Source organism: Fictibacillus sp. Mic-4 (assembly GCF_049843615.1).
Lineage (GTDB): Bacteria > Bacillota > Bacilli > Bacillales > Fictibacillaceae > Fictibacillus_A > Fictibacillus_A gelatini.
On sequence record NZ_JBBHZM010000003.1, the window covers coordinates 115,343 to 173,013 of the forward strand.

The 57,671-nt window shown below is 41.7% G+C and carries 58 protein-coding genes, 2 tRNA genes and 2 riboswitches (2 of these 62 running past the window's edge); of the genes, 55 read left to right on the top strand and 5 right to left on the bottom strand.

The annotated features are described in order from the left end of the window. A riboswitch (SAM riboswitch) is annotated at positions 1-10 on the top strand (it extends 97 nt beyond the left edge of the window). Positions 11-144: 134 nt separating this feature from the next. The 9 genes from WD019_RS04325 (at position 145) to WD019_RS04365 (ending at position 7,608) form a co-directional block, all read left to right on the top strand. Continuing rightward, positions 145-291, top strand: coding sequence for a YezD family protein (locus tag WD019_RS04325; protein ID WP_322786384.1), 147 nt, complete (start codon positions 145-147; stop codon positions 289-291). Between the two features lie 168 nt (positions 292-459). Beyond that, positions 460-1,173 carry a phosphoadenylyl-sulfate reductase gene (locus tag WD019_RS04330; RefSeq protein ID WP_026676529.1) on the top strand — a complete coding sequence of 238 codons (714 nt, stop codon included), beginning with the start codon at positions 460-462 and terminating at the stop codon, positions 1,171-1,173. 16 nt (positions 1,174-1,189) lie between these two features. Then, on the top strand, positions 1,190-2,269 hold the full coding sequence (locus WD019_RS04335) for an inorganic phosphate transporter (RefSeq protein ID WP_081412570.1): 1,080 nt from the start codon (positions 1,190-1,192) through the stop codon (positions 2,267-2,269). Between the two features lie 68 nt (positions 2,270-2,337). Next, positions 2,338-3,486: a sulfate adenylyltransferase gene (gene sat / locus WD019_RS04340; protein WP_425710757.1), complete on the top strand. Its 1,149-nt coding sequence runs from the start codon at positions 2,338-2,340 to the stop codon at positions 3,484-3,486. 20 nt (positions 3,487-3,506) lie between these two features. Beyond that, entirely contained in the window at positions 3,507-4,118 is a 612-nt protein-coding gene (cysC, locus tag WD019_RS04345) for an adenylyl-sulfate kinase (protein ID WP_425710758.1), read from the top strand. 2 nt (positions 4,119-4,120) lie between these two features. Continuing rightward, complete coding sequence (locus tag WD019_RS04350) at positions 4,121-5,752, top strand: nitrite/sulfite reductase (protein ID WP_425710759.1); 1,632 nt, start codon at positions 4,121-4,123, stop codon at positions 5,750-5,752. 14 nt (positions 5,753-5,766) lie between these two features. Next, positions 5,767-5,976, top strand: coding sequence for a DUF3906 family protein (locus WD019_RS04355; RefSeq protein WP_026676524.1), 210 nt, complete (start codon positions 5,767-5,769; stop codon positions 5,974-5,976). 37 nt (positions 5,977-6,013) lie between these two features. Further along, a complete protein-coding gene (gene cobA, locus WD019_RS04360; RefSeq protein ID WP_425710760.1) occupies positions 6,014-6,799 on the top strand; it encodes a uroporphyrinogen-III C-methyltransferase in 786 nt (261 codons plus the stop codon). 26 nt (positions 6,800-6,825) lie between these two features. Continuing rightward, on the top strand, positions 6,826-7,608 hold the full coding sequence (locus WD019_RS04365; RefSeq protein WP_425710761.1) for a sirohydrochlorin chelatase: 783 nt from the start codon (positions 6,826-6,828) through the stop codon (positions 7,606-7,608). A 39-nt stretch (positions 7,609-7,647) separates the two neighbouring features. Here the strand turns inward: WD019_RS04365 and rnhC are convergent, their stop codons facing one another. Then, positions 7,648-8,592: a ribonuclease HIII gene (gene rnhC / locus WD019_RS04370; protein WP_425710762.1), complete on the bottom strand. Its 945-nt coding sequence runs from the start codon at positions 8,590-8,592 to the stop codon at positions 7,648-7,650. Positions 8,593-8,751: 159 nt separating this feature from the next. Here rnhC and zapA point away from each other — a divergent pair, with 159 nt between their 5' ends. The 4 genes from zapA (at position 8,752) to WD019_RS04390 (ending at position 13,731) form a co-directional block, all read left to right on the top strand. Continuing rightward, on the top strand, positions 8,752-9,015 hold the full coding sequence (gene zapA, locus WD019_RS04375) for a cell division protein ZapA (RefSeq protein WP_026676519.1): 264 nt from the start codon (positions 8,752-8,754) through the stop codon (positions 9,013-9,015). Then, a complete protein-coding gene (locus tag WD019_RS04380) occupies positions 9,016-9,555 on the top strand; it encodes a CvpA family protein (protein ID WP_026676518.1) in 540 nt (179 codons plus the stop codon). Positions 9,556-9,625: 70 nt separating this feature from the next. After that, complete coding sequence (gene polX / locus WD019_RS04385) at positions 9,626-11,341, top strand: DNA polymerase/3'-5' exonuclease PolX (RefSeq protein WP_425710763.1); 1,716 nt, start codon at positions 9,626-9,628, stop codon at positions 11,339-11,341. Between the two features lie 29 nt (positions 11,342-11,370). Further along, complete coding sequence (locus tag WD019_RS04390) at positions 11,371-13,731, top strand: endonuclease MutS2 (RefSeq protein ID WP_026676516.1); 2,361 nt, start codon at positions 11,371-11,373, stop codon at positions 13,729-13,731. 137 nt (positions 13,732-13,868) lie between these two features. On the opposite strand, the gene WD019_RS04395 is transcribed toward WD019_RS04390, so the two are convergent. Further along, entirely contained in the window at positions 13,869-14,030 is a 162-nt protein-coding gene (locus tag WD019_RS04395; protein WP_169729196.1) for a DUF6254 family protein, read from the bottom strand. A 197-nt stretch (positions 14,031-14,227) separates the two neighbouring features. Here WD019_RS04395 and WD019_RS04400 point away from each other — a divergent pair, with 197 nt between their 5' ends. From WD019_RS04400 to bioA, 11 genes are all read left to right on the top strand, one after another. After that, positions 14,228-15,910 carry an AMP-binding protein gene (locus WD019_RS04400; protein WP_425710764.1) on the top strand — a complete coding sequence of 561 codons (1,683 nt, stop codon included), beginning with the start codon at positions 14,228-14,230 and terminating at the stop codon, positions 15,908-15,910. Between the two features lie 178 nt (positions 15,911-16,088). Continuing rightward, on the top strand, positions 16,089-16,685 hold the full coding sequence (locus tag WD019_RS04405) for a TetR/AcrR family transcriptional regulator (protein WP_026676514.1): 597 nt from the start codon (positions 16,089-16,091) through the stop codon (positions 16,683-16,685). A 43-nt stretch (positions 16,686-16,728) separates the two neighbouring features. Further along, a complete protein-coding gene (locus WD019_RS04410) occupies positions 16,729-17,502 on the top strand; it encodes an enoyl-CoA hydratase (protein WP_425710765.1) in 774 nt (257 codons plus the stop codon). Between the two features lie 31 nt (positions 17,503-17,533). Further along, on the top strand, positions 17,534-18,304 hold the full coding sequence (locus WD019_RS04415) for an electron transfer flavoprotein subunit beta/FixA family protein (RefSeq protein ID WP_425710766.1): 771 nt from the start codon (positions 17,534-17,536) through the stop codon (positions 18,302-18,304). Between the two features lie 41 nt (positions 18,305-18,345). Continuing rightward, positions 18,346-19,323: an electron transfer flavoprotein subunit alpha/FixB family protein gene (locus WD019_RS04420; RefSeq protein WP_425710767.1), complete on the top strand. Its 978-nt coding sequence runs from the start codon at positions 18,346-18,348 to the stop codon at positions 19,321-19,323. 90 nt (positions 19,324-19,413) lie between these two features. Then, positions 19,414-19,995 carry a histidine phosphatase family protein gene (locus tag WD019_RS04425; protein WP_425710768.1) on the top strand — a complete coding sequence of 194 codons (582 nt, stop codon included), beginning with the start codon at positions 19,414-19,416 and terminating at the stop codon, positions 19,993-19,995. A gap of 147 nt (positions 19,996-20,142) precedes the next feature. Further along, entirely contained in the window at positions 20,143-20,454 is a 312-nt protein-coding gene (gene trxA, locus WD019_RS04430) for a thioredoxin (RefSeq protein WP_026676509.1), read from the top strand. A 444-nt stretch (positions 20,455-20,898) separates the two neighbouring features. Beyond that, complete coding sequence (gene uvrC / locus WD019_RS04435; RefSeq protein ID WP_425710769.1) at positions 20,899-22,674, top strand: excinuclease ABC subunit UvrC; 1,776 nt, start codon at positions 20,899-20,901, stop codon at positions 22,672-22,674. Between the two features lie 71 nt (positions 22,675-22,745). Continuing rightward, positions 22,746-22,937: riboswitch (Lysine riboswitch) on the top strand. 139 nt (positions 22,938-23,076) lie between these two features. Further along, a complete protein-coding gene (locus tag WD019_RS04440) occupies positions 23,077-24,315 on the top strand; it encodes an aspartate kinase (RefSeq protein WP_425710803.1) in 1,239 nt (412 codons plus the stop codon). A 120-nt stretch (positions 24,316-24,435) separates the two neighbouring features. After that, positions 24,436-25,194, top strand: coding sequence for a dethiobiotin synthase (gene bioD, locus WD019_RS04445; protein ID WP_425710770.1), 759 nt, complete (start codon positions 24,436-24,438; stop codon positions 25,192-25,194). Positions 25,195-25,196: 2 nt separating this feature from the next. Next, positions 25,197-26,573: an adenosylmethionine--8-amino-7-oxononanoate transaminase gene (gene bioA / locus WD019_RS04450; RefSeq protein ID WP_035350145.1), complete on the top strand. Its 1,377-nt coding sequence runs from the start codon at positions 25,197-25,199 to the stop codon at positions 26,571-26,573. Positions 26,574-26,588: 15 nt separating this feature from the next. Here the strand turns inward: bioA and bioB are convergent, their stop codons facing one another. Next, complete coding sequence (gene bioB / locus WD019_RS04455) at positions 26,589-27,578, bottom strand: biotin synthase BioB (RefSeq protein WP_425710771.1); 990 nt, start codon at positions 27,576-27,578, stop codon at positions 26,589-26,591. Between the two features lie 98 nt (positions 27,579-27,676). Then, a complete protein-coding gene (locus WD019_RS04460; protein ID WP_425710772.1) occupies positions 27,677-28,150 on the bottom strand; it encodes a YslB family protein in 474 nt (157 codons plus the stop codon). Between the two features lie 332 nt (positions 28,151-28,482). Between WD019_RS04460 and WD019_RS04465 the strand changes: the two genes are divergently transcribed. The 27 genes from WD019_RS04465 to WD019_RS04595 all read left to right on the top strand — a co-directional run bounded on the left by WD019_RS04465 (position 28,483) and on the right by WD019_RS04595 (position 54,107). Then, positions 28,483-29,094 (top strand): succinate dehydrogenase cytochrome b558 subunit, encoded by a 612-nt coding sequence (locus WD019_RS04465; protein WP_026676502.1) that lies wholly within the window; start codon positions 28,483-28,485, stop codon positions 29,092-29,094. Between the two features lie 16 nt (positions 29,095-29,110). Beyond that, positions 29,111-30,877 (top strand): succinate dehydrogenase flavoprotein subunit, encoded by a 1,767-nt coding sequence (gene sdhA / locus WD019_RS04470; RefSeq protein WP_026676501.1) that lies wholly within the window; start codon positions 29,111-29,113, stop codon positions 30,875-30,877. Next, on the top strand, positions 30,874-31,632 hold the full coding sequence (gene sdhB, locus WD019_RS04475; RefSeq protein ID WP_026676500.1) for a succinate dehydrogenase iron-sulfur subunit: 759 nt from the start codon (positions 30,874-30,876) through the stop codon (positions 31,630-31,632). Before sdhA ends, sdhB begins: the two co-directional genes overlap by 4 nt. 214 nt (positions 31,633-31,846) lie before the next feature. Beyond that, entirely contained in the window at positions 31,847-32,071 is a 225-nt protein-coding gene (locus WD019_RS04480) for a helix-turn-helix domain-containing protein (protein ID WP_007202417.1), read from the top strand. A 165-nt stretch (positions 32,072-32,236) separates the two neighbouring features. Beyond that, positions 32,237-33,079, top strand: coding sequence for a glucose PTS transporter transcription antiterminator GlcT (gene glcT / locus WD019_RS04485; RefSeq protein ID WP_026676499.1), 843 nt, complete (start codon positions 32,237-32,239; stop codon positions 33,077-33,079). Between the two features lie 153 nt (positions 33,080-33,232). Beyond that, positions 33,233-35,281: a glucose-specific PTS transporter subunit IIBC gene (ptsG, locus tag WD019_RS04490; protein WP_425710773.1), complete on the top strand. Its 2,049-nt coding sequence runs from the start codon at positions 33,233-33,235 to the stop codon at positions 35,279-35,281. A gap of 23 nt (positions 35,282-35,304) precedes the next feature. Further along, positions 35,305-35,571, top strand: a complete 267-nt coding sequence (locus tag WD019_RS04495) for a phosphocarrier protein HPr (protein WP_026676497.1) — start codon at positions 35,305-35,307, stop codon at positions 35,569-35,571. Beyond that, positions 35,571-37,283, top strand: coding sequence for a phosphoenolpyruvate--protein phosphotransferase (gene ptsP / locus WD019_RS04500; protein ID WP_026676496.1), 1,713 nt, complete (start codon positions 35,571-35,573; stop codon positions 37,281-37,283). The genes WD019_RS04495 and ptsP overlap by 1 nt, the downstream gene beginning before the upstream one ends. Before the next feature lie 148 nt (positions 37,284-37,431). Further along, entirely contained in the window at positions 37,432-38,229 is a 798-nt protein-coding gene (racE, locus tag WD019_RS04505) for a glutamate racemase (protein ID WP_026676495.1), read from the top strand. A 91-nt stretch (positions 38,230-38,320) separates the two neighbouring features. Beyond that, a complete protein-coding gene (locus tag WD019_RS04510) occupies positions 38,321-39,373 on the top strand; it encodes a GerMN domain-containing protein (RefSeq protein ID WP_425710774.1) in 1,053 nt (350 codons plus the stop codon). A gap of 116 nt (positions 39,374-39,489) precedes the next feature. Beyond that, positions 39,490-40,263 (top strand): ribonuclease PH, encoded by a 774-nt coding sequence (rph, locus tag WD019_RS04515; protein WP_026676493.1) that lies wholly within the window; start codon positions 39,490-39,492, stop codon positions 40,261-40,263. After that, on the top strand, positions 40,241-40,846 hold the full coding sequence (locus tag WD019_RS04520; RefSeq protein ID WP_425710775.1) for an XTP/dITP diphosphatase: 606 nt from the start codon (positions 40,241-40,243) through the stop codon (positions 40,844-40,846). Before rph ends, WD019_RS04520 begins: the two co-directional genes overlap by 23 nt. Further along, positions 40,843-41,361, top strand: coding sequence for a metallophosphoesterase (locus WD019_RS04525; protein WP_026676491.1), 519 nt, complete (start codon positions 40,843-40,845; stop codon positions 41,359-41,361). Before WD019_RS04520 ends, WD019_RS04525 begins: the two co-directional genes overlap by 4 nt. Positions 41,362-41,445: 84 nt before the next feature. Beyond that, positions 41,446-41,519 (top strand) — tRNA-Gly (locus tag WD019_RS04530). Between the two features lie 62 nt (positions 41,520-41,581). Further along, positions 41,582-41,658: transfer RNA gene (locus WD019_RS04535), tRNA-Arg, on the top strand. A gap of 109 nt (positions 41,659-41,767) precedes the next feature. Next, on the top strand, positions 41,768-42,736 hold the full coding sequence (locus WD019_RS04540) for a tyrosine-type recombinase/integrase (protein ID WP_425710776.1): 969 nt from the start codon (positions 41,768-41,770) through the stop codon (positions 42,734-42,736). A 232-nt stretch (positions 42,737-42,968) separates the two neighbouring features. Then, positions 42,969-44,030 (top strand): hypothetical protein, encoded by a 1,062-nt coding sequence (locus WD019_RS04545; RefSeq protein WP_425710777.1) that lies wholly within the window; start codon positions 42,969-42,971, stop codon positions 44,028-44,030. Between the two features lie 392 nt (positions 44,031-44,422). Then, entirely contained in the window at positions 44,423-44,620 is a 198-nt protein-coding gene (locus WD019_RS04550) for a hypothetical protein (RefSeq protein ID WP_425710778.1), read from the top strand. A gap of 37 nt (positions 44,621-44,657) precedes the next feature. After that, a complete protein-coding gene (locus WD019_RS04555) occupies positions 44,658-45,011 on the top strand; it encodes a hypothetical protein (protein WP_425710779.1) in 354 nt (117 codons plus the stop codon). A gap of 577 nt (positions 45,012-45,588) precedes the next feature. Next, complete coding sequence (locus WD019_RS04560; RefSeq protein WP_425710780.1) at positions 45,589-45,831, top strand: hypothetical protein; 243 nt, start codon at positions 45,589-45,591, stop codon at positions 45,829-45,831. Positions 45,832-46,255: 424 nt separating this feature from the next. Further along, positions 46,256-46,873, top strand: coding sequence for a recombinase family protein (locus WD019_RS04565; RefSeq protein ID WP_425710781.1), 618 nt, complete (start codon positions 46,256-46,258; stop codon positions 46,871-46,873). Between the two features lie 978 nt (positions 46,874-47,851). Further along, complete coding sequence (locus tag WD019_RS04570) at positions 47,852-48,304, top strand: helix-turn-helix domain-containing protein (RefSeq protein WP_425710782.1); 453 nt, start codon at positions 47,852-47,854, stop codon at positions 48,302-48,304. A gap of 904 nt (positions 48,305-49,208) precedes the next feature. Continuing rightward, positions 49,209-49,448 (top strand): helix-turn-helix domain-containing protein, encoded by a 240-nt coding sequence (locus WD019_RS04575; RefSeq protein ID WP_425710783.1) that lies wholly within the window; start codon positions 49,209-49,211, stop codon positions 49,446-49,448. Positions 49,449-49,460: 12 nt separating this feature from the next. Further along, positions 49,461-49,679, top strand: a complete 219-nt coding sequence (locus WD019_RS04580; protein WP_425710784.1) for a hypothetical protein — start codon at positions 49,461-49,463, stop codon at positions 49,677-49,679. Next, positions 49,676-50,536, top strand: a complete 861-nt coding sequence (locus tag WD019_RS04585; protein ID WP_425710785.1) for a hypothetical protein — start codon at positions 49,676-49,678, stop codon at positions 50,534-50,536. Before WD019_RS04580 ends, WD019_RS04585 begins: the two co-directional genes overlap by 4 nt. Next, positions 50,536-50,742 (top strand): hypothetical protein, encoded by a 207-nt coding sequence (locus WD019_RS04590; protein WP_425710786.1) that lies wholly within the window; start codon positions 50,536-50,538, stop codon positions 50,740-50,742. Before WD019_RS04585 ends, WD019_RS04590 begins: the two co-directional genes overlap by 1 nt. 143 nt (positions 50,743-50,885) lie before the next feature. Then, positions 50,886-54,107: a phage tail tape measure protein gene (locus tag WD019_RS04595; RefSeq protein ID WP_425710787.1), complete on the top strand. Its 3,222-nt coding sequence runs from the start codon at positions 50,886-50,888 to the stop codon at positions 54,105-54,107. 138 nt (positions 54,108-54,245) lie between these two features. On the opposite strand, the gene WD019_RS04600 is transcribed toward WD019_RS04595, so the two are convergent. Further along, a complete protein-coding gene (locus WD019_RS04600; protein ID WP_425710788.1) occupies positions 54,246-54,476 on the bottom strand; it encodes a helix-turn-helix domain-containing protein in 231 nt (76 codons plus the stop codon). Between the two features lie 212 nt (positions 54,477-54,688). On the opposite strand from WD019_RS04600, the gene WD019_RS04605 reads away from it, so the two are divergent. The 4 genes from WD019_RS04605 to ilvD all read left to right on the top strand — a co-directional run. Then, positions 54,689-55,363, top strand: coding sequence for a hypothetical protein (locus WD019_RS04605; RefSeq protein ID WP_425710789.1), 675 nt, complete (start codon positions 54,689-54,691; stop codon positions 55,361-55,363). A gap of 97 nt (positions 55,364-55,460) precedes the next feature. After that, positions 55,461-55,775: a hypothetical protein gene (locus WD019_RS04610; RefSeq protein WP_425710790.1), complete on the top strand. Its 315-nt coding sequence runs from the start codon at positions 55,461-55,463 to the stop codon at positions 55,773-55,775. 747 nt (positions 55,776-56,522) lie between these two features. Continuing rightward, the gene (gene ilvE / locus WD019_RS04615) at positions 56,523-57,425 is read left to right on the top strand and encodes a branched-chain-amino-acid transaminase (RefSeq protein WP_026676490.1); all 903 of its coding nucleotides are present in this window, start codon (positions 56,523-56,525) and stop codon (positions 57,423-57,425) included. Positions 57,426-57,444: 19 nt separating this feature from the next. Then, positions 57,445-57,671: the beginning of a dihydroxy-acid dehydratase gene (gene ilvD, locus WD019_RS04620; RefSeq protein WP_026676489.1), read on the top strand. It continues 1,441 nt past the right edge of the window; 227 of the gene's 1,668 nt are visible here — the first part of the coding sequence; it begins with the start codon at positions 57,445-57,447; the stop codon falls past the right edge of the window.

A 57,671-nucleotide genomic window follows, 5' to 3' on the forward strand; every position in this document is an offset into this window, starting at 1 on the left:
AAGATAAGGGAAATAGATTTTGCCTTAGCCTTTCCGGAATGGGAGGTTTTTCTTTTTTTTAACGAAGTTTTCGGTTCGATGAAATAGCTTATTCTTTGCGGTTTAAATAAAGCAATTCGAATAGATCGATTGGGAGGAATGGGCATGGGGAGCAAACAAGAGCATACAGAAACCATTTTTGAGCGAATTAAAGAGATGTTGGAGACGATGAAATTTGGCTCCATTACACTTGTCGTTCAGGATGGCAAAGTCATTCAATTGGAGCGAAGTGAAAAAGTAAGAATTAAATAATGTTGCGCTGACTAGACAAACTAGAGGCGGTTTTAACCTAATTGATTTAAAGGCGAAAAGTCTAATGTGGGAACTAAACAATTTGATGCATATAGGCTTGGAAGACCACCGGATCCTATTAGGTTAAGATCGCCTTTTTTGTTTAAAAAACAAAGGGGAGAGAGCACAGTGAAAAAGCAATTAACGTATGATACTTGGAGCGGAGAACAACTTAAAATTCCGTTTGAAGATGATACAAAAGGGGCGATCGAAGTTCTTCAATGGGCGTATGACGAATACGGGAAATCAATCGTTTATGCGTGTAGTCTCGGAGCCGAAGGGATGGTTCTTATTGATTTAATTTCAAAAGTGAAGGATGATGCAAAAGTTGTTTTTCTCGATACGAATGTCCATTTTAAAGAAACGTATGAGTTGATTGATAAGGTGAAAAAGAAATATCCAAAGTTGAATTTTGTTGTTGTAGAGCCAGAAATCACACTTGATGAGCAAGCGCTTCAGTATGGGGAAGAGCTCTGGAAGACCAATCCGAATCAATGTTGCCATTTGCGAAAAGTAATTCCGCTGCAAAAAGCGCTCGAGGGCAGTACAGCATGGATCACCGGATTGCGCAGAGACCAATCACCGACAAGAAGCAAAACGGAATTTATTAATAAAGACGAAAAGTTTAAATCCATCAAAGTTTGTCCATTAATCCATTGGACATGGAAAGATGTGTGGAGATACATCTATAAACATGATCTTCCATACAATCCATTGCATGATCAAGGATATCCGAGCATCGGATGTGAAAAATGCACGCTCCCAACGAATGATGCAACAAATTTACGTGCCGGAAGATGGGCATCTCTAGAAAAGACGGAATGTGGGCTGCATCAGACGTAAACAGGAGAGATAAACGATGATCGTAACGTATATAGCTTTTGCGGTAGGTTTCTTTTTTGCGATGAATATAGGGGCAAGTGGGGCAGCTGCGTCAATGGGGATCGCATATGGAGCGGGTGCCGTCCGGCGAAAAACCATCGCCCTTTTGATTTGCGGAGGGGGCATTTTCCTTGGGGCGGCAATTGGCGGGGGAGAAGTTGTCAAAACCATCGGATCGGGAATTGTTCCATCATCTTTATTAACGGTCAAAATCGTTGTCATTATACTTGCATCAGCGGCGGTATCTCTGTTTTTTGCCAATGTGATTGGGATCCCATTATCAACGAGTGAAATTACGGTTGGATCTGTAGTGGGAGTTGGAATTGCGTACAAAGCTTTATACCTGACCAATTTAGTAACGGTTATGTTTTTCTGGCTGTTTATCCCCGTTGTCGCTTTTTTGCTCGCATTCGGTGCATCAAAATTAATTAGCAAGATTGAGAAAACGTATCCGGTGATGAAAGCAAAACAACCGAAACGCTGGCTCGCTGTTTTGCTTATTGGTGCCGGCTTTCTTGAAGCATTTTCGGCTGGAATGAATAATGTAGCTAATGCAGTGGGCCCTCTAGTTGGTGCCGGATTGTTGTCCGTATCCGCAGGAACATTAGTTGGCGGGTTATTTGTTAGTTTAGGAGCGGTTTTTTTTGGCGGCAAAGTGCTTGAGACGAATGGAAAACGGATAACTCGGTTTTCCCTTTTAGAAGGATGCGCCATTTCCGGAACGGGAGGGATATTGGTCATTATCGCCTCTATTTTTGGTTTACCGGTTCCGCTAACACAGGTCACGACATCAGCGATCATCGGTCTCGGAACGGCGCAGAACGGATTTTACTTATGGCAAAAAAGCATTATTAACCAAATGATGAAAGTTTGGATCGTGTCACCTGTATTTTCACTTGTCATCTCATATGCGATGGTAAAGGTGTTCCTGGATAGTGATTTTTACACGTTTATCGTAATTGCCAGCGTGTTTTTGGCAACAATCGGATCTATTAGTCTTTTAAAAACGATTCGAAAAGAAAAACGTACATTTCATGAAGAAGGAGGTGGCATTTGATTCGTATTGCAAGCGACGATAAAAGATTAATAGCAAGTCTCAAACATAAACAAACGGAGGGAAAATAAATGAGTTTAATTGATCCGCATGGAGGTACATTAATTAATCGCTGGAACCCCGGGTATTCCTATGAAAAAATTGAAAAGGAAATTGAGTTAGACCAAATGGCGCTTAGCGATTTAGAGTTGATTGCGATCGGTGCCTATAGTCCATTGAAAGGATTTTTGAAAAAAGAAGATTATGAAGCAGTCGTACACGAAATGCATCTTACTAGCGGCGAGCCGTGGACGATTCCGATCACTCTTCCGGTTGAAAAAGAAAAGTCAAAACAGTTATCCGAAGGAGATGTTGCAAAGCTCGTCAAGGACGGAAACGTTTATGGCGTCATTGAAATTGAGTCCATCTATGAACCGGATAAGATTGTCGAAGCTGAAAATATTTTCCGAACCTCGGAAGTGGCTCATCCCGGTGTGAAAAAGTTATTTGAACGGCCAGAAGTTTATATAGGTGGCCCAATTACGCTCGTTCGCCGCCCGGAAAAAGCGCGGTTTAACGAGTATTATCTTGATCCGGTTGAAACGCGTGAACAGTTTGAAGAACGTGGCTGGAAGACCGTCGTTGGCTTCCAAACGAGAAATCCGGTTCATCGCGCACATGAATACATTCAAAAATCGGCGCTCGAAATCGTCGATGGATTATTTTTAAACCCGCTTGTCGGCGAAACAAAATCTGACGATATTCCGGCAGACGTACGGATGGAAAGCTATCAAGTGCTGCTTAAAAACTACTATCCGAAAGATCGTGTATTTCTTGCTGTTTTTCCGGCAGCTATGCGCTATGCCGGTCCTAGAGAAGCCATTTTCCATGCGCTCGTCCGCAAAAACTTTGGCTGTACACACTTTATTGTCGGCCGTGACCATGCGGGTGTTGGAAATTATTATGGTACTTATGATTCACAAAAAATCTTCAGCCATTTTACGAAAGAAGAACTTGGAATAACTCCACTGTTTTTCGAACATAGCTTTTATTGTACAAAATGCGAAAATATGGCTTCGACGAAAACGTGCCCGCATGATAAAGAACATCATGTTATTCTTTCAGGAACAAAAGTTAGAGAATTGCTAAGAAACGGTGAAATGCCGCCGAAAACATTCAGCCGGCCTGAAGTGGTCGAAGTGCTAATTAAAGGATTAAAGCAGGGTACGGTAACAACGTAAACAGGCAAAGGAGATTTAACATGACGAAAAGTTTAAATATCACCTGGCATGAAGCAACGATTAAACGGGAAGACAGGCAAAGATTAAACAATCACTTAAGTAATGTCATCTGGTTCACCGGGCTTTCCGGTTCGGGGAAATCAACGATAGCCAATTTTGTAGAAAGGAAGCTTCATGAGATCGGCGTAAGAAGTTACGTGCTTGATGGAGACAATATTCGTTTTGGATTGAATAAAGATCTCGGATTTTCAGATGAAGACCGGAAAGAAAATATCCGCCGCATCGGCGAAGTGGCGAAATTGTTTGTCGACAGCGGCCAGATGGTCTTAACTGCCTTTATCTCTCCTTTTCTTGAGGATCGGGACAATGTTCGAAAATTGTTTGATCAAGGTGACTTTATCGAAGTCTATGTAAAATGTCCATTAAACGAATGTGAAAACCGAGATCCGAAAGGGTTGTATAAAAAAGCGAGGAATGGAGAAATCCGTGAGTTTACCGGAATTAGTTCTCCATATGAGGAGCCATTGAACCCGGAAATTGTTATTGAGACAGATCAATACTCGATTGAAGAGTGTGCAGACAAAGTGATTGCTTACTTAATAGAAAAAGGAAGAATTAAAGGAGGGCTGTGAGGATGTCTTATGTGAAGACATGGGCTACCAATGAAAAATTGAATAAAACAGAACTGAAAAAATTAGAAAAAGACGGATTGAAAATTTTTGAAGACATCCCGGCCTATGCAAAAAACGGATTTGATTCTATCCCGAAAGAAGAGTGGGACTTATTTAAATGGGCTGGCCTTTACCTCCAACGGCCGAAAGAAGCCGGTTACTTTATGATGCGCGTTAAAGTGCCTTCCGGTGTATTAAACTATGAACAAATAAAGGCGCTTGCCGGAATTAGCAAAGACTACGGCAGAAGCATATTTGACATAACGACACGCCAGGCGATTCAGTTTCACTGGCTAACGATCGAACAAATTCCGGATATTCTTGAGCGGCTACAAAAGGTTGGATTGTCAACCGCTGGAGCCTGTGGAGACATTACAAGGAATATTATCGGAAATCCGCTTGCGGGGATCGACCGGGATGAATTATTTGATACGACACCGGTCGTCAAGGAAGTGTTCGACTATTTTGAACGAAACGAAGATTTCTCAAATTTGCCGCGGAAGTATAAAATCTCCATCAGTGCAAGCATTCATAACGCGGGCCATGCGGAAATTAACGACGTTGCATTCGTCCCTGCAATAAAAGAACTTAATGGAGAAATTGTGAAAGGATTTCATGTGAAAGTTGGAGGGGGATTATCGGCTGCCCCGCATTTAGCGCAAACGATTGATGTCTTTGTGAAAAAAGAGCGGGTAAAAGATGTCGCCATCGGGATAACGACGATTTTCCGCGACTTTGGCTATCGTGAAAAACGTCACCGCGCCCGGCTGAAATTCCTTGTTGCTGATTGGGGAGTAGAAAAATTTAAAGAAAAGCTGCTTGAATATACCGGGCCTCTTCCAGAAAAAGGCGAGGAACAGACGAAGGATTGGAATGCGGGGTATTTTTACGGAGTTCATCCGCAAAAGCAAGAAGGGTTGAATTATATTGGCTTTAACGTCCCTGTCGGACGGCTCGATGCAGATGAAGTGTTCGAGATCGCGGAAATTTCGAAAAAATACGGCAATGGGGAAATCCGTACATGTAATTCGCAAAATTTCATCATCCCGAATGTTCCAAACGAAAATGTAGAAGCTTTGTTAAATGAAAAGATTTTTGAACGGATCACGATCAACCCGCCGAAATTTACCGCCTATTCGGTATCATGTACAGGGATAGAATTTTGCAACCTGGCACTTGTTGAAACGAAAGAGAAAATGCGCAGAGTTGCAGAATATTTGGATAAACATGTAGCCATTGACGTACCGGTCAGAATCCATATGACAGGATGCCCGAATTCGTGCGGCCAGCGGCAAATTGCCGACATTGGCGTTCAGGGAATTAAAATGAAATCAAAAGATAAAGGAATGGTTGAAGCCTTTGAAATTTATGTCGGCGGGACGTTGCATGATGGCGGCAAATTTAACGAAAAGCTAAAAGGGAAAGTTGAAAGCAGCCATTTGGAGCCAGTGCTGAAAGATTTGTTAACATATGTGGCGGCTACAAAACTGCCAGGTGAATCCTTTTACGATTACGTTAATCGTGTCGGCATCGCCCCGCTGCAAACGGAATTAGATCATATATTAGGGAACGTTGTTGAGTCTGTTTCATACTAAAGGTGGGGAGCCGGATGAACTTGTATCGATTCGAAGTCGTTTTTAAAACGGGGAGCGCAAACGTTGTCATTGCCGCCGAAAACGACGAATCAGCTTTTTCCCAGGTCGAAGTGGAATTAGAAAAACATTTTTTGAAAGTGCCGGAAGTCAAGGAGATTTCGTTATATGAAAAAAAGAAAATAAAAGAAGCAACGGGATTTGTTTTTTCTCTAGAACCCGTTTAAAACGAAATCATTCTGTCGCGAGAGGGGAGATCATGGAATGGGGAAGGTATATCTTGTCGGGGCGGGACCCGGCGATCCTGAACTGATTACGGTAAAGGGATTGAAATGTATTCAAGAAGCGGACGTTATTTTATATGATCGTCTCGTCAATAAGGACTTGTTAAAATATGCGAAAGAAAATGCAGATTTAATTTATTGCGGCAAGCTGCCAAACTATCATATGTTAAAACAAGAAACGATCAATCATTTCCTTGTCAAGCATGCAAAGCAAGGGAAAGTCGTCACCCGGTTAAAAGGTGGAGACCCTTTCGTATTCGGAAGAGGAGGCGAGGAAGCAGAAGTGCTGGCAAGGAACGGATTAGAGTTTGAGATTGTTCCAGGGATCACTTCAGGCATTGCCGCCCCCGCTTATGCTGGTATACCTGTTACCCACCGCGAGTTCAGTTCAACGTTTGCATTCGTTACTGGTCATCGCCGGAAAGGGAAGGAAGATGATCTTCGTTGGGAAAGTTTGGCGAAAGGGATTGATACGTTAGCCATCTATATGGGGATAAGCAATTTGCCTTATATTTGCAAGCAGCTGACGAAACATGGCCGTTCACCTGAAACACCAGTTGCGCTAGTCCATTGGGGAACAACCGAAGACCAGCAAACGGTTATTGGAAATCTAAACACGATTGTTGACCTGGCTAACCGTCATCGTATTCAAAATCCGAGTATGATCGTTGTTGGGGAAGTTGTGAAGCTTCGCGAAAAGCTAAAGTGGTTTGAACGAAAATTGGCATCAAGGGCAGCAGACATTCCATATGTCCAGGCGTATTGAAGCGTAGGTAATGAAGAGGGAGAGTGATGGGTGTGCAAGCTATATTGTATATTTGCCATGGAAGCCGGGTCAAAGAGGGGATCATTCAGGCCACTGGCTTCATCAATAAGGCGAAAAAGAAAATGGACTGCCCGATCCAGGAAATTTGCTTTCTTGAATTGGCTGAACCTACAATTGAAGAAGGTATTAAGCGCTGCATCCATCAAGGAGCGACAAAAATTGCGGTCGTTCCCATTCTTCTGCTTACTGCGACACATGCCAAAGAGGATATACCAGGTGAAATTGAAAAAGCGATGAATAAATATCCTGATGTTCAATTTTCGTACGGGCGTCCGTTCGGAGTTCATTCAAAAATAATAGACGTATTAATGGAACGAGTAAAAAGTCAAAAGGCGAAAATCGATGACGATGCAATGGTCCTCCTTGTCGGAAGAGGGAGCAGTGATCCTGACGTACGGCGGGATTTAAACAAAATTGCGAATGCACTTTATGGAAAATTCCACTTCCAAAAAGTGGAAACGTGTTTTTTGGCCGCAGCCGAACCGACATTTGAACAAGGGCTAAAGCGGGCGCAGGAAACCGGACATCGGCAAGTATTCGTTCTCCCATACTTGCTTTTTACCGGCATCTTAATGAAAAGTATCGAAAAAAAGCTGAAAAAGCTTTCCACGCCAGAACAAGAATTTATTCTTTGCGATTATTTAGGATATCACCCTCATTTGCAGGAAGTGTTATATGAGCGGGTCAGAGAATTGGTTCAAGATGCGGTGACGGAAAATGATACACGTGAGGCATTATGTGTCATCTGAAAAAGCAATGGTTTCAACATTGAAACCATTGCTTTTTTCTTACCATCGTTTTCCTGATGCTAGAGCTTCTGCCTTTTTTGTGTTTGCAAAATGAAGCTTTGCGATTTCTCTTAATTTTTCCTTTCCAAATTTACGGATGAGTTCGGCCGCCTTCACATCCACTTGTGCACCTGCCCCTTTAGGAATCGTCATACCAAGGCTATCGCCGATTTTGTCCATTTCTTTAATAAAGGAGTAGCGGGCCAGAATAGAGGCGGCAGCTACAGAAAGGTGCAGTGATTCCGCTTTTGTAGCAAAGTAAATCTTTTCTTTTACCTGCTCTTTTTCTCTTGCAATATGATTGAAATAGATTGCCGGTTCGCAAAACTGGTCGACGAGAATTCCGTCCAACGGTTTACCTTCTAACTTTTGCATCACATTTAAAAGCGCTTTATTATGTAAGACAGCTTTCATTTTCCCCTGGCTCATCCCTTTTTCTTGAAGCGAATTGTATTTTTCGTTTCTTAAAACGAGCAAACTGTATGGAATGGTATGTAAAAGATCTTTAGCGATCGAAACAATTTGTTTATCGATTAAATGTTTAGAATCCTTGACGCCAAGTTCCCGGAGCAATTCCATTTGCTCTTTTTTTACATAGGCTGCGACTACCGTAATCGGGCCGAAATAATCCCCCGTTCCGACTTCGTCGCTTCCAATGATGGACAATTCTTCAATGTTTTCCGGAGGTGCGAATAAATGTGCGGTCTTTATTACAGCTTTTTTCTGTTCAGCTGGTAAAGCGGCATTCTCCCACCTGTAAGCTTCGTCTAGAGCCGTTTTTCCTTGAAACAAAACTTTTCCGGATTTATATGCGGTTATCGTGCATCCAGGAGGTTTTGCGACAAATATGCTGCCGGGAGGGGTAGCCGGTTGAAGGCAGGAACGATAATGTTCTTTCATTTTTTCAATGGTTATGGCAGACAATTTCAATACGCTATTTGACATGTTTATAGTCCTTTCAAAAAATTTAATGAATGATCAACAAATATTTTCATAACTTCGTTGTTTCTGATAAGATATAGGTTAGAGTTTTCTACATCGCTGTAGTAAAATAGTCCAACAAATACGTTATAAATCGATCCGGGTTGAATAGGAGGTAGTTTCGTGGCGGAAGAAAAGAAAAAGACACGGACCACAGTAGATATTTATGGTCAGACGTATACAATTGTAGGTACCGAGACTTCCAGCCACATTCGTTCTGTCGCTGCGATGGTTGACCGAAAGATGAGAGAAATACAAAGCTTCAATTCATATCTCGATACAAAGCAGCTCGCTGTATTAACAGCGGTTAATATAATGAACGAATACTTAAAGAGTAAAGAAGAGCTGGAGAAATTGCAAGAAAAGATAAAGGATGAGGATACGTAAATGCTTAGTTTAATTATAATCGTACTATTAATTATAGGTTTTTTCGTCGGGTTAAAACGCGGGTTAATCATGCAAGTTTTTCATCTTACGAGTTTTATTATTGCTTTTTTTATTGCTTATCACTTTTATGATAACATTGCTCCGCAAATCAAGCTGCTTGTTCCATACCCGTCTGTTTCAAGCGACAGTTCCATGGCGTTAATTTTAAAAAGCGTTGAAACAGAAAAAATGTACTATAACGCGATTAGTTTTGCCATTTTATTCTTTGGCACGAAAATCATTTTGCGCATTGTCGCTTCCATGCTTACATTTCTCGCCGACTTGCCGATTTTACGGACAGTCAATCGATGGCTTGGTGGTTTACTGGGATTTGTCGAAGTGTATTTAGTGTTGTTTATTCTATTGAGCATCGCTTCCCTTATTCAAACAGGACAAGTGCAGCATTATTATGAGAGTTCGTCTGTAGCCCAGGCGATGGTCAATCATACCCCTTATTTTTCCGATACAGTAAAAGAGCTATGGTCTAATCATTCGGGCTAAAACTTCTCCCCGCCGGAGAAGTTTTTTTCAAATAACGAAACGCATCGAATTAAAAGCAGGTGACTTTTTTATGGTGAATAAAAAGCAAGTCGTTAAAACATTAGAGCTAATCGCGATTTACCTTGAAATAAAAGGAGAAAATTCTTTTAAAACGTCGGCTTACCGGAGGGCTGCTCAAAGTTTGGAATCGGATGACCGAAGCCTGGAGCAAATCGGGGACCCGGCCGCACTCAAAGGGATTGGGAAAGGGACGGCAAGCGTTATTGTTGAAATGATGGCCACCGGAAAATCGTCGTTGTTAGAAGAATTGCAAGAAGAACTTCCATCCGGTTTATTGCAGTTATTAAACGTCCCTGGACTTGGCGGAAAAAAGATCGCAAAGCTTTATCAAGAGCTTGGCATAACTGACATTGAGTCTTTAAAAGTGGCATGTCAAGAAGAACGAGTGAGGGGCCTTGCCGGATTTGGGGCAAAAACGGAAGAGAAAATTTTGGCGTCACTAGAGGGGATTGGGAAGCGGCCGGAGCGGCTGCCAATCGCCTATATGCTTCCAATCGCAAAAAAAATTGAAGAGCAATTGGAAACCTTTGATCATATCGAGCGGTTTTCGAGAGCGGGAAGTTTGCGCCGCTCACGTGAAACGATTAAAGACCTGGACTTCATTATCTCAACTTTGGCTCCAGCTTCCGTCAAAGAACAGCTTTTAAAGCTTGAAGGCATTAAAGAAGTCATTGCAAAAGGAGATACAAAGGTTTCCCTTCAACTGGATTATGACTATCCGGTATCTGTCGATTTTCGAATTGTCACGCCCGAGCAGTTTGCCACTACTCTTCATCATTTTACCGGATCGGCTGAACATAATGTAAAGATGCGGCAATTGGCAAAAGAACGAAATGAGAAAATTAGCGAGTATGGAGTGGAAAATACAGAGACTGGCGAAGTGACAACATTTGCCAATGAGTCGTCGTTTTACCGCCATTTTGGGCTCGAATGGATCCCGCCGGAAGTGCGTGAAGGAGAAGAAGAAATTGAGCTGTTTCAAAAAGCCCGGCGGCTCATTACGCTTGATGACATTAAAGGCGATCTTCATATGCACTCCACTTGGAGCGACGGGGCAAATACTATTGAAGAAATGGCAGAAGCAGCAAGAAAGAGGGGCTATTCGTACATTGCCATTACGGATCATTCCCACTATTTGAAAGTTGCAAACGGGCTTTCGCCAGAGAGAATCCGGATGCAGAGAAAGGAAATTGAACGTTTAAATAAAAAATATAATGACTTTACGATTTTAGCAGGAGTGGAAATGGATATACTGCCGGATGGAACGCTCGACTATGACGATGAGCTGCTGGAGGAAATGGATCTTGTCATTGCCTCGATCCATTCTGCTTTTTCACAAGATCGAAAGACGATCATGAAACGGATGAAACAAGCGCTTGAAAACCATCATGTCGACATTATCGCCCATCCGACCGGGCGCCTCATTGGCAGAAGAGAAGGCTATGACATCGATGTAGAAATGCTCATTGAACTCGCGGCCGAAACAAATACCGCATTGGAATTAAATGCGAATCCAAACCGGCTAGATCTAAGTGCTAAGTGGCTGAAGCTTGCCCAGGAAAAAGGGATGAAGCTCACGATAAACACAGACGCCCATTATAAAGAAACGATGGAACATATGGAGGTCGGTGTATCCTCAGCAAGAAGAGGGTACATCCGTCCTGAAAGTGTGTTAAATACGATGAACTTAAAGGAACTTAAAGCGTTTTTACATCGCCATGATTGACAAGCGCTTTACCTTGAGGGGGAATTATTTTGCAAGAACGTATTTTTCGAGTACTTGAATATACAAAGATTATTGAACAATTAAAAAAACATGCCAGCTCATCACTCGGGGTGCAGCAAATTGAAAACTTAAAGCCGTCGACCAGGCTTGATGAAGTGAAACATTGGCAAAATAGCACGGATGAAGGAGCAAAAGTCATTCGCCTGAAAGGACAGGCGCCGCTTGGCGGAATTCGGGATATTCGCGCATCGATAAAGCGAGCCCAGATTGGCGGGATGCTAAGTACGGAAGAGCTGCTCGAAATTTCGACAACAGTATACGGTGGCCGCCGGTTTAAACGGTTTATCGAGAACATGGTTGAAGATGAAATTGAACTGCCCATATTGGACGCGCTTGCCAGCCAGATTGAACCGTGTACAGAGCTCGAGCAAGAAATTAAAGCGTGCATTGATGACAACGGCCATGTTCTTGACAGCGCAAGTCCTGAACTAAGAACGATTCGCCAGCAGCTTCGAACATATGAATCACGTGTACGGGAAAAGCTTGAGAGCATTGTCAGATCGTCAAGTTACCAGAAAATGCTCTCAGACGCGATCATTACGATTCGCAATGATCGGTTCGTTATTCCGGTGAAACAAGAATACCGTGGGAATTTTGGCGGCATGGTTCATGATCAGTCCGCTTCAGGAGCAACCCTTTTTATTGAACCCCAGGCTGTTGTTGCTATCAACAATCAATTGAAAGAAGCAAAAGCAAAAGAAGCGCGGGAAATCGAGAAAATTTTAAAAGAACTTTCAGGAAAAGTCGGGGAAGCCGCTGATGTTCTTGATCAAAATATTACAGTTCTCGCAGAGATTGATTTTATATTTGCAAAAGCGCTTTACGCAAAAGAACTGAAAGCTTCTAAGCCGATCATGAATGATAAAGATTATATCCGCTTAAAAAGAGCCAGGCATCCGCTAATTGACCAAAAAGTTGTCGTTCCGATTGATGTTGAACTTGGAAACCAGTTTCAATCGTTGATCATTACGGGTCCGAATACCGGGGGGAAAACCGTTACATTAAAAACGATCGGCTTGCTTTCGCTAATGGCCCAATCCGGTTTGCATATCCCTGCCGATGAAGAATCGGAAATGGCTGTATTTGAAGCAATTTATGCGGACATCGGAGATGAGCAGTCCATTGAACAATCGTTAAGTACGTTTTCTTCCCATATGGTCAATATTGTCGACATTTTAAAAACGGTCAATCATAAAAGTCTTGTTTTATTTGACGAGCTTGGCGCAGGAACCGATCCGCAAGAGGGTGCGGCTTTGGCCATTTCGATCCTCGATAATGTAAGGAGCCGCGGGGCGAGAATAATAGCTACAACCCATTATAGTGAATTAAAGGCTTACGCTTATAATCGCGAAGGTGTCATCAATGCAAGCGTAGAGTTTGATGTGGAAACATTACGTCCGACCTACCGGCTTTTAATTGGTGTACCGGGACGAAGCAATGCGTTTGAGATTTCTCGCAGGCTTGGTTTAGATCCAAAGATAATTGATATGGCAAAAGCGCAAATTAGCGATGAAGAAAACCAGATCGATAATATGATTCGTTCCCTTGAAGATAATCAGAAATTGGCCGAGAAAGAAATGGAAGAGGCCCGGAAAATTCGCGAGGAAGCAGAACAATTGAAAGCCGACCTTGAAGCTGAGATGGAGAAATTTAATAACGAGCGGGATCGCTTGCTGCAAGAAGCGGAAATACGAGCGGAAGAAGCAGTGGCCAACGCAAAGAAAACGGCTGAGGAAGTCATATCAGAATTAAGGGAATATCAGAAGAATTTCGGAAATGTAAAAGAACACCGATTGATTGATGCGAAAAAACGGCTCGAGGACGCCGCACCGGGACTTCGGAAAACAAAGAAAAAAAAGGCGGCTGTCCCATCTCAAAACGTTGATTTTAAACCTGGTGATGAAGTGAAGGTCCTAAGTTTTGGACAAAAGGGCCATATTATCGAGAAAGTCAATGATAATGAATACCAGGTGCAAATCGGCATTTTGAAAATGAACGTTTCGAAAAATGATTTGGAGTTCATTAAACAGCCCAAGCAAAAACAAGAGCCTCGTTCTTTTGTGAAAGTTCAGGGAAATGAAGGGACGGTTCGTCCAGAACTTGATTTGCGTGGAAAACGGTATGAGGATGCGATGCTCGAAGTCGATAAATATTTGGATGAGGCAATGCTGGCTGGTTATCCGCAAGTATCGATTATTCACGGTAAGGGAACAGGTGCCCTAAGAAGCGGTGTGCAAAACTTATTAAAATCCCACCCGAATGTGAAATCGATGCGGATGGGTGCTGCAACGGAAGGCGGAAGCGGCATTACTGTTGTCGTTTTAAAGTAAAGGCAAAGTAATGGGGAGAGTATTATGGAAACATTATGGAAAGTGCTATTTGTTGTGAGCGGAATCTTTATTTTGTCTGGAATAATATACATGGTCTTTTTTGCATAAAAAGCTGTTGGGATATCCCAACAGCTTTATTAATATTCAATTTCGTCGACATCTTTCGGTTGAATGGTAGGCTTGTTTTCGGTCAATTCGTTCGACAATTCTTCAAACGATTTTACTTTTCCATGTGTCGGGTGCATTCGCTGTTTTTGTCCTTTAAACGCTGCTACACGTCTTGCTTTAGAGTGAGCCATTATAATCCCCCCTTCAACATTAGTTTGATAAAACGTAAAACAAATATACTGGCAAAATAAAGCGAAAGATGTAAAAAAAATGACCCTATTTATTCAAATTTTTAAAAAAGTATATAAAATTGAATCCGTTTTCATTATAATAGAATGTAGAAGAGAAAATTTGAAGGAAAGGCGTGAATCAAAGGAGGAGACATCCGATGGAAAGAAGATGGTTAAACCATTATCCGAAAGAGATTCCAGGTCAACTTGACTATAAGGAGAAACCTTTATTCACGTACTTGCAAGAGGCGGCCGAAGAAAAACCAGACAACGTCGCCATCTATTTTTACGGTAAAGAAATAACGTTTAAACAAGTTTACGAAAGTGCGCTTCGCTTTTCAAATGCGATTTTATCATTGGGCTTAGAGCGCGGTGACCGTGTAGCGATTATGCTTCCTAACACGCCACAAGCGGTAATTGCCTATTATGGGACATTAATGGCCGGGGGAACAGTAGTTCAAACCAATCCGTTATATACAGAAAGAGAATTGGAGCATCAGCTGAATGACAGCGGGGCGAAGTTCATAGTCTGTCTGGACTTGCTTTTTTCAAGAGTCATTTCTGTAAAAGAACATTCAAAACTCGAGCATATCATTGTTACTGGGATTAAAGATTACTTGCCATTTCCGAAAAATTGGCTGTACCCGATCGTTCAAAAAAGGCAGAACCCGATGATTGTAAACATTTCATACAACGGCTTTATTCATTCATTTATGGAATTGCTTAATCAATCTTCGAAAGAATTTGTACCGGTTTCCGTCAATCCGAAAGAAGATCTTGCATTATTGCAATATACAGGAGGGACAACTGGACCGGCTAAAGGGGTTATGCTCACCCATTCCAATTTAGTGGTAAACGCAAAACAATGCCAGTCATGGATATATAACGTAAAAGAAGGCGAAGAAACAGTTCTTGCTGCATTGCCTTTTTTTCACGTTTATGGAATGACAGTCGTCATGAATTTGGCCATTATGCTGAAGTCAAAAATGCTTATCGTTCCCCATTTTAAAGCAAAAGAAGTTCTGCAGCTTATTCATAAGCACAAACCGACGTTGTTTCCGGGGGCTCCAACGATGTACATCGCCTTGTTAAATCATCCCGACATTAAGAAATATAATTTGACATCGATTAAAGCTTGCATTAGCGGATCTGCACCTTTGCCGATCGAAGTACAGGAAAAGTTTCAATCGATCATATCAGGAAAGCTAGTCGAAGGATACGGTTTAACAGAAGCTTCGCCGGTTACTCACGCCAATTTAGTCTATGGCCGTCAAGTGAAAGGAAGCATTGGATTGCCATGGCCTGATACAGAAGCTGCCATCCTATTGGAAAACGGCGAATTTGCGGAGCCGGGCGAAGTGGGCGAATTGGCTGTAAAAGGTCCGCAAGTGATGAAAGGGTATTGGAACAAGCCGGAAGAAACGGCTGCCGTTTTCCGTGACAATTGGCTATTGACAGGCGATATGGGATATATGGATGAAAATGGGTATTTTTACATTGTTGATCGGAAAAAAGATATTATTATCGCAGGTGGTTTTAATATATACCCGCGTGAAATTGAAGAAGTTTTATATGAGCATGAAGCGGTAAAAGAAGCTGTGGTTGCCGGCGTTCCCGATCCATATCGCGGGGAAACGGTTAAAGCTTATATTGTTTTAAAAGAAAATGCTAGATGTACAGAGGACGAATTAAATCAATATTGCAGAGAGCATTTAGCCGCTTTCAAAGTTCCCCGGGTTTATGAATTTAGAGATGAACTTCCGAAGACGATGGTTGGCAAAATTCTTCGCCGCGCGCTTATCGAAGAGGAGAAAAATAAATTAAAGCAAGAAACAAGGTAAAGGTGCGGATAACCGGGATCGGCAATTTGCCGATTCCGGTAAACCTACGTCCAATGCCTTACTTCCAAACAAGCTGCAAAAGCAAATCGTTCTCAATTGACAGAAAAGGGGGATTTATTTTACAATTAAAGTATGAATGAACAATCATTCATTTTATGAACCAAGTGAGGAGATTCAATTGAAACGTAAAGGTCCGAAATATGAAAAAATTATTGATGCGGCAGTTAGTGTGATCGCAGAAAATGGTTATCACCAATCTCAAGTGTCAAAAATCGCTAAAAAGGCACAAGTAGCAGATGGGACGATCTATCTTTATTTTAAAAATAAAGAAGATTTGCTCGTGCAAGTTTTTAATGAGAAAATGGGCAGCTTTATTGAAAAATCAAGAAAGCAATTAGAGGAAAAATCAACTGCCAAAGAGAAATTGTTAACACTCATACAATTGCATTTTAAATTATTAAATAACGATAAAGAACTTTCAATTGTCACACAATTGGAGCTGCGTCAAACAAATCGGACATTAAGGGCTAAAATTGGTGAAGTATTAAAACAATACTTAACCTTAATTGACAACATTTTAAAAGAGGGCATAGAAAAAGGTGAATTTACGAAAGATTTAGATTACCGCCTTGCCCGGCAAATGATATTTGGAACCATTGATGAAACAGCAACGAACTGGGTCATGAATGAACATCACTACGATTTACCATCACTTGCAAAGCCCGTACATCAAATGTTGATTAACGGGTTAAGCAATGGTGCTTTAAAGCAATAATTGCACCAATAGATACCATAAATGGAAGGAAGGAGAGCTTAGAGTGGAATTTTTGCAAGTTCAAAAAGAAAATCATATCGCTGTTGTCCAGCTTAATCGTCCACCGGCAAATGCCCTTTCATCACAGCTTTTGAAAGAGCTTTCCATCGTGTTTGATGAGTTGGAAAATGACAGTGAAGTTAAAGTAATTCTTTTACGAGGAGAAGGAAGATTTTTCTCAGCGGGAGCTGATATCAAAGAGTTTACAACTGTAAAAGATGAATCTGGGTTCGCTAAACTCGGGGAATTCGGTCAACAGTTATTTAACAAAATTGAAAATTTCCCTAAACTCGTTATTGCAGCGATTCACGGGGCAGCGCTTGGCGGAGGATTGGAACTTGCGATGGCTTGCCATATCCGGGTTGTTTCAGAAGATGCAAAGCTTGGATTGCCGGAACTTACGCTTGGTCTTATTCCTGGATTTGCTGGAACGCAACGTCTGCCTCGTTATGTCGGCACGGCGAAAGCTTGTGAAATGCTTGTAACAAGTGAACCGCTGACGGGAAAAGAAGCTGTAAAGTGGGGGCTTGCAACTCGAGCTTATCCTGAAACGGAACTTTTTGAAAATGCTTACAAGTTGGCAGAAAAAGGCGCCCAAAAGAGTGCGCTTTCTGTAAAATATGTACTCGAACTTCTTCAATATGCGGATCGCGCCGAATTTGAGGAAGGAATGAAAAAGGAAGCAGAATATTTTGGTAAAGTGTTCGTCTCAAATGATGGACAAGAAGGCATTAAAGCCTTTATCGAAAAACGAAAGCCACAATTTAAAGATCAATAAGTAACTAAACAATTTAAATGGAGGGGTAGAAATGAACATTTTTGTCATCTTAAAACGCACGTTCGATACAGAGGAAAAAATTTCAATCACCAATGGGAAAATTTCAGAAGACAGCGCTGAATTTATTATTAATCCATATGATGAATATGCTGTGGAAGAAGCAATTGTACTACGTGATCAACACGGCGGAGAAGTTACAGTTGTTACTGTTGGCTCAGAAGAAGCTGAAAAAGAACTTCGCACCGCGCTTGCGATGGGGGCGGATAAAGCGGTTTTAATTTCGAATGAAGATCTCGATAGCCAGGATCAATTTACAACCTCTTCTATATTGGCAACGTATTTTAAAGAGCAAGAATTTGATTTAATTCTTGGTGGAAATGTAGCGATTGATAACGGAACAGGACAAGTAGGGCCTCGTCTTGCCGAGCTTCTTAATATCCCATATGTGACGACCATTACATCAATTAAAATCGATGGTTCAACTGTATCGATTGATCGTGATGTAGAAGGAGATGTGGAAAAAATTGAAACCTCCCTACCTCTTCTTGTAACGGCACAACAAGGTTTAAATGAACCAAGATACCCTTCATTGCCTGGAATTATGAAGGCGAAAAAGAAACCACTTGAGACGCTGGAACTTGACGACCTTGATATTGATGAGGACGATGTAGAAGCTAAAACTAAAACGGTTGAAGTATTCTTGCCTCCGAAAAAGGACGCCGGAAAAATTTTAAGCGGAGAAATCGCCAGCCAGGTGAAAGAACTTGTTTCCTTGCTTCGTACGGAAGCGAAAGTTATTTAATGTAGACAAAAAAGAAAAGTTGATTAAGGAGGAAATCATCCATGGGGAAAAAAGTACTTGTTCTTGCAGAAGTTCGTGACGGTGAACTAAGAAACGTGTCCTATGAAGCGATTCGAGCAGCAAAGGAAATTGCTTCAGATGGAGAAATAGTAGCCGCTATTGTTGGTGCCGGAGTTCAATCTCTAGCCGAACCGCTTATTCATTACGGGGCGGACCGCGTTTTAGTTGCTGAAGACGAAAAATTGAAAAACTACACATCGGATGGCTATTTTCAGGCACTTCTTCAAATTGTTGATGCTGAAAAACCTGAAGGAATCGTGTTCGGCCATACTGCACTTGGTAAAGATTTATCGCCAAGATTGGCGGCAAGGCTTCAGGCTGGCCTCGTATCAGATATTACGTCGCTTGAAAAAGTCGGCGAAAATGTTGTATTTACACGTCCGATTTATTCTGGTAAAGCGTTTGAGAAAAAGACAATCACTGACGGCATTGTGTTTGTTACTGTACGTCCAAATAATATTCAACCTCTTGAAAAAGATGAAAATCGTTCGGGGGAAGTTACGTCATTTTCAGTTGAAATTAAAGATTTGCGTACAATCGTAAAAGAAGTCGTTCGTAAAGCATCGACTGGTGTTGATTTATCGGAAGCGAAAATTATCGTATCCGGCGGTCGCGGTGTGAAATCGGCGGATGGCTTCAAACCGCTGCAGGAATTAGCTGATGTTTTAGGTGCGGCAGTGGGTGCTTCGCGCGGAGCGTGCGATGCCAATTATTGCGACTATTCGTTACAAATCGGTCAAACTGGAAAAGTTGTTACACCGGATCTTTATATTGCTTGCGGTATTTCAGGCGCGATTCAGCATCTTGCCGGCATGTCCAATTCAAAAGTGATTGTAGCGATTAATAAAGATCCTGAAGCGAGCATTTTCCAGGTTGCGGACTATGGAATTGTCGGAGATTTGTTCGAAGTTGTTCCGTTGCTTACAGAGGAATTCAAGAAAGTATTAGTTAAATCCTAAATGACACTGGCTCAATCTAACCGATTGAGCCAATTGTTTTTCTAATTCATCATTATCGTATAAGATGATGAAAAAGAGGTGGTAATAGGGATGACGATGATCGCATTTGTACGACATGGTGTGACAGACTGGAATAAGGAACAACGGGCGCAGGGAACGCTTGACATACCGCTGAATAGCGAAGGAAAAGAACAGGCACTAAAACTCGCCAACCGTTTTAAAAATGAACATTGGGATAAGGTCATTTCGAGCGATTTATCACGGGCAAGAGAAACAGGTGAAACGATAGCAAATACATTGCACATTCCGTTTAGTACCGACGGTCGGCTTCGTGAAATTAGTTATGGCCGGTTGGAAGGAACGAACCATCAGGAACGTGAAGCAAAGTGGGGAGCCAATTGGCGGGAGCTCGATCACGGTATCGAAAAAGATGAGGAAGTTTTAAAAAGAGGGATGGAATTCGTTTGTGAGGTGGCAGAACAATATCCGGGTGAAAAAATTATCGTTGTCAGTCATGGCGCGTTTATAAAAAAACTATTAAATGTTTTAATTGAACAAGGGGTAAGTGACGAACCTCTTCACAATACATCGGTCAGCATTGTAACGTTGAATGATAAAACATGGGAATGCAAGTTGTTTAATTGTGCCGATCATTTGAATCGAAGTTTTTAAAAGCCGCAATCTGGGTACGATAATGTTGAGCAAAGAAATAGAAGTACAAGAAAAATGATGGTATACTTTGGCTAATGCAAGATTATGCGGCTTTAAATTACATATATTTTATTGACCGCAAAGCTATTTTTAAGGAGGATTTTACAAATGGCAATTGTAAACGTAACTGATCAAACATTCAATACAGAAACAAACGAAGGACTAGTTCTTGCTGATTTCTGGGCACCATGGTGCGGACCTTGCAAAATGATTGCACCTGTATTAGAAGAACTTGCAAATGAAATGCCAGATGTTAAAATTGTGAAATTAGATGTTGATGAAAATCAAGATACAGCAAGCAAATTTGGCGTTATGAGCATCCCGACTTTAATCGTTTTTAAAGACGGAGAAAAAGTCGATCAAGTTGTTGGTTTCCAACCAAAAGAGAAATTGGTTGAACTCTTGAACCAACATAAATAAAAATAAAAAAGTGTCCGGTTATGCCGGGCACTTTTTTATTCGTGCGGCTAAATCTTCATAAAAAGCTTCTTTTTCATCTACGGTTACATAAAGCGTTTTGACTTTTCTTTTGATTCCATACAATCCGATTGCCGTAACAGGTTGTTTAAATATGATTTCAAATTGAGGCCGTTCCTCTTCCAGCAGCTGTATGGTTCGAACATGGAAACAATGCCTATCATTTTATTCTAATACAATACTTTGCACTTATTTGGTTATGATGAGTTAGTGCATTTTAGCCAAAAAAATCTATCAATTTAAAGATCAATTTTTAGTTGAGGTATTCAGTAAAGTTTGGCGATCATCTTATGGGATAATCGCCTCTTTCTGTTTTCCATAACTGCAAGAACGGGTGTTTCGTGCTATGATGGAGGGTAGAGAAGAAAGAAGAAAGGAGGGCGTAGCGTGAATACGATTAAAGAAAAGCTCGCTATTTTGCCGGCACAACCGGGCTGTTACTTGATGAAAGATCAATTTGGCCAAATCATTTATGTCGGCAAGGCAAAAGTATTGAAAAATCGTGTCCGCTCCTACTTTACTGGAACTCACGACGGGAAGACACAACGGCTTGTAAGTGAAATTAAAGATTTTGAATACATTGTAACCTCTTCGGAAATTGAAGCCCTTCTGTTAGAAATGAACTTAATCAAGAAGCATGACCCGAAATACAATGTTATGCTCAAAGACGATAAAAGCTATCCTTATTTAAAAATTACCGCGGAAAAACATCCCCGCCTTTTGTATACGCGCAAAGTGAAAAAAGACGGCGGGAAATATTTTGGGCCGTTTGTCAATGCCGGGGCGGCTCAAGAAACGAAAAAACTGCTCGACCGGCTTTTTCCGCTGCGGAAATGCAACACCATCCCTGATCGTGTTTGTCTCTATTACCATATTGGGCAATGCTTAGCTCCTTGCGTGAATGAAGTAAGCAAGGAAGAAAACGCGCAAATGGTGGAAGGAATTAGTAAATTTCTTGGCGGCGGGTATAAGGAAGTGAAAGAAGAGCTGACGGAAAAAATGCTTGCTGCATCCGAACAATTAAACTTTGAGCGTGCAAAAGAATTAAGGGATCAAATTCATCACATTGAAGCTGTTATGGAAAAACAAAAGATGATGACGGCTGATCTCATTGACCGTGATGTATTTGGATATACATTTGATAAAGGCTGGATGTGTGTACAAGTATTTTTTATCCGTCAGGGAAAACTGATCGCACGTGATGTTTCACTTTTTCCATTTTACGGGGAAGCCGATGAAGATGTTGTTACCTTTATTGGTCAATTTTATTTACAAAAAAATTATCCGCTACCAAAAGAAATTTTGTTGCCGGCTGAAATTGATGGCGAATTAGTAAAAGAATTGCTTGGTATAAAGGTGATTCAACCAAAAAGAGGCCAAAAAAAAGAACTTGTCGAGTTGGCGACAAAAAATGCAAAACTTGCTTTAGAGGAAAAATTTGCCCTTATTGAAAGGGATGAAGACCGAACAATTCGTGCGATCCAAAACCTTGGAAAACAGATGAACATCGCTCCGCCATATCGGATCGAGGCCTTTGATAATTCAAACATTCACGGAACGAACCCTGTATCGGCAATGATCGTCTTTACGGATGGGAAACCAAATAAAAGAGAATACCGGAAATACAAAATTAAAACGGTTGAAGGTCCGGATGACTATGCATCCATGCGTGAGGTCATTCGAAGACGGTATTCAAGAATGTTAAAAGAAAATGGCCCATTACCTGATTTAATCATTATCGACGGAGGGAAAGGGCAAATCGCAGCAGCGCAAGATGTTCTTGAAAATGAGCTGAACTTGTTCATTCCGGTAGCAGGGTTGGCCAAAGACGATAAACACCGCACCTCGCAATTGTGGATGGGCGATCCCCTGAAATTTATTCCATTGCCCCGGAATAGCCAGGAATTTTATTTATTGCAGCGCATTCAGGACGAAGTTCACCGTTTTGCGATATCATTCCATCGCCAGGTTCGAGCAAAGGGAATGTTTTCTTCAAGTCTTGACAATATTCCCGGGGTTGGCGAAAAGCGTAAAAAAGCATTATTGAAACACTTCGGCTCGATTAAAAAAATGAAAGAAGCGAGCATAGAAGAGATTCAGGCTGCGGGAATACCGGGGCCGATAGCAAAAACAATTTATGAGGCGTTAAAAAAAGATTCATAAAATGAATTGAAATTTGGATATAAGTTTGCTAAACTATAACCAATTTAATATATGTGCCATGCTTCAATTGAAGTGATGGTAGAGGAGCAAAAACCAACAGTATCCCATTTGAAGAGTAAGGAGCTCTTATGATAGTGGGGGAAAGGGGATTTTTGCCGAAGTTTGATGAAACTCCTTCGTTCATCAGGCTGGACCTGTATCTGAATAAGTGCAGGGCTGTCATGCATCCTTACCCAAAGGGTGTATGGAGAACTATCTCACATGAGGGGAAACAAAACTGGCTTACTGTTGCATATTCAAGCAACAATAAGGTTTTTTCCTTATTGTTGCTTTTTGTTTTCTCTAAAGAGATCGATTGGTAAAAAATACGGAAAGTAAGAGCGGGAAGAGAGGATGAAAGTAATGGCAGTAATGGTGCAAAAGTTTGGAGGAACAAGTGTAGGCAGTGTAGAACGCATTCAAAATGTTGCCAATCGCGTCATTCAAACAGTAGAAGAAGGTCACAGTGTTGTCGTTGTCGTTTCAGCAATGGGCAAAACGACGGATACACTCGTTCGTTTGGCGGGGGAAATTTCACAAAAGCCTTCGCAAAGAGAAATGGATATGCTCTTATCAACGGGTGAGCAAGTAACGATTGCCCTTCTTTCGATGGCGCTTCAAGAAAAAGGGTATGAAGCAGTATCATTAACAGGATGGCAGGCAGGTATTGAAACAGAGAAAGTTTTTGGAAATGCGCGAATACGTAACATTCATACGGATCGAATTTGCCGTTTATTGGAGGAAGGTAAAATTGTCATCGTTGCCGGCTTTCAGGGAGTTGTTTCGGGACCGGATGAAATAACGACACTTGGAAGAGGCGGATCGGATACGACGGCTGTCGCATTAGCTGCTGCATTGAAAGCCGAGAAATGCGATATATTTACTGATGTAACAGGGGTGTTTACAACAGACCCAAGAGTCATTGACGGGGCGAGAAAACTGGAATCGATCTCATATGATGAAATGCTTGAAATGGCTAATCTAGGTGCAGGGGTATTGCATCCAAGAGCGGTGGAATTTGCGAAAAATTATGGTGTAAAACTGGAAGTACGTTCAAGTTTATCGATGGAAAGCGGAACGATTGTTGAGGAGGAATGTACGGTGGAAAATCAATTGGTCGTAAGAGGTCTTGCATTTGAAGGAAATGTGACAAAAGTAACGGTGGAAGGCTTGCCGAACGAGTTAACAACTCTTTCACATTTGTTCACAATGCTTGCGGAAAACGGGATTAATGTTGATATCATTATTCAAAATGTGAACGAGAATGAATCGATGAATATTTCATTTTCGATCGATTCAAATGTATTGGACAATACGATTTCCGTTTTGGAAACTAATCGTCACAGGCTTGGTTTTGAATCGATTGTTCACGAGGATCAGCTTGCTAAAGTGTCGATTGTTGGATCAGGCATGATTTCCAATCCTGGAGTCGCCGCAAAAATGTTTAAATCATTGGCTGATCAAGGCATTATGATTAAGATGGTAAGCACTTCTGAAATTAAAGTATCGACAATTGTTGACCAGGAATTCATGATTAAAGCAATTGAAACATTACACGACGTTTTTGAATTAGATGCGAGAGAGCCTGTAGCTCACAAATAAAGTCCGGTGACCACCGGACTTTTTATTGTACCTATTGTTAACCTTATTGTTTTATAAGTTGACAATAGTCCTTTTTTTCTTTACGATAGTTTAAGAATATACTAGAAAGGAGCCTACGGAATGACTAACGCTCTTTTTATCACGGGAGTTGACACAGGCGTTGGAAAAACAGTTGTTACGGCCTATTTAACGGCTTTAATTCAAAAAGAAGGGATGAAAGCCGTTCCTTTTAAACCGATACAAAGCGGTGGAATCGAACACGCCGGGAAGCTTATTGCCGAAGACGTTCAATTTTATAAACAGTTGGCGGCATTGCCGTATTCCCAGGAAGAATTATGTACATATTGCTTAAAAGATGCCGTTTCGCCGCACTTAGCGGCAAATCGTTCAAAAATTGAGATCGACCGCAAACGGATAATCGAACAGTTCCATCAACTGCAAAAGGAAAATGATTTTGTATTCGTTGAAGGAGCGGGGGGTCTTGTCGTTCCACTTGCTGAAGATCGAAAGGGTGTCTATATGACTGCCGACCTGATCTGCGATTTACGGTTGCCGTTATTGATCGTCACTCATCCGGAGCTTGGAACGATTAATCATACATTGTTGACCATTGCTTATGCAAAGTCTAAAGGAATTCCGATTGTGGGGCTAATTTTTAACCAGATGCCCGAAGAGCCAGGTTTTATGCAAGAAGATAACATAAACATGATCCAAAAACTAAGTGGAGTACCGGTAATAGGCTGTATTCCATCAATTGCCGCGCCTCTCATTCCCGAGATGCAAAAGAAACTCGCTTCTAAAGAACCATTGATTAATAGAGACATATTTTTCAAGCGCTTAAAACAATGTCAAAACGAGTTTATGGAGGTCACCAATTGAAAATGCATGAGTTAGAACAATGGGATAAAGAGTATGTATGGCATCCATTTACGCAAATGCAACAATACAAGAAAGAAAAACCACTCATCATTGAGCGGGGAGAAGGAAATTATTTAATCGATATCGAGGGAAATCGTTATTTAGATGGATACTCTTCTCTCTGGGTGAACGTTCATGGACATGCTCATCCGCTGCTGAATGAAGCGCTTAAGGAGCAGCTTGAGAAAATCTCTCACTCCACATTGTTAGGAGCAGCAAATGTCCCTTCGATTTTGCTCGCAAAAAAATTAGTCGAGCTAACCCCTCCTGGATTAAATAAAGTGTTTTATTCGGACTCAGGATCGACTTCTGTTGAAATCGCATTAAAAATGGCGTATCAGTATTGGAAACTGGTGGATCCCGTACGCTATGAAAAAAAGAATAAATATATTTCCTTCAAAGAAGCGTATCACGGCGATACGATCGGTTCGGTCAGCGTTGGCGGCATGGACACATTCCATAAAATATTTAAGCCGATTTTAATTGACCGTATTGAAGCACCGACACCATATGTTTACCGGATGACAGGTGTCCGAACAGAAGAAGAGGCAAAGAAGCAATGTCTTGATGCATTAGAAGCGATTTTAGCGGAACATCACGAAGAGGTGGCAGCATTAATTATCGAACCGCTTGTACAAGGAGCGGCGGGAATGATCACCCATCCTAAAGGCTTTTTATCGGGAGTTCGAAAGCTTTGCACGAAATACAATGTTCTGATGATTGCCGATGAAGTTGCCGTTGGGTTTGGCAGGACAGGAACGATGTTTGCTTGTGAACAAGAAAAAGTTCAGCCTGATTTTCTATGTGTCGCAAAAGGAATAACGGGAGGCTATTTGCCGCTCGCTGCGACAGTTACGACAAATACCGTATATGAGGTATTTCTCGGGGAACCGGAAGAGCTGAAAACGTTTTTCCACGGACATTCTTATACAGGAAACCAGCTTGCCTGCGCAGTCGCCTTAAAAAGTATTGAACTATTAGAATCGGAAGGCTTTATTCCAGCACTTGAGGAAAAAATAGATAGGCTTAAGTCGGAACTTCAAAACTTTTGGAAACTGCCATATGTAGGAGATATACGGCAAAAGGGGATGATGGCAGGCATTGAGATTGTGCAAAATAAAGAAACAAAAGAACCCTTTCCCCTGTCGTTTCAAGTCGAACATCGAATCATTTTAGAGGCTCGGAATAGGGGTGTCATTATTCGTCCGCTCGGTCCTGTCATTGTATTAATGCCACCGCTTTCGATTGAAATTGAAGAACTTCAAAAGCTGGCAAAAGTTACATACGATGCAATCAAGGCGGTCACAGAGAGTATAGGGACGGCAAAAGGAGCGGTTTAACCGCTCCTTTTGCCATTATATCGTTTGCAATGTTCCATGAAGATCGATTTCAAATCCCATGTCTTCAATCATTTGATGATCCGCTGTACTTTCCTGCCCTTCTGTCGTCAGGTAATCGCCGAGAAAAATGGAATTGGCCGCATACAATCCAAGAGGCTGAATGCTTCGGAGATTGACTTCACGTCCCCCGGATATGCGAATCTCCTTTGATGGGTTGATAAATCGGAATAATGCGAGCACCTTTAAACAAAATCTAGGATTTAATTCATCCAAATGTTCCAAAGGGGTGCCGGGAATTGCATGAAGGAAATTTACCGGAATGGAGTCAGCATCGATTTCCTTTAATGCGAAGGCCATTTTTACAATATCTTCATGCTTTTCTCCCATCCCAATGATGACACCGGAACATGGAGAAATCCCGGCCTCTTTTATCTTTGTTATCGTTGCCACCCGGTCGTCATATGTATGAGTGCTCGTAATGTTTGAATGGTGGTCGCTTGATGTATTGATATTATGATTATAGCGATCGACCCCGGCTTCTTTTAACGCTTTCGATTGCTCATCCGTTAAAATCCCGAGACAGGCGCAAACTTTCATATTGTAATTCGCCTTTATCTCTTTTACGGCATCAATCACCGTGTTTAAATCCCGATTCAGTGGCCCTCTTCCGCTTGCGACAATACAATAGGTGCGAACGTCCTGGTCGTATGCTTTTTTGGCCCCTTCTACAATCGTTTCTTTATCCAGCATCACATATTTTTCAATCGGAGCCGTTGAAACGGATGACTGAGAGCAATACCCGCAATCTTCAGGACAGTATCCCGATTTCGTATTAATAATTTTATTAAGCTTTACTAATTTCCCAAAATAATATTTACGAATGAGAAACGCACCATGCAAAAGAGGAAGAATATCATCATCATCACTGTTCAAAATGCTTAAAGCTTCTTCATTTGTCAACTCTTTTCCCTGCAAAACTTCTTGAGCCAGTAAAGTCCAGTCCATCAAACCCCTCCAAATGTCAACTGTTTTTATTTATAAGTTAACATTAGTTGAAGCGAATAAACTTGTCAAATAAAAAAACCGGGATTGCCCCGGTTCTTCTATTCATCTGTTTGATCTTTTCGATCCCACTGCACCGTAAAGACGACTTTGTTCTTCCGTTTAATGGTTTCAAAGGTTTCGGTAATCCATTTCTTTTGCAGTTGAACCTGTTCGGCAATAAATCCGGCCTCAAGTCCGAATACAGGATTAACGTGATTTTGGAATCGTTCAGAAATCATCGGTGAAGACAATTCGAGCGTCATTTCTTTTTTGGTTGTTTCGATGATTTCTAAATTGCCCCATCCCGCTTCATGAAAAAACGAGATAACTTCCTCCATGCTCATTAATGGAAACTTTCTTGCCAGGTTCCTTCCAGCCCAATATAGTATATTCCGCTCTTGACTTCCTAAAAGTTCGGGTAATAGAACGCTTCTTATAAGCTCGTAACCGAAAGCAGGCACTTGCAATGACGGTTTTTCTTCTGGCTTTTCCTCGATCGTTTCTTCAATTTTTTCCTCAAGTTTCGTACTCATGTTATCCCCTCTTTCTCTTCCTTTATTATATCTCGAAAAATACGATAACACTATATATAGCGAGTGTGTCGAAAAATATCGAAATTTAGAATCCGCATAATGGCTAGTTTTATCAACGGTTTTCGCCTATTTCTTGTCGATGTTTCCTTGACGGTGTCAAACGATGAGAGTAAAATGTACATTGTTACATAGTTGCAATGTTGGTAAAACTATTTTTTAAACGCATCTGTTTACAACACACATGAAGGAGAACCTGCTTATAAGCGCTACCAACTTATAAGTAACGCGAAACCACTATTCCACAGTAATTTTTAAAAGGGGGCAAAAAACGTATGGCAGGCAGCCGAGATTTTTTTAACAGAAGACTTCACTCATTACTCGGAGTGATTCCAGTCGGTCTTTTCCTATTGGTGCACTTAACGGTAAACCATTTTGCGACTAGAGGTGCGGGTTCCTTTAATAAAGCGGTAAACTTTATGGAAAACCTTCCGTTCCTCATCGTATTGGAATTTCTTTTAATTTATTTACCATTACTTTTTCATGCGATTTATGGACTTTATATTGTTTTTACAGCGAAAAACAATGTAGGCAGATTAAGCTATTTTCGCAACTGGATGTTCCTTCTCCAACGTGTAACAGGTGTAATCACTTTAATTTTCCTTGCTTGGCATGTGTGGGAAACGCGTATTCGCTATGCACTTGGTCAAACGGAATTAAACTATGACATGATGCACGACATTTTAAGTTCTCCCGTAATGGTCGTTATTTATTTGATCGGGGTTCTTTCAACTGTGTTTCATTTTGCGAACGGACTTTGGTCATTTATGGTAAGTTGGGGGCTTACGGTTTCGCCTCGTTCACAGAGAGTATCCACTTACTTCACAATGATCGTCTTTTTAGCGCTTGCGATTATTAGTGTTCGAACCATTTTCGCATTTATTTAAGAAGGGGTGAACCAGCATGAGTAAAGGAAAAATTATAATTGTCGGCGGAGGTCTTGCCGGGTTGATGGCAACTATTAAGGCAGCTGAAGCCGGTGTGAACGTAGATTTATTTTCACTCGTACCTGTAAAGCGTTCTCACTCTGTTTGTGCACAGGGGGGAATCAATGGTGCCGTCAATACAAAAGGTGAAGGGGATTCTCCATGGATCCATTTTGATGATACAGTATACGGTGGTGACTTCTTAGCCAATCAGACTCCAGTTAAAGGAATGTGTGAAGCAGCACCAGGGATCATTCATTTAATGGACCGTATGGGTGTTATGTTCAACCGTACACCGGAAGGTCTTCTCGATTTCCGTCGGTTCGGGGGAACACAGCATCATAGAACGGCGTTTGCCGGGGCGACGACTGGACAACAATTGCTTTATGCACTAGATGAGCAGGTGCGTCGCCATGAAGTTGCCGGTCTTGTAACAAAATATGAAGGCTGGGACTTTTTATCCGCTGTTCTCGACGATGAAGGGGTATGCCGGGGAATTACAGCGCAAAACCTAAAAACAATGGAAATCCATAGTTTTGCTGCTGATGCCGTTATCATGGCTTCAGGCGGGCCTGGAATCATTTTCGGTAAGTCGACGAACTCCGTTATCAATACGGGTACAGCTGCATCGTCTCTTTATCAACAAGGCGTTTATTATGCAAACGGTGAATTTATTCAAATCCACCCGACGGCAATTCCTGGGGATGACAAACTGCGTTTAATGAGTGAATCTGCCCGCGGTGAAGGTGGACGTATTTGGACGTACAAAGATGGAAAACCATGGTATTTCCTTGAAGAAAAATATCCTGCATACGGTAACCTTGTGCCACGTGATATTGCGACACGTGAAATTTTCCATGTGTGCGTAGATATGAAACTTGGACTGAATGGGGAAAACATGGTCTATCTTGACCTTTCTCATAAAGATCCGCATGAGTTAGATGTAAAATTAGGCGGAATCATTGAGATCTATGAAAAATTCACGGGTGATGATCCGCGTAAAGTTCCGATGAAAATCTTCCCAGCTGTTCACTATTCAATGGGCGGCATGTGGGTTGACTTTAATCAAATGACCAACATTCCTGGACTTTTCGCTTGTGGAGAATGTGAATATCAATATCATGGAGCCAACCGTCTAGGTGCAAACTCGCTTCTATCTGCAATCTACGGTGGTATGATTACTGGACCAAATGCGGTTAACTATATTAATGGTCTTGAAAAATCGTCTGATGATATTTCTTCTTCCGTGTTTGAGCTGCAAGTCCGCAGGGAACAAGAGAAGTTTGATAACATTATGAGCATGGACGGCAATGAAAATGCTTATGTTCTTCATAAAGAGCTCGGAGAATGGATGACCGACAACGTAACGGTTGTACGTTATAATGATAAACTGCTTAAAACAGATGAAAAAATTCAAGAATTAATGGAACGTTACCAAAAAATTAATATTAACGACACTGCTAAATGGAGCAACCAGGGTGCAGCGTTTACACGCCAGCTTTGGAATATGCTTCAATTGGCCCGCGTTATCACATTAGGAGCTTATAACCGTAACGAAAGCCGTGGCGCCCATTACAAACCGGAATTCCCGGAACGTAATGATGAAGAATGGCTAAAAACAACGAAAGCGAAGTTTAATCCTGCGAAAAATGGCCCTGACTTCGAATATGAAGAAGTCGACATTCAATATATTAAACCTCGTGTACGTGACTATTCTAAAAAAAGCGAAGGGGGTAAAAAATGATGAGCCAAAAAACGGTTAAATTTATCATCACCAGACAAAATAGTCCGGAAACTGCCCCGTACCAGGAAGAATTTGAAATTCCATATCGTCCGAATATGAACGTTATTTCCGCATTAATGGAAATTCGTCGTAACCCGGTAAACTCAAAAGGTGAAGCGACTACCCCGGTATATTGGGAAATGAACTGTTTGGAAGAAGTGTGCGGTGCATGTTCAATGGTTATTAATGGCAAGCCGCGCCAATCTTGTACGGCTCTTATTGATAATTTAGAACAGCCTATTCGCCTTGAGCCGATGAAAACATTCCCTGTTGTCAGAGACCTTGCGATTGACCGGAGCCGTATGTTTGATGCGCTTAAGCGAGTAAAGGCATGGATTCCAATTGACGGTACTTACGATTTAGGAGAAGGGCCGCGCATGCCGGAGCCGAAGCGTCAATGGGCGTATGAACTTTCGAAATGCATGACTTGTGGAGTTTGCTTAGAAGCGTGTCCGAACGTTAACAGCAAATCCGACTTTATCGGTCCTGCACCACTTTCTCAAGTTCGTTTATTTAATGCCCATCCAACTGGAGCAATGAATAAAGCGGAACGCTTAAATGCTATTATGGGTGAAGGCGGTCTTGCATCGTGCGGTAACTCGCAAAACTGCGTGCAGTCATGCCCGAAAGGTATTCCGCTTACAACTTCAATCGCATCATTAAACCGTGAAACAACGATTCAATCGTTCAGAAATTTCTTTGGTAGTGATAAATAAAACGAAGGTCTCCTCTTTGAGGAGGCCTTTGTTTTATTAAAGGAAGCCCGTTTTCTAAAAAATGGGCTTTTTTTCATGAGAAATAGACACAAATTCCCGACTTTTTCGGGATTACAAGTCACTCCTAAAAACGAATTTACATACTATATGTTGACTAAATACTTCCAATCTACGTTGGCAGTTCTTTGATCCCTAGCAAGGAGGGGTGAAATCATTGAAAGAGAAACACTACCGACCGAAGCCTCTACTTACAAAAAGAGAGAGAGAAGTTTTCGAACTCTTGGTCCAGGATAAAACCACAAAGGAAATAGCAGAACAGCTGTTTATAAGTGAGAAAACAGTCAGAAACCATATTTCCAACACGATGCAAAAGCTTGGGGTGAAAGGGCGCTCTCAAGCCGTTGTAGAACTTTTGAGGCTTGGAGAACTTGAGATTTAGTCGGAAAACGGCTTTCCTTGAAAGCCGTTTTCTTTCTATTCGATCTTTATAAAGTTCATCCAATTTCCTAATTCCACGTTTTGCATTTGATAAACAAAGACAGTTAAGCTATGATGAAACCATTGTGATATTTTTTCAGGTAGATCGGGGAAAGGGTTGTATGGGATGAATGGATCATTTCAAGTGAAAAAAGTGTTAAATAACAATGTTGTTATCGCTGGCAACATGCAGTATTCGGAACTGATCATGATAGGAAAAGGAATCGGCTTTGGAAAGAAGAAAGGCGATACGATTTCAGAGGAAATGGTGGACAAGCTGTACGTGTTAAGTACGCAAAAAGAAAAAGAGCAATATTTGAATTTAATTCATTCCATCGACGACAAAGTTTTGGACGCCATTAATGAAGTCATTACCCTTATTGAAACAAGATTGCAGACGAAACTATATAAACATATTCATATTGCCTTAACCGACCATATCGCATTTGCCATTAAAAGAATCGAACAAGGGATGGATATTAAAAATCCGTTTCTTGCAGAAACAAAAACGATCTATCCAACCGAATATAAGATCGCGAAAGAAGTAATTGATATGATATGGCAAAAAATTGGGATCAGGCTTCCAGAAGGGGAAATTGGCTTTATCGCACTTCATATCCATAGTGCAATTACCAATAAAAATATTAGTGACATTAATCACCGCTCCCGATTAGTGAACCGGCTCATTCAAGTGATTGAGGATTCTCTTCAAGTCGAAATCGATTATGAAAGCATTAACTTTCTTCGGCTAGTCAGACATTTACGTTATGCCATTGAACGAATTGAGCAGGGAGACGATTATACAGAAAAACAAGAAAAATTGGCAAAGCTGTTGAAAGAAGAATATCCGATATGCTATAATCTTGCGTGGAAGCTAATGAAGATTATGCAAAATGAATTAAATAAACCAGTATCTAATGCGGAAGCGGTTTATTTAACATTGCATTTGCAAAGGCTTTCACCCCAATAAAATAAACAATCTTTATTTGCGTGTTACTGATTCGATCAGGCATGAGTGAAAAGACGATGGTGATTATTTAATGGGTAAATCAATGCCCGTTAAGTAATGACGTCTATTCATTCATGCCTTTTTTGTTTACATTACAAAAAAGGAGGATCCTAGATGTGGAAGAAGTTTTTTGGAGTCTTGCAACGTGTAGGTAAAGCATTAATGCTCCCTGTTGCGATCTTGCCTGCGGTTGGATTATTGTTAGGATTCGGCAACGCGATACAAAATCCTGCAACATTAGAAAAGTTTCCTGCCCTTGATGTTCATTGGGTACAAATGATCGCCCAGGTAATGGAACAATGCGGCAACATTGTGTTTTCAAACTTAGCGCTTCTCTTTGCCGTAGGGGTAGCGGTAGGGCTTGCCGGTGGTGAAGGGGTGGCCGGGCTTGCAGCCATTGTCGGCTTCTTAATGATGAATGTGACAATGGGTGTTTTGAAAGGGGTTACCCTTAAAGCTGCAGAATCCGGACATGATCAGGCAATTGCCTCGGTATTAGGCATTCCAACATTGCAGACGGGTGTCTTTGGAGGCATTATCATCGGTATTTTGGCCGCATCTTTATATAAACGGTTTCATAATATCGATTTGCCCCCGTATTTAGGTTTTTTTGGAGGAAAACGATTTGTTCCGATTATTACAGCGGTTACATCCATTGCATTGGGAATTATTATGATCTTTGTTTGGCCGCCTATCCAAAATGGCTTAAATGCATTTTCGCATGCCATGATTGACCAAAATAGAACACTCGCAGCTTTTGTTTTTGGTGTCATTGAACGGGCACTTATTCCTTTTGGATTGCACCACATTTTTTATGCCCCGTTCTGGTATGAATTTGGCGAGTATGTAAACAAAGCAGGACAAGTGGTTCATGGTGACCAGCGAATTTTCTTTGAGCAATTAAAGGATGGCGTTCCGCTAACTGCTGGAACATTTATGACCGGCAAATTCCCGTTTATGATGTTTGGTCTGCCAGCCGCAGCTCTCGCGATTTACCACGAAGCGCGGCCAGAACATAAGAAAATGGTTGCTGGTATAATGGGTTCCGCCGCTTTAACATCTTTTTTAACCGGGATAACGGAACCGATTGAGTTTTCATTTTTATTCGTCGCACCAGTGTTATTTGGCATTCATTGTATTTTTGCTGGTCTTTCATTTATGATCATGCAAATCTTAAATGTAAAAATTGGATTGACATTCTCTGGCGGTGTCATTGATTTTCTTCTTTTCGGCGTTTTTCAAGGCCGGACAAGATGGTGGCTCGCCATTATCGTAGGTCTCGTATTTGCAGTGATTTATTATTTCGGATTCCGGTTTGCCATTCGGAAATTTAATTTAAAAACGCCGGGACGAGAAGTAGTGGAAGAAGGAGAGGAAACAAAGGGCTCCGAATCCGAAAAAGATTCACTTGCCGCTAACATTCTTGAAGCACTTGGCGGAAAGGAAAATTTGACAAATCTTGATGCTTGTATTACTCGTCTTCGCGTATCTGTAAAAGATGCAAAAAATGTCGATAAAAACCGCTTGAAAAAGCTTGGTGCATCGGGCGTCCTTGAAATGGGAAATAACATTCAAGCCATTTTTGGAACGCGTTCTGATACGATTAAAAGTGAAATTAAAGATATAATAGATGGTAAGGTGATTATCGCCAAAAAAGATAAAGAAGAGGGAGACGAAACTGACGTGTTTTTCAAAAAGAAAAAAAAGCAAGAAAGTATTGCAGCACCGTTAGACGGAAAATTGCTTCCGATCACGGAAGTCCCGGATCAAGTTTTCTCCGAAAAAATGATGGGTGACGGCTTTGCTGTCGAACCTGCAAATGGTACAGTCGTATCACCGGTTAACGGCAAAGTAGTGAACGTCTTTCCGACGAAGCACGCGATTGGACTCGAATCCGAAGATGGCCGTGAAATTTTAATTCATTTTGGAATTGATACGGTTAAATTAAATGGAGAAGGTTTTGAAACGTTTGTAAAAGAAGGCGACACGGTTAAACAAGGGCAGAAATTGTTGGAAGTGAACATTTCTGAAGTGAAGGAACGTGTACCTTCTATCATTACACCGATTGTCTTTACCAATCTGTCAGAAGGGGAAGCGATTCAACTCGTAAAAACAGGAAATGTGACAAAAGGTGAAGAAAATATAATTGCAATTAAAAAATAATGAGTGGAAAGAGGTTTTTAATTATGGCAGAAAAAACATTTAAAGTAACAAGTGATTCTGGAATTCATGCGCGTCCCGCAACATCTCTAGTAAATCAGGCGGGGCAATTCAGTTCTGATATTACGCTTGAGTATAACGGGAAAAGCGTCAATTTGAAATCGATAATGGGAGTTATGAGTCTTGGCATCCCAAGCGGTGCAGAAATTGTTGTGAAAGCGGAAGGCGCTGACAGCGAAGAGGCAATTTCAGCGATTGAAGCAATTATGAAGAAGGAAGGACTTGGTGAGTAATGTCTGAAATCATTTCAGGTATTGCTGCATCAAATGGAATTGCGATTGCTAAAGCATTTCTGCTCGAACAACCTGATTTAACGATCGAGAAAAAAGAAATAAGCGATGTGCAAAGCGAAATCGATCGCTTTACAAATGCAGTTCAAAAGGCAAAGGGAGAGCTTGAGAAAATAAAAGATCAAGCGTTTAATGAACTTGGAGAGGATAAAGCAGCGATTTTTGCTGCTCATCTCCTCGTTCTTGAAGATCCGGAGTTAATTGATGCGGTAAAAGGAAAAATCGAAAATGAAAAAGTAAATGCCGAAAGTGCGATGGATGATATTTCTTCGATGTTTATTTCCATGTTTGAACAAATGGATAATGAATATATGAAAGAAAGAGCCGCCGATATTCGCGATGTTTCTAAACGTGTGCTTGCTCATCTTTTAGGCGTGCAATTTATGACACCGGCAAATATTTCGGAAGAAGTCATCGTCATCGCCGATGATTTGACACCGTCTGATACTGCCCAATTAAACAGAAAGTTTGTAAAAGGCTTTGCGACGAATATTGGGGGCAGAACGTCACACTCCGCAATCATGGCGCGTTCAATGGAAATACCGGCGGTCGTTGGCACAAAACAAGTAACGAAGAAATTGTCTAACGGCAACATCGTCATTATCGACGGCATTAATGGAGAAGTTATCATCAACCCGAATGATAATGAAATCGCTCTTTACGAAGAAAAACAGAAAGAATATGATGCGCAAAAAGCCGAATGGGCCAAGCTTCTTCACGAAAAAACAGTGACAAAAGACGAAAAGAGAGTTGAGCTTGCTGCTAACATTGGCACACCTGAAGATGTCAAAGGGGTATTAAACAATGGTGGTGAAGGTGTCGGCCTTTACCGTACAGAATTTTTATATATGGGAAGAGACCAGCTTCCAACTGAAGAAGAACAGTATAACGCTTATAAAGAAGTACTCGTGGCGATGGAAGGAAAACCTGTTGTCATCCGTACCCTGGATATTGGCGGCGACAAAGAGTTGCCGTACCTCGATCTACCAAAAGAAATGAATCCGTTCTTAGGATTCAGGGCCGTTCGGCTATGCCTGGAAGAACAGGAAATATTCAGAACGCAGCTAAGAGCATTACTAAGGGCAAGCAGGTATGGCAATTTGAAAATTATGTTCCCGATGATCGCGACATTGGATGAGTTCAGGCAAGCAAAGGCTGTCTTAATGGAAGAAAAAGAGAAGCTCATCAATGAGGGAGTAGAAGTATCCGATTCATTTGAAGTTGGAATGATGGTAGAAATCCCTGCAACGGCCGTAATGGCTGACCGCTTTGCGAAAGAAGTGGACTTTTTCAGCATTGGAACGAATGACCTTATACAATACACGATGGCTGCAGACCGTATGAATGAACGGGTTTCATACCTTTATCAGCCATACAATCCTGCAATCCTCAGACTTGTAAAAATGGTCATTGATGCTGCCCATAAGGAAGGAAAATGGGTTGGCATGTGCGGGGAAATGGCGGGTGATCCGATCGCTATTCCAATATTGCTAGGACTTGGTTTAGATGAATTCTCAATGAGTGCTTCTTCCATTTTACCTGCAAGAAGCCAGATTTCCAGGCTTTCAAAAGCGGAAGTCGAGAAGCATATCGAGACGATCTTGAATTTAAATACAAATGAAGAAGTAATTACTTATGTCAAGGAAACGTTTTAAAAATAAGAGCTGCATTTCGCAGCTCTTTATTTATAAGACTTGAAGAATAACCAGATACATAGTTTAATTAAAAGCAGTGATGTGAAAAAGTGGGCTAAACAACCCGGAAAAACATCTAAGTATGGCGATAGAAAGAAGAGAAGAGATAATGGATAAACCAATAGGAGTAATTGATTCAGGTGTTGGAGGTTTAACGGTAGCAAAAGAAATTATGCGCCAGCTTCCGAAAGAAGAAATTTATTATTTAGGGGATACCGCGCGTTGTCCGTATGGGCCAAGACCGCTTGAAGAGGTTAGGAAATTTACTTTGCAGTTAGTGGACTTTTTGCTCCACAAAGGAATTAAAATGCTTGTCATTGCCTGTAATACAGCGACAGCGGCCGTTCTTGACGACATTAAAAAAAGCCTTCCGATCCCTGTAGTGGGAGTTATTCATCCCGGAGCCCGGACTGCTTTGAAAATGACGAAAAACAACCATGTGGCGGTAATAGGCACTGTTGGTACAATCAACAGCAAATCTTATGAAAATGCTCTTAAAAGCATTAATAGCGATGTGAAAGTGGAAAGTTTGGCCTGCCCAAAATTTGTTCCGCTTGTTGAAAATGGGGAGCTTGACAGTGAGAACACGTTCTCTGTTGTTAGCGAAACGCTGCAGCCGTTAAAAACAATGTCAATTGACACGCTTATTCTCGGTTGTACGCATTATCCTTTATTGCGGCCTGTTATTCAACAGGTGATGGGCAAACATATTCGTCTGATTTGTTCAGGTGCGGAAACAGCCCGCGAAGTTTCCACCATTCTGGACCATAGCGGGTTGCTTTTTACCGGCGGGCGCTTGCCGCAGCATCAATTTTTTTCAACTACCGATAACGGACATTTCCTGGAAATTGCGAATCATTGGCTGGATATAAAAGTAAGTAAAGTCGAATTTATAACGCTGGGATAAAATCTTTAAAGATTTTATCCCTTTTTTTACTGGTCTAAATCGATCGATAGCTCGTATACATAGTAGTACAAACACTCAGGGAGGGAAACGTATGTACAAAAAGTTCCGGGTAGGGGCACCGCTCGCCGTTTTATCAGTTTCATTGCTGATATCAGGTTGCGGGTTTGGGGGGGAAAAGGCAGGAAATGAACTAGATCCCCCAAAAAAAGTGAACTATGAAAATTCATTGGACAATAAAAAGGGGTCAAAAACAGCGGTAAAAAGTAACATGGTCAAAAGGCAGTTGTTTTTAATGGACAAAAACGGTCTCGTTGTTCCGCAAATGCTCGAACTGCCAAAGTCAAAATCACCAGCCGAAAAACAGGTGCTCGAATATTTAGTGAAAGACGGACCGGTTTCCAATATGCTGCCGAACGGTTTTCAAGCAGTTTTGCCGGCGGATACCGAAGTGTTGGGCGTCAATGTGAAAGGTGGGACGGCGACCGCTAATTTTTCGAAAGAATTTAAGGATTATGAGGCAAAGAATGAACAAAAAATATTACAGGCGATCACGTTCACCCTCACACAATTTCACTCGATTAAAAATGTGAAAATCCAAATCGAAGGCAAAGACTTGAAATCAATGCCTGTAAATAATACGCCGATCGGTAATGGTGTAAGCAGGGCGGATGGTATCAATATTGAAGCGGGAGATGTCGTTGATCTAACAAACAGTGAAAGTGTAACTCTTTATTTTATCAATGAAGATAATAATCAAAAATATTACGTTCCGGTAACGAGACGAGTTGCGAAAACAAGCGATGAGGATCTCGTAACTGAAACGGTTAATGAACTCATTAAAGGCCCTTCTTTTACAAGCAATCTCCAGTCCGACTTCCGTGAAGATGTCAAGCTTTTAACGAAACCTACTGTAAAAAATGGCGTAGTAACCTTAAATTTTAATGAAGCCGTACTGCAAAATAAACGGGATCATACGATTGCGGATGATGCGTTAAATTCCATTGTATTATCGCTGACTGAATTACAAGATATTCAAAAAGTGGCAATTCAAGTTGACGGGAAAGAACGTGTCATGAAGGAAAACGGAAAAAAACTGACTACTCCTGTTTCAAGACCGAAAATGGTAAACACGCGTGAATTTTAAATAAAGATAGAGTATGATACGATAAAGAGGTGGCTTATCGCTATCTCTTTTTCACATGATTGGAAACAGGAAGGCAATACTAAACGAAGCAAAGAAACATAACAGGAGGTTGCCATATGAGAGTAGACGGAAGAAATGGAAATGAATTAAGAACGGTTTCGATTGAAAAAGATTACATAAAACATCCGGAGGGCTCGGTATTAATCTCAGTCGGAAATACGAAAGTGATTTGTTCTGCAAGCATTGAAGAACGAGTTCCTCCTTTTATGAGGGGCCAGGGGAAAGGCTGGATTACAGCAGAATATTCGATGCTGCCTAGAGCAACGGAACAACGCACGATTCGCGAATCAAGCAAAGGAAAAGTGTCAGGACGAACAATGGAAATACAGCGCTTAATCGGAAGGGCTCTTCGCTCGGTTGTCGATTTAGACAAAATCGGCGAACGCACCATTTGGATTGACTGTGATGTCATTCAAGCAGATGGCGGGACACGAACAGCTTCCATCACAGGAGCGTTTGTTGCGATGACGCTTGCTTTAGGAAAATTATTGGAAAATAAAACGCTTGCTGAACTTCCTATTAAAGATTATCTTGCCGCTACATCAGTCGGGATTGATCCTGAACTTGGCCCGATTTTGGACTTAAATTATGCAGAAGATTCAAATGCGAGCGTTGATATGAACATCGTAATGACGGGAAGTGGTCAATTTGTAGAACTGCAAGGAACGGGGGAAGAAGCTACGTTTTCTTATAATGAGCTGCAAATATTGCTTGATTTAGGTAATAAAGGTGTAAAAGAACTTATAAATATTCAAAAGGAAACATTAGGGGAACTCGTAAATTTAATTAAAATAAAAGGTGAAGAAAATGAAAGTGATCATCGCAACTAAAAATAGAGGGAAAGTAAAGGAATTTGAGGCGCTTTTTGAAGAGAAGGGGATTCAAGTCGAATCGCTTTTAGATTTCCCGGATGCGCCGGACGTGGAAGAGACAGGGGCGACCTTTGCTGAAAACGCAAAAATCAAAGCCGAAACAATCGCAATGAAATTAAATATGCCAGTCATCGCTGACGATTCGGGGCTTGTTATTGATGCGCTGGATGGCAGACCGGGTGTTTTTTCTGCCCGGTATGCGGGGGTAGAAAAAAACGATGAAAAAAATATAGACAAAGTTCTAAAAGAGATGGAGTCTGTGGAAAATAGCAAGCGCACGGCCCGCTTCGTCTGTGCCCTTGCTGTTGCTATTCCCGGAAAAGAAACATTGATTGTCGAAGGACGCTGCGAAGGGCAAATTACAAGAGAACGAGTGGGAACGTATGGATTTGGCTATGATCCAATTTTTTATGTGCCAAAATTGAATAAAACAATGGCAGAGCTTCCGAAAGAAGAAAAAAATAAAATCAGCCATCGAGCAATGGCTATTCAAAAGCTTGGTGAAAACATGAGTTTCCTTTTAAAGGGGACTTCAGCATGAAAGTCTTAATCGTAAGTGACAGCCATGGTCTGCATAAAGAGTTATTGGACATGAAAGAGCGGCATAAAGATGAGGTAAAGGCAATGATCCATTGTGGTGATTCCGAATTATCCGTTCATGATAAGGGATTGCAAGGTTTCATTGCAGTCAAAGGAAATATGGATTTTAGAGCACCTGAACTACCAGATGAAGCGATTGAACATATTGGTGAAACTTGTTTTTATATTACTCACGGCCATTTATATAATGTCAAAATGTCGTTTCTTTCGATTAGCTTTAGGGGAGAAGAAATTGGCGCGGACATCGTTTGTTTTGGCCACTCCCATGTTGCCCAGGCTTTTGAACGGAATGGACGGATTTTCATTAATCCGGGTAGCATTCGCCTCCCTAAAGGGCGTCAAGATAAAACGTATGCCATTTGCGACATTCAAAATAAAGAGGTCACTGTGCATTTTTATACGATAGAAGGCGAAGAGCTAACAGAGTTGCGAAACACTTTTTTTCGGGGAGAATAATTTTCCTCGAAAAAAGTGTTGACATCTAATATAAGATGCTGTATATTAAATTATGTCGCTGATAGTTATACGAAATAACAACTTGCGGGTGTAGTTTAATGGTAAAACAAGAGCCTTCCAAGCTCTGGTCGTGAGTTCGATTCTCATCACCCGCTCCATATTTTAATCTATAAGAAAATCTATACGTTTTCTAGTTAAATGAATATCATATTTTGTTCTTGTCCCAGTAGCTCAGCTGGATAGAGCATACGCCTTCTAAGCGTACGGTCGGGAGTTCGAATCTCTCCTGGGACGCCATCTAATCGATTATACATACGGTATAAACCGCGTAATATAAGCCTTCTGATTCGTTAGTTGAATCGGTCAATGAACCGGTCAACAACGAGTTAGGAGGCTTATTTTTGTTATGACGAAAAGAAAAGCGTCATTAACGATTAATACGGATTTATCGAACATATTTAACGGACAAGCTGTACGGAAAAATATCGTCGGGTTTTCGATGGAGAAAGCACTAAATACTGTTATCCGCCAAATGAAGGCAGCAGGATTACGAGAACGTACGATTAGTGACTACGAATTACACGTTAACCATTTTATCGAAATTACAAATACTCAAGTAATCGAAGAATTAACCGCGGACCATATTTATCTTTGGCTATCGTCAATGAACGTAAGCAATCAAACGAAATTAACACGGTTGAAGTGTTTAAAAGCGTTCCTGGGGCGTTGTTTTGACAACGGTTGGCTTGAAACAAATTTCTGGCGGAATATCAAAATCAAAGTTGACAGTCCGGTTAAGGAAGGCGCAACAGATCGAGAAATAAAATTACTTCTATCCTTGCTCGACTTAACACGCTTTATTGAATTACGGGATGCGGCTGCAATTTTAATTATGTATCATATGGGACTGCGGGTCGGTACATTAGCGAAATTAGAAAACAAGCACGTAAACGTTGATGCAAAGTTGCTAAAAATTGATGGCGGCATTATTAAAAACCACGAATCGATTTATCTTCCATTTGATGACGTTTTAGCTCGCGTGCTTGAGACATTAATAAAACAGAATGATATTATTCGCAGAGAACACAACGTAAAAAACAATTATTTATTCATTACGAAAAAGGGTGGACCTATCGCAACAAGCCCAACTAATAACAACATTACAAAACGGTTATGCAAATATTCAAAAGAGTATGGGCTAAAGAACATCAATCCACACGCATTAAGACGGGGGTTTGCGAAGAATTTACTTAAGAAGGGCGCAAATATTGCGTTAATATCAAAAGCTCTAGGACATAGCGATATGGCCGTTACAACGCGATATTTACATTTAGATAAGGAAGAGGTCGCAGAAAGTTTACGAAAATTTATCTAGATTTTTCTGATTCACAAATAGTAGAGCAATACAAGGAAGTAGAGGAAAAGGATAATTTAGAAATTTAATACAAAAAGAAAAAAAGCGAGACATACCCGAAGGTACGCCTCACCAACCAATTAATATTATAGCGAAAAAAGAGCGTTAACACAAGCTTTAGTTCGTTGTGTGCGAGAAATGGAACGTACGTTTCTGCTTCGGTTATGTCTCCGAGAAGGGGATCGATTTAATAATGGAAAGTGTAATCTACGCAGGGGACACGGCTGCAATGCGAAAGCTCTCGGAATTCCGCAGCCTAGACGACTTTAATATGTACTATCGACAATTGAAACTAACGATTAAGAGCGAGCTCCGTCCGTCCTGGGAGCGCATCCTCGATCAATTATTCGAGGCATCGTGCGGTATGATCGGGGTGACATTCTTTCGCCGCTTAACACTTGCGGAGAGAGCCGAATGTGGCAAGACAAGCCTGGACGACTTCCAACGTTATGCAAAAAAGAGGGGATTCTTACGTATCGTACGGGCTCAATCGCCGAAAGACGGCAAGAAGAAGCGAGGCGGAGACGCACATCTAGTTTACGTATTCCAACCGATAGAGGACCTTCTCGACCTTCCATGCGAAGAGGATACGTCCACTCGAATAGATCGGGAACCGTTTCGGGAGGCGTTATTCGGGAGCCGTCGAAACTCTAAAAAGGCTTGTGACTCTACTGCCGGAGGAAAACAAAACGAATCCCTATCAAGTTTTTCTTTTAGCAAGAACTCTAAAAAAGAATTAAATACATACATAGAAGATGTCAAAGATGTTCAGAACACGCAAATTTTCCAAAACGAAAATACAATCGACTTCAAAAACTACGAACAAGATGCGGAAATATTTGCAGTAGTCGCAGGGGTACCGGAAGAAGTCATTTCGGAACTCTCTCGTGGTTTCGGAACTACGGAGATAATCGAACTATGGGTTAGCATTCGGCGCACTCTTACGAAGTATAAGGCGAAGTTCGAGGACTATTCTGATGCGATCGTCGAGGCTATTCGTTCTACGATTAACGCTTACAAGCGTAAAAGTAGCAAAGGAGAACGATTCAACTTCGCTCGATACCTTTGCGGAACTATTAAACGTATCATTGCGAAAAACTTAAAGCAAAACATAGAAGAGAGGCGCAGCTTGCCGACCACTTTCGGGTACAATTGGCTTGCGCAGCCAACGGAAAACGAATACTTGACGGCAAACCTTCTCGGAGTGATCGACGACATACTTGCTGACGGAGTGGACTTCGAACTCCCGTATTAAGAGGGGTAATACAGTTAGTAACGTTTGTATTGCGGGACGCATGCGATTTTAGTCGTGTTTTATCTTACGGGGCATCCGTATTCGGGTGTGGAAGAGTCTCATGACGAGTTTTCTTATCCCGAGTTCGGATTATCTAACGCATGTTCTAACGTGTTTTCCGTTATGTAGGAGCCCTGCTTTCGAATAGACGGTATGACTTCGCCTACTACCCATTCCTCGAAGCGTTCGGCATTCGGATTATGTACGGACGCAAAAAAATTTTTTCATGTTAAAAATGCTAACATTTCTTTATTTACAAGGGTTTTGAGGGTTGATCCCGATTTCGTAGAAAGTGTGGAAAGAACAAATATCTAATACAATATATCTAGTCTGAAAATAGGAGGTGAACATTAGTGCGGTACATAAAAAAAGTGGAGATTGTCGATGTGGTTGTAGTGTTATTATTCTTCACGTGGATAGATGAAACGGACTTGTCACATTTGACGCTGCACAAAAAAATAACTCTCGGAATGTACGGATTAGTTTTTGTCCTATTTATTATCAAGTACGTATTGGCTTTTCGAGAGGAGTATCATGAGTCTAAGCAGTAGGTTTTACTTGTATTAAAAAGAAATGGAGGGATTACTCTTGCCAAAAAGTAAGAAAAAGAAGCATAAGAAGGTTCAAAAACGAACGGTGGTAAATGAACTAGAAAGTTTCCCGTTTGAGCATATTGTTCCTACCAACGACGTGGACCAGTTTGCATTCATAGAACCGCCTACTATTAAAAAAACTCACAATATCGCAGGTTTGTGGTTAGTAGTAGGGAAAATAATAACAGAGGGTCCCCTCGGTCGTGCTCAATGGAAACAAGCCCCGTGGTTAGTATTTGCGCAAAAGGAAAAACTTAATATTCCTATTATGTCTTTTGCTACAAGAGAAGAAGCGGAAAGTTTTGCTTTAGGAGCTAATAAAGAGCTTTTAGACAAAGGCATTATATAATCTGATTTCCACTCGGCGGCAGCATGCAAGCACAACTACTTACAAATATTTAACTACGGACTTAATGTCCGCACAGTAGTAAAGGATAGTGAGCCGTGGTTCGTTGTCGAGGAGTTTGCGACATATGAGAAAATTAAGCGGCAGTAGGCTGAAAAGAAAAGCAAGGTACTTCGGTTAGAGGCTTCACTCGCCTTTTTTCGCATACTCAAGAAGGAGTTACGAAAGATAGATCGAAATAATCGAAATACAAGTATAAAACGTCTTATTCGACAAGTCGGCTAGAGTGACGGGATATTTTCGAGTTTTTGCCGTTTTTTGTAAAACGGAGGTCCATACAGTTACTACTGTTTACCGATTGTAAACATACGTATTCTAGTCGATAGGTTGGAAGAATAGCGAAAGATCAACGATTATACGTTAACCTATCGAATTACAATCGTTAACATATTGAAAGTCTGGTGGAAATGAATTGTTCGCATCCACTTGAAGCGGGGAGCGGAAGAGGTATTCAAAACTCGGGGGGCTTATAGAAAAATGTGGTATAATAATACCAATATATTTAGAGAGGAGGGATAATATGTCTGATATAAATGTTCAAACAACTCCAACTCCAATTCAACGTAATGCTTTCGATGTTGCTATAGAATTAACGGAGTTGCATAGGTCTAAGAAAGGTATGAATTTTAAAGCCGAAGACATTGAAGAAACATTTGCCAAGTACTACGCTTTGGTAAGAGTTCTTGAGTCAAGTTCATATGATAGACTTCAAGAGTTAGTTTCAGAGGATATTTTATCAAAGTTAATGGCAAATAATTATTAACTGTCACCGTCGCTATGCGGCGGTTTTATATTTTATAAAAAAGGGCGCCGCCTAAACGAAAAAGCGACGCAGGAAGTAATTAGTAGAAATGATTGGAGAGAGTCGAAATCATTCTCCCTTCCCCCGTTGCGCTTTGTTTGCATATTAACGGGAGGTGATTTGCTTGTGTGGCTAGGGATAAGTTACCGAGATACTCCCAATCCTATTATTATTATACCACAATTAGAAAGAGTTTAGCCATTCGTGTCCTTTCTCTTTTAGAGTCTATTTAAGTACACATTAATAGACGTTTTAATTAAACGTCTTTTTTAGTTTATAAATATTGATTTTAAACTTTATGAACGTCTATAAAATAAAATTGACTTTTATGTACTATTTTTGTATGATGTGCTTAAGAAATTAGACGTGAAGAGAGGTTCTACATATGAATTCAAAAACTTTTGCCTATGTAAGAGTAAGTAGCAAACAACAGAATGAACAGAGACAAATCGAGACTATGTTAAATCTCGGTATTGAGGAACGAGACATTTTCATCGATAAACAAAGCGGAGCCTCCTTCGATCGGCCGCAATACCAAACGTTAAAGAGTGTACTACGAAAAGGAGATACGGTCGTGTTCGATAGTATAACCCGGATGGGACGTAACATGGACCAGACGCTTAAAGAATATCGCTACTTCGTAGAGAACGGCATTAACTTGAAATTTGTTAAGGAACCGATGCTCGACACGGACTCACAAAAGGATGACGTTATTCTTTTGGCGATACAACAAGCGGTACTTGCTATTCTTGCAGCATTCGCTCAAAAAGAGCGCGAGGAGATTAGAACGAGACAGGCCGAAGGAATCGCAATAGCTCAAAAGAAAGGTATCAAATTCGGTAGACCATCGCTCGAGCTTCCGCAGAACTGGGAGAACTTATATGAACGATGGAAGTCGGGAGAAATTAAGGCGGTCGACTTTATGCGGAAGGTCGATATGAAGAAAGCGACATTTTACAAGAAAGTTAAAGAATACGAATCAAAGTTATGCGGCAGGGCGTAGGCTCTCCCGCTTTTTTTATACATCCGTATAGGCTTGCGCATTGGCTATTATAGCCTCGTATAAGCCCGTAGGAAGCCGATAGAGCCCGTTTGCTACGTCAGCAATGCGATTCCTTCCTACTTTCGTAAAAGCCGTCTTTCGGCGTTCTAGAGGGCGTGAAGGCGATCGTAGACACAATGTAAGTCAAGTCGCGTTCTTAACGGAGGTTAGACAAGCGGGCGACTCATCCGGTCTACTCAACGCAGCAGGAACGAGAGGAAACGGAATTGCTTCAACGATTAAAACAATCGCCTTTCTTTCGGTTCTCCTTTCTCCTTCATCGATTGGAAGATTCTCGACCAATTTTAAAACGTCAATCTTCGAAGCCATGAAAGTTTTGTTCGCATTTACTTCGAAAGGGAAAACAACAAAAAAAGCGAAAGGAATCGAGCTTCGTTTTCTTCGATCTTTTTAATTGCATCAAAAAAGCATTCGAGATTCGAAAGAACTTCGGCTTCCGGTCGAAAGTGACTGCGTAAGAGGACGACTGGGACGCTGCGTCTCCGAATCCCGTTTCCCCCAAGCCGCCCGCCTCCGGCCGCCTGGACTACCGTATAAAAATAGCGCATATCATTTTTCAACTCGAGGGGTTTTTCGAAAAGCGAAAAGCCCTTCGGGTGCTTCCGAAAAAGGGCATTCGAATAGATAGCATAAGGTTTAAAAATGTTCCGGAGGTCAAACAGTTACCGACGGTCGCACAGTAACCATACCGAAGGACGACGAGTTCTACGGTGGAGAACTGAAAGACCTCGAGATCAGGCAAAAATGCGGTTCTAGACCGCAGGGGATGAGAGTGGGGCTCCCTTCTCCTTCTTAGTTAGTGTAGCATAAAAATCTGTACAGATATAATATTTCGAGTATCATTCTCGGAACCTCTTAAGCTAATAATCGCAAGAGGACTATAAATGTCCTGCGATATTTATTAGGAGGTAACTCAATATGACTGTCTACGACAAAACGAAAAAATACGATGGAATGGTTTTCTTCAAGCGTCCGAAAGATACTCTTAATTACTTGTATCTCGATAAAGTAAACGCATCGACTCTTCTTATATACGACCTTTTATGCGATTACTATAATTCCGAGAAGGGCTACGCATATCCCTCGATGGATACTCTCGCATTAGATAGTGGAATGACTAGACAAGCGGTCGGAACTCACGTTAAGGTACTCCACGAATACGGACTCGTGAAGATTTTCGTCGAAAAGAGGAAAGGGAATAAGAAGGGTGAGGGCTACAAATATAAGCCGCAGCTTCCATTGTCGAGAGAAGAGCTATTTAAAAGATATCCGGAAGCCCGTAAGCGGTATGAGAAGAAGGCTAACAAAATCAAAGATAGATATGAAAAGCCCGAGATCGTTGAAGTGAAAATCGGGGATATTAGGTTTTAATGTTAAGAAAGTTATTAAAGACCACTAGATTTTTGAGTTTATATGTTAAGAATCCTTACCATATCTAGACTTATAGAACTAGACTTAAAAGAACTAGACTTATAAAGATTACGCATGCGATAAAAAACAATCGCATACGTAGACACGTATAAAATCTTATTCGAATGAAAATATACTATTAATTCTTACGAATGTATAAACGAAGGGAAGAGCATGCGATAAGAATAAAGAACGATAATTAAACGAAGTAAAAGAAGCCCCGCTGCACCCGATGCGTAAAGTCTACATATCGGGCCTTACATAACAGGTCTTACCGCTGCGATTTCTTTTTCGAAACTATGTATCATCCTCCAGAGTTCTTACGCTAACTATCACGAATAACAAAAAAACTGTATGGCAAGAACGGGGGAATTAGCGAATCGGTGCTCGACTTCTCTTCGTCTACTACGACCATCCTCCGGTCGTGCCGCGTAGTTAGTAAGGTAAAAGTTACGAGTGAAAAAGGTATTATCATGCGGTATTTATATGTGAAAATTACTTTAAAGTATACAAAAAGCATAAGCGCGGTGCTTCTATATTTTATGTCGGAGGTTTAACTACCTTCTTTACGAGTCTTTTAACTTTTGCATTGACACGTCCCCTTTGAAAAGGAGCGCATCTAACCGAGGAGAAATACGATTAAATTGCGCTCCTAAATTATTTTAATACCGAAGTTGGGGCGGTATTTCCCATCATACCGCCTAATTTACGAGGGAATTGTTTCTCTCGAATAGCACTCGCCAATGGAAGAAACATCGAACAAAGCTACGTAGTCTACCGTTTCCGGACTGAGTAGGGCAAGACCGCAGGGGTCGCGTATGCGGCTCCTTTCTTTTTAAAACAATCGCAAGGAGGCGATTTGAATATGGAATATAACATCGAGCTACAAGGCCGCGACCTAATCACTTTTCGGAATGCGCACTCGCTATCGAGGCGACAGCTAGCGGAGAAAGTCGGGCTCTCGTATAGTTACATCGCTGCGATCGAAAAGGACGAAGTCCGAATCAGCGAGGAAACCGAGAATCGCATTCGTGACATTTTAGGAATTACAGACCATCGATTAGAGCGATATCGTTCACTATCCGAAGCACTTCGAAACGTATAGGAGGAAATAGGAATGCCGAGACATACGGGCACGCTACGGGAAATCGATAGGGAAAAGGAAAACATTCCGGATTATTTGTTGCGAAGGGACCGTTATCCGGAGTGGGCGAAAGAGCTAATGAAAGAGCTCGATATCTTACCGAAGCGACAGCCCTGCCGTAACAATAGAAATAAACGTTACAAGCGATCTTTTCGAAATTACGAAAACAAAACTAGGAGGAATCACGTATGACAAACACGTTAAAAGACGCGCAAAATAAAATCCACTTCGCACAAACGCTACGAGGGGAATACACAAAGTTCTTTCGCGAAGTATTAGACGAGTATAGATCGAAAAAGGGATTAATTAGCTCTAACCGTGAATTAAGCGATGAAGGAAAGCGAAAGCAAATCGAAAAGCTGAACGCAGTATATGAACGTAAATTCCTCGAGCTCTCACGCGATCTCCAGAGAGAGGCGAAAAAAGCTGCGAAAGAAGCGAAACAGACTGCGGAGGTACTACTTGTATCCGAGCTACCGAAAGTAGACGCTCATAAACGCAGCCTATTCGATCGGAAAGTCGAAGAAATCGAAGCGAAGGTAAAATTCGCCCTTACTCCGGCTCGTGCAAAAGAAGCCTTAAGCGAGCTTTTGGCGTTAGCGGATGAGCCCGCACTCGCTCACGAAATTAAAGGGAAAATCCTCGCATTATCAGAGCATGTTATCTCGCTTGCGCCTCCTGCGGACCAATTAAATTTGCGTAAGGAGATCGGCGATCTTTATGATACTGCGGCTAGAAACGCTTTACCGGATGGAGCAGAAGATGCGAAGAAAGTAATCGAAACGGCAGACGGAATTTTAAACACTTCGGGTATTTCCTCGGCGGTTGAGATCGCGTTGCGCGAGGTATCGGTATGGACTAGCACTTATATTCACAACCCGGACGAATACCTTAATCAAGTGGCCGGATCGACTTCGAATGAGCAACAGACACAAGAGGCGGACGAACGTTTAAGGCAGCTTGCGGAAAAGGCGAGAACTACTGGAAGTATGGATGATAAACTCGCTTATATTTCAGCAAAAAGAGCTATTCAAGGAGGTGCGAAATAATGGGACGTAAAGCATTTGAACCGACAAGAATTTGCTCGAAATGTTTAGAGGTAAAGCCTTTTTCGGGGTTCGGCAAAGACAAAAATAGTCCTTATGGGATTCGGTCGGTATGTCGTAAGTGCTCAAATAAGCAAGCCAATAAGAACTACCATAAACGCCGGGCTTTAATTGCTGCGTTAATGGCCGAAAAGGAGGAAAACAACTAGTCGCCGCGTTAAAACAAAAATACTTATCGATGTATCGGGAGCCTTCGGGCTCCTTTTTTATTTATATCCAACAGCCGGAGACTATCGTTCTTCGGTTTTTTATTTCCTCCGATCAAAAATACAAGCTAAAGGAGACTTAAGTTATGACCGATGTTAACGCAGGAACGATCAAAGCGCGGATAATGCTCGAAAATAGAGATTTTAGAAGGGGAATGCAGCAAGCCCGGCAAGACATGCGTGCTTTTGAGAGCGAATCTTTACGACAAGCCCGTCAATTAAAGATTAGCCAATCGCAAATTAAAACGGGTTTAATGGGAATCGGAACCGCATCCGTAGCAGCGATTGGAGCCTCGATAATGACTGCGGCTCGTTTCGAGCAATCAATGGCGAAAGTAAAGGCGATCTCGGGAGCGACCGGAGAAGAGTTCGACGCATTAAAGCAGACAGCGAAGGACCTCGGAGCTACAACGGCCTATTCGAGTTCGCAAGCATCAGAAGGAATGGCACTACTCGCAGCCGCCGGATTCAAAACGAATGAGATTATCGACGCAATGCCTGGCCTCCTTAATCTCGCGGGAGCAGCGCAACTTGATTTAGCTACGTCCGCGGACTACCTCGGCTCGATTATGTCGGGATTCGGAATTAAGGCAAAGGACTCATCGCATGCGGTCGATGTCCTAGTTCAAGCGATGAATGACGCTAATACCGACCTCCCGGACCTTGCCGAAGCCATGAAGTACGTAGCTCCCGTTGCTGCATCAATGAAAATCCCATTCGAGGATACTGCGGCCGCTATAGCCTTGATGTCAAATTATGGAATACGAGGGTCCCAGGCAGGTACAACACTCCGCTCAACGTTATTATCGATGGCAAATCCGGTAGGTCAAGCCGAAGAAGCCATGAAGAAACTCGGAATATCATATAAGAACGCTAACGGCGAAATGAAGCCGTTACCGGAGATTCTTAACCATGTTTCGAAGAAAATGAGCGGGTTAACCGAAGCACAAAAAACGCAATACGCGGCGATGCTTGTAGGAACCGAGGCATCATCCGGATTCCTCGCTCTCTTAAATGAAGGAGGCGACACGCTTACGGACTTCGCAGATAAGTTGCGGACTTCCGATGGGGCAGCGGCGGACATGGCCGCGACAATGAAAAATACACTTCTCGGCGAATGGGATAACTTTACGTCTGCAATTGAAGGGCTCGGAATTAATATCGGTGAGGAGTTCCTTCCGGAAGCTAAAGCAGTTGTCGGGGTTGCGACCGATCTCGTCGATGCTCTTTCGAAAGTCAATCCGCAGTTTATTGAGCTTGCGTTAAAAATGGCAGCCGGTGGCTCGGCAGCGGGCGTATTATATTTTTCGCTTGCAAAACTCCCTCTTTTATTCCGTTCATTACAATTAGCAATGGGCCCTGCCGGATGGATTGCGCTAGGAGCCGGGGCTATTGCGGGGGCTTTACTTGACGTTAAGGATGCAACCGATGAAGTTAAGGTCAAAACTACGCAAGAAATTAAGGCGATAGCTGAAAGTGCGAACGCTCTTGAGGCAAAGGCAAATCGCTACGATCTTCTTCGTGCAAAAATGAAATGGACGAACGATCAATTCGCAGATTACCTCGATAATATGTCGAAAATGTCCAAGACATCCGATAAGAGCGCACTCGCGAAACTTGCGAAGGAGCAAGAGAATCTCGCTAAGAAATCCGGCCTATCCAAAAAGGAGATCGAGGAGCTCGTAAGCATCAACAAAGAGCTCGGGGATAAAGTTGCGAGTACGACAGACAAAGTAACAGAAGAGGGAACCGTCATGGTCACTTCGACCCGTGCAGTTCGTGAGCTTACGGCAGCAAAACGCGATCAAGTCCTCGCCGAGCTCGAGCTCAAAAAAGCGAAAGCCGCTGCGGACCACGTAAAGAACGTCGAAAAGGAAAAGAGGCTTACGCGAGAAGTCGCACAAATGACAAAAGAGCTCGCCGAACGCGAAGAGAGAATCAAACAACAGAAGCGAGACGTCGCAAATGCGCAGGAGGACTATAACGACAAGCTAAAGCACGGCAATGTCATAACGCAAAAGTTCGCTAAAAACGTGCTTGAAAACAAAAAGTCTATTTTGCAAGAATCGCAAGACTACCAAGTTTCTCTTATGAAACGGCGTAATGAGGCTCAACGGACTCTTGAAAAGATCAGGGAACAGCTTCGGGGCGAAAAACAGATCAACAATGAAATGGCGAGCATTATCCTTAAGCAAGTCGGCTTAAATGGAAATAAGCGAAACGGTCTAAGACTGATCGATGAAGAGATTCAAAAGACGGGTGAGGCAATTCAAAAGACCAATGCGAAAGCTAAAGCCGGAAAACTAAGCAATAAAGAAGCGAAGGAGCTCGTTAGACAATACGTCGATCACCTTAACCAATTAAATGAGGCGAAAGGGCTACTTGGACAATACGTCAAGCTCACCGACAAGGGGAAAAACGGCTCGAAGGAACAAGCGAAGGCGTGGAAAGAGCTTCAAAGCATCCTTAAGAAAAACGGTTATGAGATCGACAAAAGTACCGGACAAGTTCGGTCAATGAATAAAGAGGTCGATAAGACGAAAGAGAAAGCGAAGGACGCAAACAAGGAGCTCGGCAAAAAAGTTACGAAGGAAGTCAAAACAGACGACAAAGGCTCCAACTTGAGGAACCACAAGGAGGCAATAAAGCCGGGCGTTAAGGACGTTAAGACTGACGATAAAGGCTCGAATAAACTCAATCACGATTCTGCGACCAAGTCCGGGATAAAGACGGTTAGAGCGGATGATAGAGGCAGCAACGATCGCCTCCACAGGGCCGCGACCAAATCGGGAAGCAAAAATATTACGCTTCATTCCGGTAACTTCTCGTCGTGGCTTTACAATATTACGAAGCCCGTTTCCAAGACAGTTAATCTAGTCGGTCATGCGATCGGCTCCGCATGGAATAAGATTACGGGAAAAAGACACTCCGGAGGAACACTTCACGAGCTTCCGAAATATCATAACGGCGGCTCTCCGGCTCTTGACGGGCTCGGCGGTTCTTTCGAACGCTTTACTCCGCCAAAGTTCGATGAGGTCGATGTTCGCTTGCTACGTAACGAAATGGTTCTTACGCAGGGACAACAGGCGAACTTATTCCGAATGATTAGTTCGTTCGGTGAAATAGCCGAATCTCGTGTTAAGTCCGCTGCTGCTGCGCCATCCGTAATACAAACGGGGCCGAAAACGATAACGATTCAGACTCATTTAAACGGTAAAGTCCTCGCGGAGACAGTCGTAGATGACATTACGGAGCTGCAAAATCGTAAGCAACAGCAAGCAGCCCGAGCAAGAGGCGATATCTACTAGAAATCGATGCGGCTAGCGGCCTCTACAAGCGAATTAGAATCGAGAAGCCGCACAGTAGGTTAGCTCGATTCAATTACGAGCTTTAAAAAGACGGGGAGCTTTCGTGCTCCCTTGTCATTATATCTTTTTCCGAATCCATCAAGAATCCTCATCAACTTCCTTTAGTGAAATTATTTCGTTGATATCTCTTATATTAAACTCATTCGCAATCTTTTCTATATGTTCGAATTGTATTCTTTTCCTTTTTCCGTTAGAAAGCTCGCTAAGTGCTGCGTGTCGTATATCGGTTTTCCTCGAAAGTTCTCTTAAGGAAGAAATCCCCTCTCTTTGTAACAATTTATCAATATTGACTACTACTTTGAATGGCATTTTGTCTTCCTCCCACTATATTGTTAAGTTGACGTTACTCATAAGCGTACCATATAATCTTACTGCAACATGGTACTTATATGCGTACCAATATATTTAATTAGCGAATAGCGACTAAAGGGCTTTCGTTAATGTTTTATAAGAGAAGGGAGTACATTTAATCATTATCCACGTTTGAGCCCTTTCGTCATTCGCGGGGGAGGTTCCTATACATGGATAACAAAAAAATTAATAAGTTAGCTATCGAAGCCCAAAAGGACGTTCTTGCGTTACGTGCGGCGGGGACGAGTCTCCATGAAGAGAACTATACGGAGGCTATGTGGTTGCTCGGATTCGAGTTCGACGAAATCATCCGTAATCTACAAGATCGACACGGTTGCCATTTTAACAAAACGATGGATGTCGACGGCTCTACGGCTTATGAAAGACGACTTCGCAAACGACTAATGGAATGTACGATTACATACGATGGCAAACGAGACTTCGAAGGACTTGTTCGTCGGGCTTTCGAAAGAACGACTCGCGAATTTTATAAGCGTCGGACAGGCTTCGCTAAAAACGAGGATTCCGTCGACCGTTTGGCGCAAGGCAAGAACACGGAAGGGCGAGAAACGCAAGTTGTCCAATTCCTCGTACCGGATGAGCGAGCGAATACGGAGAGAATCGCAGAATCTCGCGAACTTGTCGGAATGATTCTCGAAAAATTCGGAACGGATGAGAAGAGGCGATACATACTCGCCCGACTTGCGGATGAAATGCGTCTTTCTGTATCCGATCTAGCTCGAGAAATCGCAGGGGAAACGATCGGTACGAAATTCAATTCGACTAGGCAGTTTATTACTCGATTTATCGTTGACATGCGGGAGTTTATTGCGAGCTACGCGTAGAAGCCCCCGTACATAGAATCGTTTTACAAGAAGGAGAAATGTCGCATGGGGTCGAATACCGTTTTGTAAAACATTTAGCAAAGGAGATAGAGACTACATGAGAGGATTTAACAACATTAACGCTTACAAGGATGAACAAGGTGAGATCGTAAAGATTCAACTACAAAAATATACCGCATCATACGAAAAGCCCGAGCTAATTACATCACTCGATGTTGTTATCGGAGGAGAATACGTGGTAAAGCCCGAGAATCCACTCAAGCTAAAACACCGTGATCGCATCGTAACGGTTCATAAGTTTGTAGAAGATCACATCGGAAATCCGATTAAAGCAGCGGTCAAATTCAAAGATAATGGTCGAGTAGGAAGAGTCGATGTTACCGACCTCGCTGCGCTTGAATATAAAAAGTAGTTCGAGAGCCGGGAAATAAGCAAAAGTACACAAAATAATACATATTGCGGAAAAAGGCGTAATTTAACGTACGCACGTTGGTTAACGTTAGTAGAAAAAAGCGTACCAAAACGTAAATTACGCATAAAAATAGACAATCACACGTGTAGTTTCTTCATTACTTCATTATTCGTATCAGTGCTAGTAACGAGCATCCAGATGCGGTTAGAAAATATGTCGACTATTTGCATAATTATCCGTATTGACGAGTTTGTATATATAATGGTAGAATTTTTTCAAACGGTCAGTTGTTCGTCTCAATGACCGATTCAACAAGCGAATGGACAAGCGCTTATATTACGTGGAAAAATGACGGTCGGGAGTTCGAATCTCTCCTGGGACGCCATTAACTATTACATAATCAAACCCCTTGAAACATTTACAAATGTTTCAAGGGGTTTTTTATTGGTTTTAAACACATCAGTTTCAAAACCAATTATGTTCCAAACATCGCATCTCAACGCGGCTTGGAAATTATGAAACCGCTTTAAAAATCTTTACAAATAAAAATGTTTAAACGTAAAAACCGCTTGAAATCAATAATGAAAACGCTACCAAATAACCTGAATTGTCTAAATAATTAAAAAAAGATGAAAAAGGTGGTTGACCCAAAGCGAAAATGGGCGTAAGATATTCAGCAATTACAATTCTTTTAAACTTTCATACAACTTGTGGCAACTTATGTTAGATCGGATGAGGAGGATCGAAATGGAAACACAATGGGTTTATGTAAATGGCGAATTTGTCGCTAAAGAAGATGCGAAAATATCCGTTTATGACCATGGTTTTTTATATGGAGACGGGGTGTTTGAAGGAATTCGCGTCTATGATGGAAACGTGTTTCGACTGGATGAGCATCTTCAGCGACTATACGATTCGGCTAAATCCATCATGTTAACGATTCCTCACACGAAAGAGGAACTTACAAATATAATTATCGAAACATTGCAACGAAACCAATATAGAGATGCTTATATACGTCTTGTTGTTTCCAGAGGAAAAGGAAATCTCGGCTTAGACCCATTTACGTGTCCCACGCCCGGTGTCATCGTCATTGCGGAACAATTGGCGCTTTTCCCAAAACAATTATATGAAACAGGAATTGAGATCGTGACGGTTGCGACAAGAAGGAACCGTTCTGATGTTCTTAGCCCGCAAGTGAAATCGTTAAATTATTTGAACAATATTCTTGTAAAAATCGAAGCAAGTTTAGCCGGAGCAAGTGAAGCATTAATGTTAAATGACCAGGGCTATGTCGCCGAAGGATCAGGCGATAACGTTTTTATAGTAAAAGGGAATGTAATTAAGACGCCGCCTGGCTATTTAGGGGCGCTTGAAGGCATTACACGAAATGCGATTATCGAAATCGCCGCTAATTTAGGATATGACGTACGCGAAGAAACGTTCACGAGACACGATGTTTATAACGCTGAAGAAGTTTTCTTAACAGGCACTGCGGCTGAAATTATTGCCGTTATTAAAGTGGACGGAAGAGTAATCGGAGACGGGGTTCCCGGCCAACATACAAACAGGTTGCTCGAAGCCTTCCGTAAAAAAGTAGTGGAAGATGGAGTGAAAATCTTTCCAGTATCAGAACCACAAGCGATTTAAGCAATAGGAGATGTATAGTATGCGCAGTGATATGATCAAAAAAGGAATTGACAGGGCACCACACCGAAGCCTTTTATACGCCGCTGGTGTCCGGCCGGAAGATATGGATAAACCATTCATTGGTGTTTGTAATTCATACATCGACATTATTCCGGGACATATGCATTTAAACAAACTAGGAGAAGTTGTAAAAGAAGCGATCCGGGAGGCGGGAGGCATTCCCTTCGAATTTAACACGATTGGTGT

Bases quoted from the DNA above. Each gene is read 5' to 3' on its own strand.
- WD019_RS04325 (WP_322786384.1), top strand. From the start codon at position 145: ATGGGGAGCAAACAAGAGCATACAGAAACCATTTTTGAGCGAATTAAA.
- WD019_RS04335 (WP_081412570.1), top strand. From the start codon at position 1,190: ATGATCGTAACGTATATAGCTTTTGCGGTAGGTTTCTTTTTTGCGATG.
- sat (WP_425710757.1), top strand. From the start codon at position 2,338: ATGAGTTTAATTGATCCGCATGGAGGTACATTAATTAATCGCTGGAAC.
- cysC (WP_425710758.1), top strand. From the start codon at position 3,507: ATGACGAAAAGTTTAAATATCACCTGGCATGAAGCAACGATTAAACGG.
- WD019_RS04350 (WP_425710759.1), top strand. From the start codon at position 4,121: ATGTCTTATGTGAAGACATGGGCTACCAATGAAAAATTGAATAAAACA.
- WD019_RS04355 (WP_026676524.1), top strand. From the start codon at position 5,767: ATGAACTTGTATCGATTCGAAGTCGTTTTTAAAACGGGGAGCGCAAAC.
- cobA (WP_425710760.1), top strand. From the start codon at position 6,014: ATGGGGAAGGTATATCTTGTCGGGGCGGGACCCGGCGATCCTGAACTG.
- WD019_RS04365 (WP_425710761.1), top strand. From the start codon at position 6,826: ATGGGTGTGCAAGCTATATTGTATATTTGCCATGGAAGCCGGGTCAAA.
- rnhC (WP_425710762.1), bottom strand. From the start codon at position 8,592: ATGTCAAATAGCGTATTGAAATTGTCTGCCATAACCATTGAAAAAATG.
- WD019_RS04380 (WP_026676518.1), top strand. From the start codon at position 9,016: ATGCTTAGTTTAATTATAATCGTACTATTAATTATAGGTTTTTTCGTC.
- polX (WP_425710763.1), top strand. From the start codon at position 9,626: ATGGTGAATAAAAAGCAAGTCGTTAAAACATTAGAGCTAATCGCGATT.
- WD019_RS04395 (WP_169729196.1), bottom strand. From the start codon at position 14,030: ATGGCTCACTCTAAAGCAAGACGTGTAGCAGCGTTTAAAGGACAAAAA.
- WD019_RS04400 (WP_425710764.1), top strand. From the start codon at position 14,228: ATGGAAAGAAGATGGTTAAACCATTATCCGAAAGAGATTCCAGGTCAA.
- WD019_RS04415 (WP_425710766.1), top strand. From the start codon at position 17,534: ATGAACATTTTTGTCATCTTAAAACGCACGTTCGATACAGAGGAAAAA.
- WD019_RS04420 (WP_425710767.1), top strand. From the start codon at position 18,346: ATGGGGAAAAAAGTACTTGTTCTTGCAGAAGTTCGTGACGGTGAACTA.
- WD019_RS04425 (WP_425710768.1), top strand. From the start codon at position 19,414: ATGACGATGATCGCATTTGTACGACATGGTGTGACAGACTGGAATAAG.
- trxA (WP_026676509.1), top strand. From the start codon at position 20,143: ATGGCAATTGTAAACGTAACTGATCAAACATTCAATACAGAAACAAAC.
- WD019_RS04440 (WP_425710803.1), top strand. From the start codon at position 23,077: ATGGCAGTAATGGTGCAAAAGTTTGGAGGAACAAGTGTAGGCAGTGTA.
- bioD (WP_425710770.1), top strand. From the start codon at position 24,436: ATGACTAACGCTCTTTTTATCACGGGAGTTGACACAGGCGTTGGAAAA.
- bioA (WP_035350145.1), top strand. From the start codon at position 25,197: ATGCATGAGTTAGAACAATGGGATAAAGAGTATGTATGGCATCCATTT.
- bioB (WP_425710771.1), bottom strand. From the start codon at position 27,578: ATGGACTGGACTTTACTGGCTCAAGAAGTTTTGCAGGGAAAAGAGTTG.
- WD019_RS04460 (WP_425710772.1), bottom strand. From the start codon at position 28,150: ATGAGTACGAAACTTGAGGAAAAAATTGAAGAAACGATCGAGGAAAAG.
- WD019_RS04465 (WP_026676502.1), top strand. From the start codon at position 28,483: ATGGCAGGCAGCCGAGATTTTTTTAACAGAAGACTTCACTCATTACTC.
- sdhA (WP_026676501.1), top strand. From the start codon at position 29,111: ATGAGTAAAGGAAAAATTATAATTGTCGGCGGAGGTCTTGCCGGGTTG.
- sdhB (WP_026676500.1), top strand. From the start codon at position 30,874: ATGATGAGCCAAAAAACGGTTAAATTTATCATCACCAGACAAAATAGT.
- glcT (WP_026676499.1), top strand. From the start codon at position 32,237: ATGAATGGATCATTTCAAGTGAAAAAAGTGTTAAATAACAATGTTGTT.
- ptsG (WP_425710773.1), top strand. From the start codon at position 33,233: ATGTGGAAGAAGTTTTTTGGAGTCTTGCAACGTGTAGGTAAAGCATTA.
- WD019_RS04495 (WP_026676497.1), top strand. From the start codon at position 35,305: ATGGCAGAAAAAACATTTAAAGTAACAAGTGATTCTGGAATTCATGCG.
- ptsP (WP_026676496.1), top strand. From the start codon at position 35,571: ATGTCTGAAATCATTTCAGGTATTGCTGCATCAAATGGAATTGCGATT.
- racE (WP_026676495.1), top strand. From the start codon at position 37,432: ATGGATAAACCAATAGGAGTAATTGATTCAGGTGTTGGAGGTTTAACG.
- WD019_RS04510 (WP_425710774.1), top strand. From the start codon at position 38,321: ATGTACAAAAAGTTCCGGGTAGGGGCACCGCTCGCCGTTTTATCAGTT.
- rph (WP_026676493.1), top strand. From the start codon at position 39,490: ATGAGAGTAGACGGAAGAAATGGAAATGAATTAAGAACGGTTTCGATT.
- WD019_RS04520 (WP_425710775.1), top strand. From the start codon at position 40,241: ATGAAAGTGATCATCGCAACTAAAAATAGAGGGAAAGTAAAGGAATTT.
- WD019_RS04525 (WP_026676491.1), top strand. From the start codon at position 40,843: ATGAAAGTCTTAATCGTAAGTGACAGCCATGGTCTGCATAAAGAGTTA.
- WD019_RS04540 (WP_425710776.1), top strand. From the start codon at position 41,768: ATGACGAAAAGAAAAGCGTCATTAACGATTAATACGGATTTATCGAAC.
- WD019_RS04545 (WP_425710777.1), top strand. From the start codon at position 42,969: ATGGAAAGTGTAATCTACGCAGGGGACACGGCTGCAATGCGAAAGCTC.
- WD019_RS04560 (WP_425710780.1), top strand. From the start codon at position 45,589: ATGTCTGATATAAATGTTCAAACAACTCCAACTCCAATTCAACGTAAT.
- WD019_RS04565 (WP_425710781.1), top strand. From the start codon at position 46,256: ATGAATTCAAAAACTTTTGCCTATGTAAGAGTAAGTAGCAAACAACAG.
- WD019_RS04570 (WP_425710782.1), top strand. From the start codon at position 47,852: ATGACTGTCTACGACAAAACGAAAAAATACGATGGAATGGTTTTCTTC.
- WD019_RS04575 (WP_425710783.1), top strand. From the start codon at position 49,209: ATGGAATATAACATCGAGCTACAAGGCCGCGACCTAATCACTTTTCGG.
- WD019_RS04580 (WP_425710784.1), top strand. From the start codon at position 49,461: ATGCCGAGACATACGGGCACGCTACGGGAAATCGATAGGGAAAAGGAA.
- WD019_RS04585 (WP_425710785.1), top strand. From the start codon at position 49,676: ATGACAAACACGTTAAAAGACGCGCAAAATAAAATCCACTTCGCACAA.
- WD019_RS04590 (WP_425710786.1), top strand. From the start codon at position 50,536: ATGGGACGTAAAGCATTTGAACCGACAAGAATTTGCTCGAAATGTTTA.
- WD019_RS04595 (WP_425710787.1), top strand. From the start codon at position 50,886: ATGACCGATGTTAACGCAGGAACGATCAAAGCGCGGATAATGCTCGAA.
- WD019_RS04600 (WP_425710788.1), bottom strand. From the start codon at position 54,476: ATGCCATTCAAAGTAGTAGTCAATATTGATAAATTGTTACAAAGAGAG.
- WD019_RS04605 (WP_425710789.1), top strand. From the start codon at position 54,689: ATGGATAACAAAAAAATTAATAAGTTAGCTATCGAAGCCCAAAAGGAC.
- WD019_RS04610 (WP_425710790.1), top strand. From the start codon at position 55,461: ATGAGAGGATTTAACAACATTAACGCTTACAAGGATGAACAAGGTGAG.
- ilvE (WP_026676490.1), top strand. From the start codon at position 56,523: ATGGAAACACAATGGGTTTATGTAAATGGCGAATTTGTCGCTAAAGAA.